Annotated in this window: 45 protein-coding genes and 1 tRNA gene (1 of these 46 cut by a window edge); 22 read left to right on the top strand and 24 right to left on the bottom strand. The window is 61.8% G+C overall.

Going from position 1 to position 40,911, the window contains the following annotated elements; translation table 11 throughout:
- Window positions 1-97: 97 nt before the first annotated feature.
- On the bottom strand, window positions 98-379 hold the full coding sequence (locus ACFO3E_RS02515) for a hypothetical protein (RefSeq protein ID WP_380802260.1): 282 nt from the start codon (window positions 377-379) through the stop codon (window positions 98-100).
- A 385-nt stretch (window positions 380-764) separates the two neighbouring features.
- On the opposite strand from ACFO3E_RS02515, the gene ACFO3E_RS02510 reads away from it, so the two are divergent.
- Complete coding sequence (locus ACFO3E_RS02510; protein ID WP_380802257.1) at window positions 765-1,100, top strand: hypothetical protein; 336 nt, start codon at window positions 765-767, stop codon at window positions 1,098-1,100.
- A 302-nt stretch (window positions 1,101-1,402) separates the two neighbouring features.
- Here the strand turns inward: ACFO3E_RS02510 and ACFO3E_RS02505 are convergent, their stop codons facing one another.
- Window positions 1,403-2,218 carry a hypothetical protein gene (locus ACFO3E_RS02505; RefSeq protein WP_380802254.1) on the bottom strand — a complete coding sequence of 272 codons (816 nt, stop codon included), beginning with the start codon at window positions 2,216-2,218 and terminating at the stop codon, window positions 1,403-1,405.
- A 460-nt stretch (window positions 2,219-2,678) separates the two neighbouring features.
- Window positions 2,679-3,026, bottom strand: a complete 348-nt coding sequence (locus ACFO3E_RS02500) for a hypothetical protein (RefSeq protein WP_380802252.1) — start codon at window positions 3,024-3,026, stop codon at window positions 2,679-2,681.
- 263 nt (window positions 3,027-3,289) lie between these two features.
- Here ACFO3E_RS02500 and ACFO3E_RS02495 point away from each other — a divergent pair, with 263 nt between their 5' ends.
- Complete coding sequence (locus ACFO3E_RS02495) at window positions 3,290-3,967, top strand: recombinase family protein (RefSeq protein WP_380802249.1); 678 nt, start codon at window positions 3,290-3,292, stop codon at window positions 3,965-3,967.
- Between the two features lie 39 nt (window positions 3,968-4,006).
- On the opposite strand, the gene ACFO3E_RS02490 is transcribed toward ACFO3E_RS02495, so the two are convergent.
- The 3 genes from ACFO3E_RS02490 to ACFO3E_RS02480 form a co-directional block, all read right to left on the bottom strand.
- Window positions 4,007-4,372 carry a hypothetical protein gene (locus ACFO3E_RS02490; RefSeq protein WP_380802246.1) on the bottom strand — a complete coding sequence of 122 codons (366 nt, stop codon included), beginning with the start codon at window positions 4,370-4,372 and terminating at the stop codon, window positions 4,007-4,009.
- 11 nt (window positions 4,373-4,383) lie between these two features.
- A complete protein-coding gene (locus ACFO3E_RS02485; protein ID WP_380802244.1) occupies window positions 4,384-4,968 on the bottom strand; it encodes a hypothetical protein in 585 nt (194 codons plus the stop codon).
- A gap of 182 nt (window positions 4,969-5,150) precedes the next feature.
- Window positions 5,151-5,241: transfer RNA gene (locus ACFO3E_RS02480), tRNA-Ser, on the bottom strand.
- Between the two features lie 202 nt (window positions 5,242-5,443).
- On the opposite strand from ACFO3E_RS02480, the gene ald reads away from it, so the two are divergent.
- Window positions 5,444-6,559 carry an alanine dehydrogenase gene (ald, locus tag ACFO3E_RS02475; protein ID WP_380802241.1) on the top strand — a complete coding sequence of 372 codons (1,116 nt, stop codon included), beginning with the start codon at window positions 5,444-5,446 and terminating at the stop codon, window positions 6,557-6,559.
- Window positions 6,560-6,767: 208 nt separating this feature from the next.
- Window positions 6,768-7,598: a sulfite exporter TauE/SafE family protein gene (locus tag ACFO3E_RS02470; protein ID WP_380802239.1), complete on the top strand. Its 831-nt coding sequence runs from the start codon at window positions 6,768-6,770 to the stop codon at window positions 7,596-7,598.
- Between the two features lie 3 nt (window positions 7,599-7,601).
- Here ACFO3E_RS02470 and ACFO3E_RS02465 read toward each other — a convergent pair whose 3' ends face one another.
- Window positions 7,602-8,804, bottom strand: a complete 1,203-nt coding sequence (locus ACFO3E_RS02465; protein WP_066526810.1) for a phospholipase D-like domain-containing protein — start codon at window positions 8,802-8,804, stop codon at window positions 7,602-7,604.
- 123 nt (window positions 8,805-8,927) lie between these two features.
- Between ACFO3E_RS02465 and rpoZ the strand changes: the two genes are divergently transcribed.
- On the top strand, window positions 8,928-9,272 hold the full coding sequence (gene rpoZ, locus ACFO3E_RS02460; protein WP_066526813.1) for a DNA-directed RNA polymerase subunit omega: 345 nt from the start codon (window positions 8,928-8,930) through the stop codon (window positions 9,270-9,272).
- Between the two features lie 144 nt (window positions 9,273-9,416).
- Here the strand turns inward: rpoZ and ACFO3E_RS02455 are convergent, their stop codons facing one another.
- Window positions 9,417-9,863, bottom strand: coding sequence for a hypothetical protein (locus ACFO3E_RS02455; RefSeq protein WP_066526816.1), 447 nt, complete (start codon window positions 9,861-9,863; stop codon window positions 9,417-9,419).
- Between the two features lie 133 nt (window positions 9,864-9,996).
- Between ACFO3E_RS02455 and ACFO3E_RS02450 the strand changes: the two genes are divergently transcribed.
- Entirely contained in the window at window positions 9,997-10,668 is a 672-nt protein-coding gene (locus ACFO3E_RS02450; RefSeq protein WP_380802237.1) for a spermidine synthase, read from the top strand.
- A gap of 142 nt (window positions 10,669-10,810) precedes the next feature.
- Here the strand turns inward: ACFO3E_RS02450 and ung are convergent, their stop codons facing one another.
- Window positions 10,811-11,506, bottom strand: a complete 696-nt coding sequence (gene ung / locus ACFO3E_RS02445; protein WP_380802234.1) for a uracil-DNA glycosylase — start codon at window positions 11,504-11,506, stop codon at window positions 10,811-10,813.
- Window positions 11,507-11,593: 87 nt separating this feature from the next.
- Here ung and ACFO3E_RS02440 point away from each other — a divergent pair, with 87 nt between their 5' ends.
- From ACFO3E_RS02440 to ACFO3E_RS02430, 3 genes are read left to right on the top strand one after another with little or no spacing between them, the layout of a single operon-like run.
- Window positions 11,594-12,565 carry a serine hydrolase gene (locus ACFO3E_RS02440; RefSeq protein ID WP_380802232.1) on the top strand — a complete coding sequence of 324 codons (972 nt, stop codon included), beginning with the start codon at window positions 11,594-11,596 and terminating at the stop codon, window positions 12,563-12,565.
- Between the two features lie 60 nt (window positions 12,566-12,625).
- Window positions 12,626-12,991 carry an Mpo1-like protein gene (locus tag ACFO3E_RS02435; RefSeq protein ID WP_066526826.1) on the top strand — a complete coding sequence of 122 codons (366 nt, stop codon included), beginning with the start codon at window positions 12,626-12,628 and terminating at the stop codon, window positions 12,989-12,991.
- A 48-nt stretch (window positions 12,992-13,039) separates the two neighbouring features.
- A complete protein-coding gene (locus ACFO3E_RS02430; protein WP_380802230.1) occupies window positions 13,040-14,110 on the top strand; it encodes a GNAT family N-acetyltransferase in 1,071 nt (356 codons plus the stop codon).
- On the opposite strand, the gene ACFO3E_RS02425 is transcribed toward ACFO3E_RS02430, so the two are convergent.
- On the bottom strand, window positions 14,088-14,948 hold the full coding sequence (locus ACFO3E_RS02425; RefSeq protein ID WP_380802227.1) for a cupin-like domain-containing protein: 861 nt from the start codon (window positions 14,946-14,948) through the stop codon (window positions 14,088-14,090). The genes ACFO3E_RS02430 and ACFO3E_RS02425 overlap by 23 nt on opposite strands.
- A complete protein-coding gene (locus ACFO3E_RS02420) occupies window positions 14,945-16,075 on the bottom strand; it encodes a GNAT family N-acetyltransferase (protein WP_380802225.1) in 1,131 nt (376 codons plus the stop codon). The genes ACFO3E_RS02425 and ACFO3E_RS02420 overlap by 4 nt, the downstream gene beginning before the upstream one ends.
- A 191-nt stretch (window positions 16,076-16,266) precedes the next feature.
- Here ACFO3E_RS02420 and ACFO3E_RS02415 point away from each other — a divergent pair, with 191 nt between their 5' ends.
- A complete protein-coding gene (locus tag ACFO3E_RS02415; protein ID WP_380802222.1) occupies window positions 16,267-17,265 on the top strand; it encodes an NAD-dependent epimerase/dehydratase family protein in 999 nt (332 codons plus the stop codon).
- A 54-nt stretch (window positions 17,266-17,319) separates the two neighbouring features.
- Here the strand turns inward: ACFO3E_RS02415 and ACFO3E_RS02410 are convergent, their stop codons facing one another.
- Window positions 17,320-17,724 carry a hypothetical protein gene (locus tag ACFO3E_RS02410; RefSeq protein ID WP_380802219.1) on the bottom strand — a complete coding sequence of 135 codons (405 nt, stop codon included), beginning with the start codon at window positions 17,722-17,724 and terminating at the stop codon, window positions 17,320-17,322.
- Between ACFO3E_RS02410 and ACFO3E_RS02405 the strand changes: the two genes are divergently transcribed.
- The 3 genes from ACFO3E_RS02405 to ACFO3E_RS02395 all read left to right on the top strand — a co-directional run bounded on the left by ACFO3E_RS02405 (window position 17,717) and on the right by ACFO3E_RS02395 (window position 20,116).
- The gene (locus ACFO3E_RS02405; protein ID WP_380802217.1) at window positions 17,717-18,568 is read left to right on the top strand and encodes a KpsF/GutQ family sugar-phosphate isomerase; all 852 of its coding nucleotides are present in this window, start codon (window positions 17,717-17,719) and stop codon (window positions 18,566-18,568) included. The genes ACFO3E_RS02410 and ACFO3E_RS02405 overlap by 8 nt on opposite strands.
- An 8-nt stretch (window positions 18,569-18,576) precedes the next feature.
- On the top strand, window positions 18,577-19,371 hold the full coding sequence (locus tag ACFO3E_RS02400; protein ID WP_380802282.1) for a 3-deoxy-manno-octulosonate cytidylyltransferase: 795 nt from the start codon (window positions 18,577-18,579) through the stop codon (window positions 19,369-19,371).
- A 154-nt stretch (window positions 19,372-19,525) separates the two neighbouring features.
- Window positions 19,526-20,116: a histidine phosphatase family protein gene (locus ACFO3E_RS02395; RefSeq protein WP_066526842.1), complete on the top strand. Its 591-nt coding sequence runs from the start codon at window positions 19,526-19,528 to the stop codon at window positions 20,114-20,116.
- A 79-nt stretch (window positions 20,117-20,195) separates the two neighbouring features.
- Here ACFO3E_RS02395 and ACFO3E_RS02390 read toward each other — a convergent pair whose 3' ends face one another.
- The 4 genes from ACFO3E_RS02390 to ACFO3E_RS02375 all read right to left on the bottom strand — a co-directional run bounded on the left by ACFO3E_RS02390 (window position 20,196) and on the right by ACFO3E_RS02375 (window position 22,978).
- Window positions 20,196-21,011, bottom strand: coding sequence for a hypothetical protein (locus ACFO3E_RS02390; RefSeq protein ID WP_380802214.1), 816 nt, complete (start codon window positions 21,009-21,011; stop codon window positions 20,196-20,198).
- Between the two features lie 137 nt (window positions 21,012-21,148).
- Window positions 21,149-21,694 (bottom strand): LptA/OstA family protein, encoded by a 546-nt coding sequence (locus ACFO3E_RS02385; protein WP_380802212.1) that lies wholly within the window; start codon window positions 21,692-21,694, stop codon window positions 21,149-21,151.
- A gap of 2 nt (window positions 21,695-21,696) precedes the next feature.
- Window positions 21,697-22,341 carry an LPS export ABC transporter periplasmic protein LptC gene (locus tag ACFO3E_RS02380; protein WP_066526847.1) on the bottom strand — a complete coding sequence of 215 codons (645 nt, stop codon included), beginning with the start codon at window positions 22,339-22,341 and terminating at the stop codon, window positions 21,697-21,699.
- Window positions 22,342-22,360: 19 nt separating this feature from the next.
- Window positions 22,361-22,978 carry a ribonuclease D gene (locus ACFO3E_RS02375; RefSeq protein WP_066526849.1) on the bottom strand — a complete coding sequence of 206 codons (618 nt, stop codon included), beginning with the start codon at window positions 22,976-22,978 and terminating at the stop codon, window positions 22,361-22,363.
- A 237-nt stretch (window positions 22,979-23,215) separates the two neighbouring features.
- On the opposite strand from ACFO3E_RS02375, the gene ACFO3E_RS02370 reads away from it, so the two are divergent.
- The gene (locus ACFO3E_RS02370) at window positions 23,216-24,031 is read left to right on the top strand and encodes a cold-shock protein (protein ID WP_066526852.1); all 816 of its coding nucleotides are present in this window, start codon (window positions 23,216-23,218) and stop codon (window positions 24,029-24,031) included.
- 354 nt (window positions 24,032-24,385) lie between these two features.
- Window positions 24,386-24,874, top strand: coding sequence for a LysR substrate-binding domain-containing protein (locus ACFO3E_RS02365; RefSeq protein WP_380802209.1), 489 nt, complete (start codon window positions 24,386-24,388; stop codon window positions 24,872-24,874).
- A 56-nt stretch (window positions 24,875-24,930) separates the two neighbouring features.
- On the opposite strand, the gene ACFO3E_RS02360 is transcribed toward ACFO3E_RS02365, so the two are convergent.
- The 8 genes from ACFO3E_RS02360 to hflK all read right to left on the bottom strand — a co-directional run bounded on the left by ACFO3E_RS02360 (window position 24,931) and on the right by hflK (window position 34,399).
- Complete coding sequence (locus ACFO3E_RS02360; RefSeq protein WP_380802206.1) at window positions 24,931-26,247, bottom strand: cell wall hydrolase; 1,317 nt, start codon at window positions 26,245-26,247, stop codon at window positions 24,931-24,933.
- Between the two features lie 18 nt (window positions 26,248-26,265).
- The gene (cysK, locus tag ACFO3E_RS02355; protein WP_380802203.1) at window positions 26,266-27,195 is read right to left on the bottom strand and encodes a cysteine synthase A; all 930 of its coding nucleotides are present in this window, start codon (window positions 27,193-27,195) and stop codon (window positions 26,266-26,268) included.
- Entirely contained in the window at window positions 27,192-28,496 is a 1,305-nt protein-coding gene (locus ACFO3E_RS02350) for an MFS transporter (protein ID WP_380802200.1), read from the bottom strand. Before ACFO3E_RS02350 ends, cysK begins: the two co-directional genes overlap by 4 nt.
- A 106-nt stretch (window positions 28,497-28,602) precedes the next feature.
- Complete coding sequence (locus ACFO3E_RS02345) at window positions 28,603-29,007, bottom strand: hypothetical protein (protein WP_380802197.1); 405 nt, start codon at window positions 29,005-29,007, stop codon at window positions 28,603-28,605.
- Window positions 29,008-29,024: 17 nt separating this feature from the next.
- On the bottom strand, window positions 29,025-30,653 hold the full coding sequence (locus ACFO3E_RS02340; RefSeq protein ID WP_380802194.1) for a helicase HerA-like domain-containing protein: 1,629 nt from the start codon (window positions 30,651-30,653) through the stop codon (window positions 29,025-29,027).
- 114 nt (window positions 30,654-30,767) lie between these two features.
- Entirely contained in the window at window positions 30,768-32,279 is a 1,512-nt protein-coding gene (locus tag ACFO3E_RS02335; protein WP_380802192.1) for a Do family serine endopeptidase, read from the bottom strand.
- 141 nt (window positions 32,280-32,420) lie between these two features.
- Window positions 32,421-33,269 carry a protease modulator HflC gene (hflC, locus tag ACFO3E_RS02330; RefSeq protein ID WP_066526880.1) on the bottom strand — a complete coding sequence of 283 codons (849 nt, stop codon included), beginning with the start codon at window positions 33,267-33,269 and terminating at the stop codon, window positions 32,421-32,423.
- Window positions 33,269-34,399, bottom strand: a complete 1,131-nt coding sequence (hflK, locus tag ACFO3E_RS02325) for an FtsH protease activity modulator HflK (protein WP_380802189.1) — start codon at window positions 34,397-34,399, stop codon at window positions 33,269-33,271. The genes hflC and hflK overlap by 1 nt, the downstream gene beginning before the upstream one ends.
- Window positions 34,400-34,471: 72 nt before the next feature.
- Here hflK and ACFO3E_RS02320 point away from each other — a divergent pair, with 72 nt between their 5' ends.
- The 7 genes from ACFO3E_RS02320 to ACFO3E_RS02290 all read left to right on the top strand — a co-directional run.
- Window positions 34,472-35,431 (top strand): Mrp/NBP35 family ATP-binding protein, encoded by a 960-nt coding sequence (locus ACFO3E_RS02320; protein WP_380802186.1) that lies wholly within the window; start codon window positions 34,472-34,474, stop codon window positions 35,429-35,431.
- Between the two features lie 69 nt (window positions 35,432-35,500).
- Complete coding sequence (locus ACFO3E_RS02315) at window positions 35,501-35,935, top strand: CoA-binding protein (RefSeq protein WP_380802183.1); 435 nt, start codon at window positions 35,501-35,503, stop codon at window positions 35,933-35,935.
- A 39-nt stretch (window positions 35,936-35,974) separates the two neighbouring features.
- Entirely contained in the window at window positions 35,975-38,251 is a 2,277-nt protein-coding gene (locus tag ACFO3E_RS02310) for a xanthine dehydrogenase family protein molybdopterin-binding subunit (protein ID WP_380802280.1), read from the top strand.
- Between the two features lie 8 nt (window positions 38,252-38,259).
- Window positions 38,260-39,231 (top strand): ferrochelatase, encoded by a 972-nt coding sequence (hemH, locus tag ACFO3E_RS02305; RefSeq protein ID WP_380802180.1) that lies wholly within the window; start codon window positions 38,260-38,262, stop codon window positions 39,229-39,231.
- Window positions 39,232-39,261: 30 nt separating this feature from the next.
- The gene (phbB, locus tag ACFO3E_RS02300; protein WP_380802177.1) at window positions 39,262-39,984 is read left to right on the top strand and encodes an acetoacetyl-CoA reductase; all 723 of its coding nucleotides are present in this window, start codon (window positions 39,262-39,264) and stop codon (window positions 39,982-39,984) included.
- Window positions 39,984-40,262: a ribbon-helix-helix domain-containing protein gene (locus tag ACFO3E_RS02295; protein ID WP_380802175.1), complete on the top strand. Its 279-nt coding sequence runs from the start codon at window positions 39,984-39,986 to the stop codon at window positions 40,260-40,262. The genes phbB and ACFO3E_RS02295 overlap by 1 nt, the downstream gene beginning before the upstream one ends.
- Before the next feature lie 77 nt (window positions 40,263-40,339).
- Window positions 40,340-40,911, top strand: partial view of a TonB-dependent receptor gene (locus tag ACFO3E_RS02290; protein WP_380802173.1) — the 5' end (the start) only. The gene runs 1,795 nt beyond the window's last position; 572 of the gene's 2,367 nt are visible here — the first part of the coding sequence; it begins with the start codon at window positions 40,340-40,342; its stop codon lies off the right edge, out of view.

The following is a 40,911-nucleotide window of genomic DNA, read 5'->3' as shown; positions in this document are numbered from 1 at the left end:
ATGGGCGGGTTTAAACCCGCCCATTGCTTCAACCGCGCTCCTGCGCGACAACACCGGTCGGTCTCTGGTCGCCGCTGGATGAAAGGCGGGGGTCACGTCAGCCAAAGCCAGCAACAAACTGAACGTATCCAGTGTAAGCGCCGTAGCTGTTTTTGGAATTAACCAAGCCACAGTAAATAAGACCCTCTCCGTCAGATAACTGAAGGGCGGGGTGCTTAAACTGAGCCGAATACGGGTCTTTTAATTCTGCCTTAACCGAGTTTTCTACGGCCTTCTTTTCGGCCAGTGACATTGGCCGGGCACTTACATTGGTCGGAAGCGCAGCCAACAGCAGTGGCACCAAGAACACCTTCAAGCGCATGTATTCCCCCATGTTCATCCGCCCCACCCCGCCAGCCGGGACGGTTAGTCGCGCGTGAACACAGGGAACCGCGCCCTGCGTATTCCCTTGCGGTTTTATATTCGGCAGGCCGCCCGACCTGATGGCCGAGTGCCTGTGTTCACCGCGCGAATGCGGGCTGACCCTCACGACTAAGATCGGATCAACAATGCCCTTCTATGTGATGAGAGTTGCTGAGTCCATTGCGCTTTCAATCCAATGACTTTCAGCGCCTCCAAACCCCCACAGCCTTCACCAGCGCCGCCAAGCCTGTCAGGACTGCACCTATCCCCCATCAGGAACGAACTATCGATATTGACCATGCCGCGACTCCTTTCCTATGGACATGTTCTTTGTTTGTTCTCGAATAGGAAAGGCGATTCTCATGGGTGTACGCATTGAACCCATTCCAAACTCGGTTCGCGTTCAAATCAGTGGCGATGTGGAGACCACCTTATCGGTTCCCTACGAAGACGATGACCGCTTCCTTGTGGCGCTTAGCGACGGCACCTTGCTTGTTGGTTCATATGATGAAGAGCTTCGCTGCAAATTTGACGTTGCGCGTAATGGAGCAGGCATAGTCCGCTTTGAAAATGGCGCAGCATTAGTAGATTGGCGGATGGAATGGGCGACCATTGGTGTTTATGATGCAAACGTGGTTGAACCACCATCAATAAAGCCGATGCCTCTGTTCCCGGATTTAGATGAAGTGCTGCATTGACCAAAAGAATTACTTGTCAGTATTTACCACTTTATTTTATCAGATCGTCTGAGTACTCACGGAAGATCGATTTTAAGGCCCATATAGCGACTTTGTTGTTCGAGAGGTAGGGTAGTAGCCTAAAGTCCTGTATCGACGCCTGGCGGCCCCTTAAATCGCCTTAAAATGGCATTCTGGATGGCGAGGTCACACCTATTGACCTTCTGCGCGTTGTGAAGGGCTGTTTTATGGCTTGGATGGGTGGTCAGCGGAAAGTCAGCTTTCCACTGACTTTTCGAACATCATGCGAAAGGACGTGCCTGTCAGAGGTCCAAACTTTCCTGCTCTGCATTTTCCTCAGCACGGCGCACCGCTTTGGCCTGATGCTCTGCTGTCGCCGTGATCATGTCAGTGGTCGTCGAGAAACTGGTGATGGCTACATTAAAGCGTGATGCAAGTGCCGGATTTTGCTGGTTTGGGACCATCTCATAAGAAATTGCATGCAGGCAAGGCAGGGACTTGTCTGTGCGGAGACTGTGGCTGCGGCATTCTCCATAGCTTGTATTGTTGTTAGCCATGCGTTCCCCCTCTCGCGAACGAACAATCCAACCGGAACGTTGATCACCATAGCCAGCATCGTCGAACGGACCATATTTAGCAGCGACATCCTGCGCGATGTTGGCGATCGGCAACTCCTTACCGCTTGGATATTCAAGAGTGCGATCTATGTGGACCACTCGCTCTCCGCCCGGAGGGCCAAGCAACCATACATTAACTTTGTCGAGGCCGGTATCCGCGTTCAAGTTGATTTGGGACATCTGGCCGCCGTTAGGGATCGAAATGTTCTGCTTGCTTGCATTGATCGCGTAGCTAGGATTCTTACACAAGAGGACGCCACGAACCTGTTCCTCGCTCATCCCCTGCCTTAATCCACCGACGTCATCGGCAGGCTGCCCCTGGCGAGCCGACTGTGGCTTGAACTTACCGCAATCTAGGTCGGCTTTCTCGACCGCTGGGGCTGCGGCGAGCCCATCGGGTTTGGGGTCCAGCGAACTGTCCTCCGCATGATCAGTGCTCCCGCCAGAACCGCCGCTTCCGCATCCCCCAAGGAGAAGTAACCCTGCGATCAATAAAGGCATGCCGCGCATCTGTTCGCCTTTCGCCGATGATGGAAGACGTCGCCGCAAATATGCCACGCTCCTTACACGTTCGCAACGGATCGGTGTTGGCGCAAAAGGATAGCCGCTGAAGGTCCACATATGGTCGTTTGCGGATGAGCAGCTTCCTTACGTTCGGCCTCTTTCCCATGGTGTGAGGACAGCAAAACCGTATAGGCCCGTGTGACTCGAATTCTGTGGCGCATATTGATTCTGCGGTAGGACATCGCCTTCCTGAGGCAGACAAAAAAATACCCCGCCGAAATGGCAGGGCATCGACGAAAGTTGGTTACGGGATCGGCTGTCATCTGTAATCGGCGGTGTCCCCCTGTCTTTCACAGCCAAAGAGGCAGGGCGAGGGGTTGGCAGGCATCTGTACGAGTGGGTAGGCACAAAGAAAGGGCCAGAAGGCCCTTCCTTGCGACCATCATGCAACACATCGTCAATTCACTATGTATGCTGATCCCTGTGCCCACGGCCAGGTCCGCCACACTTCAATGGCAGTTTCTATGATGGCAAAGCTTGATAGTTGCGCCGGATGATAAATCGTAACCACTAATTGGCTCACGGGCCAACCTTCTTTCCCGTGCCATTCAAACTTGCAAAACTCACCATAGAGGGCTCGGAAATGTTCGCCCAGGTGTCCCTTCTCTATAGCAGAGCACATGCGATCTTGAATTGAACAATCACCTACAAAAGAAGCTGGGATGAGTTCCCCTTCAATCATCGCGTGTTCGTAATAAGGTAATGTAAACTTGGTTTCTATTTGATAGTTTAGGTCTAAAATCACTTAATTTCCTTGTCTGTTTTTTGCCAAGAGGCCAGCGTTCTTTTATGGCATGACAGATCGGCGTTCAATGGTTTCTATTGCGATTTAGTTGTTCATTAAGGTTGTTACTGCACCTTGTTCTGCTTCTATGTGCGTGGTGAGTTCTAGATGCTGATGCGCTGCCTTTCCTTGAAGGTGTACAGTCCTGCTATTTTGCATCTGGGCACCCGTCATGATTGCCGTTACATTAGTAGCAACGAACGTAGCGACTCATGGAACAAGAAATGGCACAGGGCAAATTTGTATCGTACCTTCGGGTGAGCAGCGCCAAACAAGGCCGTAGCGGTCTTGGGCTAGAGGCGCAGCGAAAGGCCGTAGCGGATTACCTCAATGGCGGCGCATGGGAGTTGTCCGGTGAGTTTGTTGAGGTCGAATCCGGAAAGCTGGACGGCAGGCCCCAACTGGAAGCCGCCTTGGCTATGTGCGAGTTGACCGGCGCAACTCTAGTGGTCGCCAAACTGGATCGGCTAAGCCGCAACGTCGCCTTTCTTGCGGCCCTTCAAGATAGTGGAGCTAGGTTTGTTGCTGCGGATATGCCGGAAGCAAATGAACTTACTATCCATATCATGGCTGCGGTTGCCCAAGCCGAACGAAAGGCAATTTCAAAGCGTACCAAAGAGGCGCTGGCAGCTGCAAAGGCTAGAGGGACAAAGCTGGGGGGCAATCGAGGAAATTTGGAGGACCTACGAAAAGGCCCTGGAATCAGTGCCCTGGTCCGATCCAAGGCATCAATCGATCGTGCTGAAAAGGTCCGACGCCAGATTGAAACTTTTCAGGCGGCAGGTGCCGTCTCTCTCCGTGCGATAGCTGACAGATTGAACGCGGCGGGAATAACCGCGCCGCGTGGAGGCACATGGAAGGCGGCACAGGTCAAGAGGATCATAGACTCCTGTAGCCCATGAGGGGCTTGTAAGGGAGTTGCTCAGCCCCGAGGGCTCCGCTTAGAAAGGTACATCATCCAGCGTATCCAGAATGTCGTCAATGTCCTTATCTGCTCCGGTAGCTCGACGTACTCCAACATCAAACAAAGTTTTCATAAGCACCCAATAAGAGTCAAATCCCCGGTAGTTAGGGGTCGGGCCATTTATCATATCATCGATAAAAGATTCTGCCTTTTGACTAGTTGGATTGACGATGCTCAATTTTATAGCAGGCTCTCCGTTATCGTTCTTTGTTTCTTCTAAATAAACCATTCTTTCCGCAATATTGGTAGAAAGCTTATTTTCAAACTCGTCATAATCCCACGACAAGTCGCCATTGAGTGTTCGCTTAAGCAATCGCTCAACAAGGGTCCTGTACTTGTCCATAATTGACGCGATCATATGCGGCCTCTTTGAAGTGTAATGTTTATATCAACGAGTAATTGGTCATGCTGGCGAATTACGGCTGATGTTTTTACGGCACTGATAGAATTGGCCTTTTTCTGCAAATCACCTTCAATTCTCTCACACAGGCGATGAATATAAGTAATTGCCGAATCTATCTGATCTAATTGATCCTTAGATAACAGATTACTTGTAGATTTGAGAATAACTAAGCTATTTCTTACGTCTTCGTAACTAATAATAACTTCTGCCCAAAGGTTATTATGCAGGTTCCTTCTCACTGTTTTAAGCGCGTATTGTGCCCTAGAAGCCTCATGGGCTGCGTCATACGCATCAAGAGAACCCCGTATTCTTTCCACTTCTTGCTTGACGGCCTCAGAGGCGGATTTTGTTTTATTCAGTTGCCTTAGAGTGATCCAGAAGCCCGCAAGCGTCAAAATGAGTCCAATTATAGCGAGCCAGAAACCCCAACCCGCCACCGCGAGCGTATTTGACGGAAGAAACGGCCAGTTCCAGAATGACGGTTCCACTTGGCGCGCTGAATCCCCCGTCGCGGCAGATATGTCGCCTTTTAGCATGGTCCCCCTTTGGCTTAGCGGCAATCCGTTGCTTGATATACTTCCGCGCCAGTTTCACCAACCCTAAGCAGAATCTGCTGCTTGCTGCCTCGCGACCATTTTATACAATGTTGGGCGGTATGTGGGCCTCTGCTCCGCAGAGGGAAGAAAAGGCAATAAAACCAATAAACTATCTAGCAAGATGGCGGAGCGGGAGGGATTCGAACCCTCGATACGCTTTTGACGTATACTCACTTTCCAGGCGAGCGCCTTCGACCACTCGGCCACCGCTCCGCATGCACTGGAAGGCGGCTCCCTATCGTGCAGCGCGGCGCTAGGCAAGGGGTGGTTGATATGCCTCCTGTAATTCCGTTCCGGCAGACTATATCGGATAAGGAGATCGTTCCGGCCGCAGGCCCGATTCCGGAACAATCGTCGCTTGCCCGGCGATAAAATCCCTGACGACGATATGCCCTCAGGGATGGAAAGGCTGAACATGATTGTAGGCACGGTACGGGAGATCAAGAATCACGAATATCGCGTCGGCCTGACGCCTGAGAGCGTGCATGAGCTGACCGCCCATGGCCATCAGGTGCTGGTGGAGAGCGGTGCGGGTGACGGGATCGGCGCGCATGACTCGTTATACGCAAAGGCCGGGGGCGAGATCGTCCCGTCGGCGCGCGAGGTTTTCGCCGCTGCCGAGATGATCGTGAAGGTGAAAGAGCCCCAGGCCGAGGAACGCGCGATGCTGCGGCCCGGCCAGATACTCTACACCTATCTTCACCTCGCCCCCGATCCGGAGCAGACCCGCGACCTTATCGCGTCGGGCGCGACCTGCATCGCTTATGAAACGGTGAGCGACGATCATGGCGGCCTGCCGCTGCTAAAGCCCATGAGCCAGGTTGCTGGACGCATGGCGATCCAGGCGGGCGCGACCGCGCTTGAAAAGGCGAATGGCGGCCGGGGCGTGCTGCTGGGCGGCGTGCCCGGCGTGCTTCCAGCCAAGGTCTGCGTCATCGGCGGCGGCGTCGTCGGCTTCAATGCGGCGCAGATGGCGGCGGGCCTTGGCGCTGACGTCACGATACTCGACCGCAGCCCCGAGGTGCTCGAAAAGCTCGGCATCTATTTCGAAGCGCGGGCCAAGACCCGCTTTTCCAACCGCGCCAACCTTGCCGAATGCGTGGCCGACGCGGACCTGGTCATCGGCGCCGTCCTCATCCCGGGGGCCGCCGCGCCGAAGCTGGTGACAGCGGACATGCTCAAGACCATGAAGAAGGGCGCAGTGCTGGTCGATGTCGCGATCGACCAGGGCGGCTGTTTCGAAACCAGCCACGCCACCACCCACGCCGAGCCGACCTATGTGGTCGATGGCATCGTCCATTATTGCGTCGCCAACATGCCGGGCGCCGTCGCGCGCACCAGCACCTATGCGCTCAATAACGTGACGCTGCCCCATGCCCTGCGCATCGCAGACCTGGGTTGGAAAAAGGCGCTGCGGTCCGATCCGCATCTGCTCGCCGGGCTCAACGTCTGGGACGGCAAGGTGACCTATCAAGCCGTCGCGCAGGCACTCGACCTGCCCTACACGCCCGCGCAGGAGGCGCTGGGCTGACACGCGCTTAGCCGCTCCTAATCTTTTCCCGCAGCCTTGCGGGTTCCCCGGCCTCGTTCGTCTTGCTTGTCGGGGGCAGTCTGGTTCCCTGCCCCCAACCAAGCACATCCGACGAAGAGAGGCCCGGGTACCCCGACATGGTCCAACATATTTGCATAGCCGCCTTGCCGCCGCGCTCTGTCCTGCATCGCAACAGGGGGGGGCGCTGATGCCCGGCGACCTCATCAACTGGTTCGTGCCGCTCGCCGCCATGCTGGGTGCGGGGCTTTTCGCGGGTTTCGCGGCTGGCATCTTCGGCATCGGGGGCGGCTTCGTCGTGGTGCCGGCGCTGTTCGTGGTGCTGCCCTTGCTGGGCGGCACGCATGAAGCGGTCGCCCATGTCGCCATCGGCACGTCGGCCGCCACGATCATCGTCACGTCGATCCGTTCCTTGCTCGCTCATGCCAAGCGCGGCGCGGTGGAGTTCGAAGTGCTGAGGGCGTGGGCGCCGTGGATCATATTGGGTGACGGGGTAGGGGTGTTGCTGGCGGGGCATGTGGATGGCCGCGTGCTGACGATTATCTTCGCGTCGGGCGTATTCCTCATGTCCTTGAACTTCCTGCTGCCCAAAGTCGGCGGCAAGGTGATCAGCGACGAAATGCCCTCCGGCATCGCCCGCGTCGGCATCGCCGGGGGGCTGGGCACTTTCTCCGCGCTGCTCGGCATCGGCGGCGGCACGATCGCCATCATGGTGATGACCCTGTGCGGCCGTTCCATTCATCGCGCCATCGCCACCGCGTCGGGCATCGGTACGCTGATCGCCATTCCCAGCGCCATCGGTTTCGCGCTGATCGGGCTCAAGGAAACGGGCCTGCCCTGGGGGTCGCTCGGCTTCGTCAACATGCCTGCGACGCTGGCGATCGCCTCCATGTCGATCCTCACCGCGCCGCTCGGCGTCGCCGCCGCGCACAGCCTGCCCGCCAATCTGCTGAAGCGGATATTCGGCATCTATCTCGTGATCATCGCCGGCATCATGTTCCGCAACGCGATCCACATGTGAACGTCAATCCGCGTCAGGATTGCGGAAATTCAGGCGGCGCGTGACAGTATAATCCAGCACGCCGACCAGGAAATAGCTGATCCACTGCTTGATCAGCGTCAGCACGCCGCGCTGGGCCTTGTAGCTTTCGAGCGTCACTTGCCGGCTCTCGCCCGCGCGGCGGCTGATGAAGTCCCGCGCTTCCTGCGCCAAAGCCTTGTCCTCGATCCGCAGCATGATCTCCAGGTTCAGGAACAGACTGCGCATGTCGAAATTGGCTGACCCGATGAAGACCGCATCGTCGATGACGATCAGCTTCATATGTAGCTTGCAGGTCTGATATTCCCAAATCTCCACCCCACGCCGGAGCAGCGGGCCGTAGAGCAGCCGCGCTGCGGCAACGGTCGCGCCATTGTCGGATCGCGATGGCAGGATCAGCCTTGCCCCCTGCCGCTTTGCCGCGCGCGCGATGCGCTTCAGCATGCCGCGGCCGGGCGAGAAATAAGCCGCCACCATGTCCACGCGGCTGGCCTTTTCGAGATCATGCTTCACCACCTGCGCCCAGGGGCTCAGTCGCCGGGTCGGCCCGCCGATCAGCCAGCGCATCGGATCGGCTGGATCGTGATGCAGGGAAGGATGCCAGTGCCGCACCATCCGCCGCAGCGTGCGGAAACGCTGCCGCTTGGTGGAGACCCATCGCCACAGTTGCCCGAACCAGGTGCTCATCGCCCCCACCTGCGGTCCTTCGAGGATCAGCCCCAGGTCCACCCAGGCGTCATCCTCCGGCAATCCGAAATAGGCATCCTCGACATTGAAGCCGCCCAGCAGCAGCCGCCGGTCGTCGGCGATGGTCATCTTCTGATGGTTGCGGATCAGGTAGCGCGTCGATCGGCGCGCGCCGAAACGCCCGAAATGACCGCCCGCCTTGAGCAGCGGATCGAAGAAGGCCGCTGGTGTATCCGCCGATCCGAAAGCGTCGATCATCAGTGTCACCGCGACGCCGCGCCCGCGCGCCGCCACCAGCCGGTCGAGCACCATGCGCCCGCTCTCATCATCGGCGAAGATATAATAATAGAGCTTCAGACTGTCCGTGGCGCCGTCAATCAGCCCGATCAGGGCCTCGCGCAGTGCCGGGCCATTTTCGATCACTCTCAGCCGATTGGCCCCGATGGACAGGCTGATCCCGGCCTCTTCACGCTTCGCTGTGGACTGCCGGTGGGTCGCCATATCCCGTTCATGCCCCCAATTGTCGCGCCGCGCCACGGCTTTATGGGCTTTTCATTGACTCTCGGGGACGCCGCTGTTAGGCGCGGGCCTCACGATTTTCATTCCTTTGTCAGGAGCGCCCGTTTGGCCCGCGTTACCGTCGAAGATTGCGTCGACAAGGTTACCAATCGCTTTGATCTCGTCCTTCTTGCGGCGCAGCGCGCCCGTGAGATTTCTGGCGGGGCCGAACTGACGCTGGACCGCGACCGCGATAAAAACCCCGTCGTCGCCCTGCGCGAGATCGCTGAAGAAACGGTCCTCCCGGCGGATCTCCATGATTCGCTCGTCGGTTCGCTGCAGAAGGTGCAGATCGACGATGACGACACGCCGGACGAAATCGGTTCGATCGCCCAGTCGGCGGAGGCCCTGCGCCTGACCGCCGCCGCCCCGCCGCGCAACCAGAATGTCGGCGGCGACTACGACGGCTGATCACTAACATCGGTTTGGAGAGGGAATGGGGCTCGGCCTGCGCAAGCAGGACCGGGCCTCGATCCGTTTTGGGGCGCCATGAAGAGGACGCCCACTGCTTCTTCACACCGGATCATGAGCGCCGCTACAACGCGGATTGCTCCGTTAATTGCCCAAACAAAAATCCCGCAAGGCGCGCGCATCATGCAGCGCATTGTGCGGAATCCGGCTGTTCGCCGCCGCACTGAAGCCCGCCGCGTTTACCAGCTGCAACTGCAGCCCGTTCATATCCACCATCTGTCCCGGTCCCGTCACCAGCAGCGCGCAGAAATGCGCCAGATCCTCCGGCCAATCCGCCACGATGACAGGATCGGGATCGCCCGCCAGATAGTCGGCGAGGTGATGCGCCGCCTCGACCCGGCTTAGCTCCATGTCGATCCCCGGCGGAACATGGCGCAGATAGGGGATCACATTGCGCTGGACCCAGCCATGCGGCTCCTCCGCCAGCGGCAGCGACACGTAAAATTCATCGTCGCCAAATTCCGGCACCAGCGCGACGCTGATCAGCGCGCCCGCAAATCCGTTGAATTCGGTGTCGAGGAAATAACGCATCGGGAAAATGACTGCCTGGCTGGTCGGGGGAAGGGCTGGCCCGCGAGATAGGGGCCTATACTCACTTGCGCCAGAAAATTTGCGTGCGCCCCGGCAAGCTGCCATGCGCCTGTGACCAAGGAAGGACCTCATAGTGACGCCGCGCGAACTCATCGACACCGCCCCTGTGCCGGGCGGGCAGGAATTGAAGCTCTACCGCCGCGGGGCCGATCACATGATCGTCCTCGACCGCAATGAACTGATGAGCAGCCGCATGAGCGGATCGGAAAAGGCGCTCGCCGTCATGACGTTGGAGCGCCTCAAGGGGCGCAAGGACCCGCATCTGCTGATCGGCGGCTATGGCATGGGCTTCACGCTGCGCGCCGCCTTGGCCGAACTGAGGCAGGGCGGCCGCGTCACGCTCGTTGAGCTGGTGCCCAAGATCATCGCCTGGGCGCGCGGGCCAATGGTGGACCTTGCCGCAGGCTGTCTCGACGATCCTCGCGTACGGCTGATCGAAGGCGATGTGGTGGCCGAAATCGCCTCGGCGCGCGGCAGCTACGACGCGATCCTGCTCGACGTCGATAACGGCCCGGACGGCCTGACCGCCCCCGCCAACGACCGGCTCTATTCGGCCGGTGGCCTCGCCATCGCGAAGGCCGCGCTGAAGCCCGGCGGCATCCTCGCCATTTGGTCCGCCGCCCCGGACGCCGCCTTCACCCGCCGCCTGCGCGATGCCGGTTTCCTGGTCGATGAAGTAGCGGTCAAGGCGCGCGACAATGGCAAGGGCCCCCGCCATGTCATCTGGTTCGCGCAAAAACGCTGACCGGCCTCCGTTCGAAGCGAACGAACTTGATCACCTAATCTCGTCACCCCGGACTTGATCCGGGGTCCCGCTTCCTTACGCTATCCAATTTTGAAATAGCGCGACCCCGGCTCAAGCCCGAGGTGACGGAGCTAAAGGCCGCTCACCCCACCTCACATTCCGGCAAAGCCCAATCCACCGCCCCGCGCCCTTTCGCTTCCAGAAAGGCGTTGGCCTTCGAAAAATGCCGGCACCCCAAAAAGCCGTTATGCGCAGACAGCGGCGAAGGATGCGCCGCCTTCAGCACCAGATGCCGCGTCTCATCGACAAATGCCGCCTTGCGCTGGGCATAGGCACCCCACAGCAGGAACACGACCGGCTCCGCCTGGCTGTTGACCAGCCGGATGATCGCATCGGTAAACTCTTCCCAGCCCCGCTTCTGATGCGATGCCGCCCGGCCCATCTCCACCGTCAGCACGCTGTTCAGCAGCAGAACCCCCTGCTGCGCCCAATGCTCCAGAAATCCATGGCGCGGCGGCGTGAGCCCCAGGTCGCTCTTCAATTCCTTGTAGATATTGACCAGCGACGGGGGCGTCCGCACCCCCGGCTGCACGCTGAAGCACAGACCGTGCGCCTGCCCCTCGCCATGATAGGGGTCCTGCCCCAATATCACGACCTTTACCTTGTCGAGCGGCGTCAGGTCGAGCGCGCGGAAATATTCGCTGCCCTTGGGGAAGATGCGTTTTCCCGACGCTTTCTCCTCCGCCAGAAACTGCTTGAGCGCCTGCATGTAGGGGCGGTCGAATTCCTCGCGCAGCGGCGCGCGCCAGCTTTCGTCTAGCTTGATCATTGCGGTCATGCCGGGCGTGATGACGCTGTCGGCGCAACCCTGTCAACCCGCGCAAACAGCCTTGCTCCGGCCGCACGAATCGGGGAAAGAAGGTTCATGCCGCGTTTTTCTTTCACTGCCACCTTTCTGGCGGGCCTTGGCCTGTTTCTGGCGCCCCTGCCTACGGCCGATGCTTTCGGTCCCAAGCCCAATATGGTGCAGCAGACCGCGCAGTCGCGGCTGCTTGGCGAATTTGCCCGCTTTGCGACGCTGAGCGACGGCACGGTCGGCATCGCGGTACGCGACCTGAACAACGGGGAGACGCTTCAGCTCAACGGCGATACGCTCTTTCCCATGGCCAGCACCTATAAGGTCGCGGTGGCGGGCAAGATTTTGTCGCTCGCCGATGCGGGCACGCTGCGCTTCGATGAAAAACTCGCGCGCCTGGGCACGCCGCTGACCGTCACGATGCTGCTCGACCTCATGCTGACGCGCAGCGATAATGAAGCGACCGATGCGCTGGTCGCACGCGCGGGCGGTCCGCAGGCCGTCAATGGCTGGCTCCAGTCGATCGGCATTCGCGGCCAACGGGTGGACAGCAACACGGCCCAGCTTCTCGCCCGCGCCAAGCTCGGCGGCGGGTCCGCGGGCGATGAAGCGGAAAGCACGCTGTCCTCACGCCTGCGGGACGCGCGCGACATGCCCAACATCGCCTTCGCTGCGGACCCGCGCGATACCTCGACGCCCCGCGCGATGAACGACCTTCTCTCCGCCATCCAGCACGGCAAGGCGCTGAAGGGCGCCAGCACCGCGATGCTGCTCGGCATCATGTCCCGCTGCAAGACCGGCAAGGCGCGTCTGGTCGGCATGCTCCCGCCCGGAACCCCCGTCGCGCACAAGACCGGGACGCTCAACGGCCTTGGTAATGACACGGGGATCATCACGCTGCCGGACGGGCGGATGATCGCCATTTCGGTGTTCGTCATGAAGGATCATCGTGGTCACGCCGCCCGCGACCGCATCATGGCGGAAGTGGCGCGCGCCGCTTACGACTATTTCCTCTTCGCTCCCGATTTGCGCACGGCCTGACGCATCCCCCTTACCTCGGACCGAGCCCAGCCCTAGCTCTGTCGACCCGGAGGGGAGATGATGAGCGATATTGCGGCGTTCAGCGAATTCTGGCCCTATTATCTGCAGGAACATGCCCGTCCTGCTACGCGGGCGCTGCATTATGCCGGGACCAGCATGGTTATCCTGTTGCTGGCGGCGCTCCCCCTGACCGGCCGTTGGTGGATCATTCCCGCCCTGCCGTTCGCCGGCTATGGTTTCGCCTGGATCGGCCATGGTTTGATCGAACGGAACCGGCCCGCCACCTTCCGTCATCCGTTCTGGTCGCTTCGCGCGGACTTTCGCATGTGGTTCCGTTTTCTCACCGGCCGCATGGGCCGCGAATTGGCTCGGGCGGGGGTGCGGCGCGATGGATCGGTCGATCCGCAGATGCGGCGGCATCTCTGACGCGCCCATGACTTGACCGCTTCGGCGGCTCTGTCACAAGAGGCGGCGATGGCTCTAACCGCCCACTTTTCCTGCTTGCCCGATACAGCTGAATTGGCGCCGCGCTGGCAGGCGCTGGAGGGGGCGTCCGATGCGTCCTTTTTCCTGGGATGGACCTGGACTGGCAGCTGGCTGGAAAGCTACGGCGTTCGACCCGATCTCCTGACGGTCACGGATGGAGAAGGGAAAGACGTCGCCCTCGCCCTTATCGGGCACGCGATGCAGCCCCGCCTGCTTGGCCGCTGCGCGACGCTTTCGCTCAACCAGTCGGGCGACCCCGCCGCTGATCGTCCCTATGTCGAATATAATGGCCTGCTCACCGCGACCGGCAGGGAAGGGCGAGCGGCCCAGGCTTTCCACGCCGCACTCCTCCGCCGCGCGGACTGGCGCGCCTTGCGCCTCAGCGGCATCGCGCCGGATTCGCCCTTGCTCAGCCTGCCGCTGCGCCGCGCCACCCGCCTGGACCGCTCGCCCGTCTATCAGGTTGACCTCGACGCCGTGCGGGCTGCGGCGGGCGATTATCTCTCACTGCTCAGCGCCAACACCCGCAGCCAGATCCGGCGCGCGATCAAGGACCATGGCGGCATGCCCAACATCGCCGCCGCTCAAAGCGCTCCGGAGGCGGAAAGCTGGCTGGAGGACATGCGCGTCCTCAACGAAGGCCGCCACGCCGACAATGCCTGGGCCGACCCCGCCTTCCGCCGCTTCGTCGCCATCCTCGTAGAACGCGGCCGGGTGACTGGAGAAGTCGAATTGCTTCGCTTCACCGATGATGGCGGCACAGTCGGGCTGCTCGTCAATTTCATCCATCGCGGCCAGGCGATGAACTATCAATCCGCCTTCGCCGCTCCGCGCACGCCCAAGGACAAGCCGGGCCTGCTCTGCCACGCCGCAGCTGTCGCGCATTATGCTGATCGTGACCTCGGGCTCTACTCCCTGCTGGCAGGCAAGGACCGTTACAAACAAAGCCTCGCCACCCGCGAGGAAGCGCTGGAATGGTGGCAGATCGAACGCTTTTCACCCCGGCTCGAGGCCGAAGCGCTGCTCCGCCGCTTGGCTAAACGCCCAGCTTCCGCATGACGCGATAGGCCAGCCGCCGGACGCCCTGCCGCTCCGGCCGCGCGCCGATCCGCCCAGTCGGCAATCCCCGCCGCCGCATCAGCGCATTCAGGCCATGTAGTTCACTTTCCGCGACGCTCCGCTCCGAACGCCATGTCACAGACAGGCTGACCGACACCCCCGTGCCGTTCTCCACAAAATGCGGCGCTTTGACCGGCACATGGATCGCATCGCCCGGCAGCAGCTTAACCGCCATCCCCCGCCCGTGGAAATTCTCCCGCCACACAAGGTTCCGGTGCCCGCCCGCGTGAAACGCCTCGCTCTGCAGCGCAGGCACCAATTCCTCGTCCCCCGCCGGAAAGACGGTCATCACCTTCTCGCCCCGGATCTGCAGCAGGATATTATGCTCCGGGTCCATGTGGAACGGCGTCACGCTACCCGGCGAGGACAGGAAGATGAACGCCTCCCGGTTCAGCATCGCCCCCGTCCGCGCCTCGACCAGCGGCGCCAGTTCGGCAAGCGCCGCGTTCAGCAGCGCGCCATAGGCCGCGTCCCGCTCGACATTCTTCAGCACCGCCCAGCTGCCATTGGTCTCGATCGTCCGGATCGTCTCGCCCAGGCTCAGCCCGTTGGATGGCGTATCCTCCGGCCGCACGCCCAGCGGCAGCTTGCCCAGATTATATTCGACGGACGCGGCGGGCATCCGCTCCGCCAAGCCGGCGAGCGCCTCGATCGACAGCAGCGGATGCCCCGCCAGCCCGTGCGACAGCTTCGCCGCCTCATCGGGATAAACGGCCGCGAACACGCCCCGCGCCTCGTCGGGAAAAATCTGCGCCGCGATCGGCGAATGGGCAGTCATGACAATCCTTTCACGCGGCTGGCGATCGCCTCCGCCCCATTGGCAAGCGCAAAGGCCGCCGCGCGCCCTACGCGCTGAAAACCCCGCCCGCGCAGCGCGATGCGATATTGCACGATCGTCCGCCGCTCCGCCCACAGGCTGTCGATCATCGGATGATCCGTTGCCGCGCAGCTGTCCATCCACGCGATCCCCGGATCGCCCTGCACCGCATGCAGGTTCGCCAGCTCGATCAGCACGCCCGGCGAAAAGCGCCCCAATTCCTCGTCAAAGGCGATCTTGAAGGAAAAAGCGCCCTCGCCATGCCGGAAATTGGCCAGCATCGCGATCGCACGCCCATCCAGATCGATGCGCAGGAAATGCAGCCGCCCCGCATCGAAAGCAGCCGCGCATGCCGCCCGGAAAAAGGCCGCGTCATTGGCTGAGCAGGCAAGTGCCGTCCCCTCGCGTCCCTTCCAGCCCGACGCCTCCAGCGCCAGGAAATCGGCGCACCAATGCGGCAGCTCCGCCCGGTCTGCCAGCAGCCGCTGCTCCACCGTCCCCAGCTCTGCCAGCCGCTTCTGCAAGCGCCTGATCTCCTTGCGCTTCTTTGCGCGCACATGCGTTTCCCAATAGCTCTCCGCATCCAGCGCAGAGCGCAGCATCGCCCGGTCATAACGGTGTACCTCGCGCCGCCCGCGCCGCTGCTCGACGCATAGCGCCTCCAGCGCCGCGGCATTGGCGCCCGCCGCATCCAGCCCCTGCAGATAGAGAAAGCCCGCCGCCCAATGCGCCGCGTCCAACTGCGCCAGCAATCCGCGCCAGGCCGCCACTTCCTGCCCCCGCCGGATCAGCGGCGCTCCGAAGAAACAATGGTCGTGTATCCAATTGCCCACGCAGGCGACCGGCAGCCGCCCATGACGGGGCGTCACCATCACCGGCAACAGCCCGATCAGTTCGCCTCCCGCCTGCGCTTCCACTAACCGCACGCCCGGCGCGCCCGCCAGATGATCGAGCGCGGCGCACAGCATGTCGGGTGCATAAAAGGCGTTGGCTTCCGCCGCTTGCGCCGCCAGGTCCGTCCAGCGCGCGCGCTGCGCCGGACCATAGGCGCGGTTGCCGCTGGCCAGGGGGTGGGATGCCATGTCCATGACACAGCGCATAAGCATCAATGATTAGGGAAAGGCTAAACTGACTCATTTGGGTCAGCCGCCCGCCTCTTTGGGGGAAAGCTCTTTACATCACGCCCCGGATTGTCTGTTTACAGGATGGCTAAGATCCCACCGCTGAAAGAGATTCCCATGGCGACCGACCCGATCCTGTCACGTGCGGCGGTGGCTGCATGACCATTCTCGTCACCGGCGCCGCAGGCTTCATTGGCATGGCCGTCGCCGACCAGCTTCTCTCGGCAGGGCGAGCGGTGATCGGCATCGATAATATGAATGATTATTATCCGGTGTCGCTGAAGCGCGACCGGATCGCCGCGTTGCAGCAACGCCATGGCAAGCTCTTCACCTTCGCGGAGCTGGATTTCGCGGACATGGATGCGCTCAATGCCGCGCTTGCGGGTCATGCGGTGGAGGCGATCATCCATTTGGGCGCGCAGGCGGGCGTCCGCTATTCGCTGATCAACCCGCATGCCTATGTCCGCTCCAATCTCGCGGGCCATGTCAACATGCTGGAACTGGCGCGGGAACGGCGGGTGCGGCACTTGGTCTATGCTTCTTCCTCGTCCGTCTATGGCGGCAATGACGTGCTGCCTTTCCGGGTCGAGGATCGCGCCGATCATCCCGTGTCGCTCTACGCGGCCACCAAGCGCGCCGATGAATTGATGAGCGAAACCTATGCCCATCTTTTCCGCATCCCCATGACGGGCCTGCGCTTCTTCACCGTCTATGGGCCTTGGGGCCGTCCAGACATGGCGATGTGGATCTTCACGAAGAAGATCCTCGCAGGGGATCCCATTCCCGTATTCAACCATGGCCGGATGCAGCGCGACTTCACCTATATCGACGATATCGTCAGCGGGGTGATCGGGTGCCTCGATCATGCGCCCGCCGACGACGGGGCGCCCAAGGCTGGCGGCAGCCGATCGCCGCATCGGCTCTACAATATCGGCAACAATCGGCCCGAAGAGTTGATGCACCTGATTTCCGTGCTGGAACAAGCGATTGGCCGCAAGGCGGAGATTGATTTCCAGCCGATGCAGCCGGGCGACGTTCCGGCCACATTTGCCGACATCAGCGCGATCGCTCACGATATCGGCTTTGCGCCCGCGACCGGCATAGACGTCGGCGTGCCGTGCTTCGTGTCCTGGTATCGCGACTATCACGCAGACTGATCGCGACGGGAAAACCGCGCCACTACGCGCGCGCGCCTTAAAAGTTCCGCTTATCTACAAAAGAGCAATGATTTGCATCCGATGTGGCAATAAAGGCGCGCTATTTTCGTTCGCGTTAGCAAAAGGAATTGCCATTCCGCTCTCAAACGGCCTATTTCTTTCGGCGGGGTCGGCTTGCAGCCGAAAATGGGTCGCGAAATGAGGTAAGGGCAGTGTGCCAATCATGGCCACTGCCGCCATGATTGAGTCAGCGCGGGACAACCCGGCGGCGCTACATGGAAAAAAGGGCGAACACGTGTCGACAGTATCGAAAATCGTGCCTTTTGGTTCAGGCAGCCGGATTGTGGAAACGGCCTGCAGAACCTTATCAGTCGCGTCCCATGGGTTGAATGCTCTCGAAGCCAAATTCTCGGATCGCGATTTCGCTGCCATCTTCTTGCGTATGGTCGGGATGATCATGAATGTGCGGGGCCGCCTGATCGTCACCGGCATGGGCAAAAGCGGCATCGTCGCGCGCAAGATGACGGCGACGCTGACATCGACGGGTACGCCCGCCCTCTTCATGCACCCGGCTGATGCGGGGCATGGCGACCTTGGCATGGTGACGCCGGACGACATCGTGCTGATGCTGTCCCATTCGGGCGAGTCCAACGAACTTGGCCCCATCATCCAATATTGCAAACGCTTCGGCATCCCGCTGCTCGGCCTGACCGCGCGGGGGGAAAGTACGGTGGCCAGCGCCTCGGACGTTTGCGTCCTGCTGCCCGCTGTTCGCGAAGCTTGCCCCAATGAACTGGCGCCGACCACATCGACCACGGTGCAGATGGCCTTTGGCGACGCGCTCGCCATTGCGCTCATGGAAATGCGCGGTTTTTCGGCCGACGATTTCCACAAATTCCATCCTAACGGCCGCCTCGGCGCGCAACTTTTGAAGGTCCACGACCTGATGGCGGCGGGCGAGGCCGTGCCGCGCGTGCGCGAAGATGCCTCGCTGCTCGACGCCACCATCGAAATGACGCGTGGGCGGCTCGGCGGTACGGCGGTAATCAACCAGAATGGGGAACTCATCGGGGCCTTCACCGATGGCGACTTGCGCCGCACCGTCACCGGCACCCAGCAACTGACTGAGGCGGTGGGCCGGTTCATGACCGTGCCGCCGCTCTCCGTCGGCCCCGACGAACTGGCGTCCGAAGCGATCCGCCTCATGCATCTGCACAACATCACCCTGCTCTTCGTCTGCGAAGGCGGCCGTCTGGTTGGGGCGGTCCACATGCATGACTTGCTTCACGCCGGGGTCGCCTGAACAGCATCATCGTCATCCCGGCGCGCGCGGGTTCATCCCGTTTGCCGCGCAAGCCGCTGCGCCTGATCGCCGGGCGCACATTGCTGCACCGGACCATCGCCATGGCTCGCGCGGCGATCGGCGGGCTGCCTGACACGGAACTGGTCGTTGCGACCGATGACCAGGAAATCGCCGATCACGCTCGCGCCGCCGGGTGCGACGCCGCCATGACCGCCAGCGCAGTCGCAACGGGTTCGGGTCGGGCGCTTGCCGCTGCACTGCAACGTCCCACACCGCCGCGCTTCGTCGTCAACCTCCAGGGGGATTCCCCCTTTCAGCCGCAGGGCGCGCTGCGCGCCGTCCTCGCCGCGCTTCAATCAGGGGCAGAGGTCGCCACCCCCGTCATTGCGCTCGACTGGTACGCCCTCGACGCGCTCCGCGATCATAAGCGCCGATCGCCCTTCAGCGGCACGACCTGCGCCCGCGCACCCGATGGCCGCGCCCTCTGGTTCTCGAAAACGATCATCCCCGCCATCCGCAACGAAGACGCCCTGCGCGCCAGCCGGCCCTTATCGCCCGTTTGGCGTCATGTCGGCCTTTATGGCTTCACACTCGACGCCCTCAAACGGTTCGAAGAAACCCCGCCGACCGCGCTCGAAAATCTCGAAGGGCTCGAACAGCTGCGCCTGATCGAACTTGGCATCCCCATCACCACCGTCGCCATTGATCCGCCCCTGTTCGACAGTAGCGGCATCGACACGCAAGCCGATATCGAGCGCGTCGAAGCCCTGATCGCGACCCACGGCGATCCCACGCCGATCTGACGACGCCTTCACCCTCCGTTCGTTTCGAGCGAAGTCGAGAAGCGATATAACCGTCAGCCCTCTGCCCGCTCGCCCTGAGCCTGTCGGAGGGCTCCACTTCTTCTCAATGGAGCTGCCCATTCCTCTCCACCGCACAAAGCCCTAAACCAACCCCATGCGCCGCATCTTCATCATCCGCCACGGAAACACCTTCGAAAGCAGCGCCACCGCCTGCCGCATCGGCGCGGGCACGGACCTGCTGCTCGTCGAAAGCGGCCGCGCTCAGGCCGACCGCCTCGGCCAATGGTTCGCCGCCCAGAAGCTGACGGCCGCCCATCTCCACAGCAGCCCGCTCCAACGCGCCACCGAAACCGCCGCGCGGATCGGCGCGGCCATAGGGCATGCCCCGGACGGCACGCTCCCCTGGCTCAATGAAATCGACCATGGCCCAGACGAAGGCCGCCCGGAATCGGACGTCATCGCCCGCATCGGCGAACAGGCGCTTACCGATTGGGACGAGCGCGGCATCGCGCCCGATGGCTGGACCGTAAATGCGGAGGCCCGTGTCGCCGCCTGGCAAGACTGGTTCGCGCGGGGAGGGGAGGGTGCGGACCTCCTCGTCACCAGCAACGGCGCAGCGCGCTTCGCCCTGCTCGCGCTCGGCTTGTCTCCTGCATCCCTCAAACTGCGCACTGGCGCCTTTGGCGAGCTTGCGATCGGGGAAGACGGAATAGTTACTCTCCAAGCTTGGGATCAACGCCCTTAAGCAAGGATGCGGAAAGGAGGCGGCGCTGATCTTTCGTTCGCTGTCCTGCCTCGCTTCCGTCCTCTCGGCATGCCTCTTCTCACCCAACAGGCGCTGCACTCGCGGTCACCGGCTGCATCACCGCTGGCTTGGCCTCCGGAACCGCTGGGGCAGGTTTATCCGCCGCCGGAGCCGCCGGTTGGGCCTTCAGGCTCGCCGCCGCATTCTGCAAAGCCACGGCCGCGGCCTCCAGAGCCGCCGCCGCCGAAACCGGCTCCTCAGTCTTGGCAGCCGCCACCGCTGCCGGAGCCGAATCCGTCGCCGTGATCGCCTCATGCGGGGCAGCCGTTTCCGCCACGACCTCGGCCGCCGCCGGAGTGGCCGTTGTTACCTGGGTAACCGTCGGAGTCGCCTCCGCCACCACAGGCGCCGCTACAGCCTCGCAAACCTCATCGATGCCCAGCTGACTTTCGGAGAAGTTGGTCGCCAATTGCGGCAATTCCCCGTCCTGCGCCGCGGCGGCCAGGGTCAACAGCGTGTCCGTCATGTCGCAATAGCTCTTCGCCTGCACCAACCCGGAATGACTATTGCCCAGCCGAGTGTTGAAGGCTTCATAGGCGCGCTGCCCGTCGCTGATGCCGTTCACCCGCATGAAGTGCGTCTTGAGCGCATTATTATAGCTGCTCAGCAGCCCGCTCTTCTTCGCGGTAAATGCCTCATATTTATCTATAATATCCTTGTTCGCCGCCTTGCAGCGCAGCGCGCCCAGCATCAGCATGATATGCAGGTCCCGGACCTTGGCGGCTTCGACTTCATAGGACTGCCAGCACTGCCCCGCTTCCGAGGCGGCTGCCTGGACTGAAGAGAGCGCAACGATACAACAGGCGGCACCCGCCGCCATCCGCAACCGTGACATGATGGACCTCGCAGAATCGAGAGACGACCCCGCTGATTCCTACTCTATCACTTTGCCCTAAAAACGCCATGATTCGTCTGTTGACAGTGGCATTTTTGCCGCAGCAAAACCATCAACTCACCGCGCTCGCAACGACCTTAGTTCTTCCGCTGCGGCACCGTGAACGTGCCCGACACGCGCCCGCCCGAACCGCCGCTCACGCCTGGAGCCCCGCCGCCCGAAGCCCGCCCATCCACCGTCGATCGCCCGCTGGTCAGATCGATCACCAGCCGCCCGCCGGTCAGCCGGTTGGCTCCCTGCGTCAGCGTCACATTGCCCAGCATCGTAATGAGGCGGCTGTTAAGGTCGTAGATCGCCACATTGCCGCGCGCCGTCTCATTCCCCTTAGTCACGACGACATTGCCCGACGCGTCGATCCGGTCGACCTCCACCCCGCTGCCGCCTGCGCCATTGCGATAGGCCACCGTCATGCGCGCGGCGTTGAGCTTCATGCCCGCCTGCGTCACTTCGACATTGCCCGACACCACCACGCGATCGGCGCGGTCCTGCACCTCGATCCGGTCGGCGGTGAAATTGACAGGTGCGTTGCTGTCGTGATTTTTCAGCACCTGCGCCCCAGCGCCAGCATAGAGCAGAGCCGCGCCCAGCGCGCCGGTCGATAGCAGGATCCGCGATCTCTTCATCACTATCGCCCTTTGATGCCATTTTGTTCGATGCGCAAGCTTGCCCTGCCGTTCAGAGTCACCGTCCGCGCGCCCAGGTCCGCTTCCAGATGGTCGCCGCTGAAGGTGCCGATCGGGATGCGCCCATCGACCCGCCCGGCGCTGCGCATCCGTCGGGTTTTAAGGTCGATGCCCACATCGCGCGTCGTCAGCCTGTATCCACCCGCCGCCTCGAACTGCACCGGCCCATCCACCGCCACCCGTTCGCTGTCCATGTCATAGCGGCCCTTGCGCGCATTCAGCACCGCCGGCCCTTCGCTCAGCAATATCCGCGCGGACATGTCATTCAGATCGACGATCGGCTCGCGCGAGCTTTTCTGCACCGCGCTGCCCGCGCGCAGGGAAAAGGGCTGCCCCTTGCCGTCCTCGCCGCGATAGAGCGCCTCGGTCACGCGCATGCGCTCCTTCGCCACTTCGACCTTGTTCTTGTCGAGCACGAAGCTCACCTTGTCCCCTCCGGTGAAGGGCGCCGTCACCAGCAGCGCCGCCAGCACGCCCACCGCCATCGGCAGCCAGTTTTTCAGCCGCGCGACCAGCCTGTCATGGCTGCCGCCCGGCCGCGCCCAATGACGCCTGACGTGACGTTGCTGTTCGGCCTGAATGGACATGGAAAAGCGCTGCAGCTCCTCACATATGCGCGAAGATGTCGATCTCCGGCCAACCCGCCAGGTCCAACTCGGCCCGGTGAGGGAGGAAATCGAAGCAAGCCTGCGCCAGTTCCATCCGGCCTTCGCGCACCAGCCTCTTGTCCAGCTCGGCCTTCAGCGCATGCAGATACCGCACGTCCGACGCCGCATAATCCTTCTGCGCGTCGGACAGGATGGGCGCGCCCCAGTCGCTCGACTGCTGCTGCTTGCTAATCTCCTGCCCCAGCATTTCGCGCACCAGCTCTTTCAGGCCGTGGCGGTCGGTATAGGTGCGGATCAGGCGCGACGCGATCTTGGTGCAATAGACGGGCGCCGCCACCACGCCCAGATAATGCCGGATCGCGGCAATGTCGAACCGCCCGAAATGATAGAGCTTCAGCCGCCCCGGATCGGCCAGCACGGCGCGCAGGTTCGGCGCGGCATAGTCGCTGCCCGGCATGAAGCGCACCAGATGCTCGTCGCCCTTGCCGTCGCTGATCTGCACGACGCACAGCCGGTCGCGCGGGGTGATCAGGCCCATGGTTTCGGTATCGACGGCGACGGGGCCGGGGGCCAGGACGCCTTCGGGCAGGTCCTCTTCATGAAAATATACGCTCATCGCACCCCTCTATGGCGAAAGTGGCTGTAACTCAATCGACGCTTTTGGACGTGCCGAAAAGCCTCACCGTGTCCCATTCTCGGAAATGTGGCGGCAATCGGGCTAAAATCATTCGCTCTGCCCTGAAAAGTTGATATAGTGATTCCCAAACCGCATGTGTTGCGGTGGATTCTGCATGTCTTCGCCCGGCATGTTTATCCGTTATCGTATGGGCGAAGCGAAAGTGACCAACAGGGCATGAGTTTTGATAGAGGTCGCCGCGGCGGGCGCGGCAAGGACAAGCGCGACAGTTTCGGCGACGACAATTTTTACGGCGGCGATCGCGGTGGTTTCGGTGGTGGTTTCGATCGCGGCGGTTTCGGCGGTGATCGTGGCGGTTTCGGCGGTGGTGATCGCGGCGGCTTCGGCGGCGGTGGCGGCGGCGGCTTCCGCAGCGGCGGTGGCGGCTTCGGCGGCGGCGGCGGTGGTGGTTTCGGCGGCGGCCGTGGTGGCGGCGGCATGCCAGCCCAGGTCGTTGGCGAAGGCACCGGTGTAGTCAAATTCTTCAACGGTCAGAAGGGCTTCGGCTTCATCGTCCGTGACGATGGCGCGGAAGACGTGTTCGTCCACATCAGCGCTGTCGAGCAGGCGGGCCTGACCGGCCTGGCCGAAGGTCAGCAGCTCGGCTTCACTCTGGTGGATCGTGGCGGCAAGATTTCGGCGACCGACCTCAAGATCGAAGGCGAGCCGCTTCCTGTTCAGGAACGCGCACCCCGCGAACCCCGAGCAGGCGGCTTCGGCGGTGATCGCGGCGGCTTCGGCGGCGCGGAACGTGGCCCGCAGCGCCAGCTGACCGGTGAACGCGCCAGCGGCACCGTGAAGTTCTTCAACGCCATGAAGGGCTTCGGCTTCATCCAGCGCGACGACGGCCAACCCGACGCGTTCGTCCACATCAGCGCTGTGGAGCGTGCAGGCATGTCCGCCCTCAACGAAGGCGACCGCCTGGACTTCGAACTGGAAGTCGATCGCCGCGGCAAATATGCCGCCGTGAACCTTCAGTCGAAGGCCGACTAAAAGCACACCCGACCGCTTTCGCGGAGAGGATAGAAGGGGTCGCCTGCCCGGCGGCCCCTTTTTTGTTGTATAGAATATCGGCGGTTGAAGGGGGATGTTGAATAAGGAGCGAGTTGCTCGATCAACCGGGATTAGGCTATCGGAATTGGCCGTTTTGATGCAGCAAGCGGGGTGAAAGCTGAGCCTCTAAAGTAAAGCAGACCTGTTTACCCACGCGACCTTTACGGCTCGTACGCGGGCCAAAACTATGATGCCACTCGGCCGCACGCGTCTTGCCCCGCTGGTCTGCCATTATGGCCTGCTCGATCCCGACGTCGCGGTGCATCTGGAAACGTCGAGCAGACCCCCAACATCGTGGAGAGCGGCCACGACATCGCCATCTATTTCGATCCGCCGCCGGACTCGTCGCTCAAGATGAAGTGGCTGACGGACAATCCGCGCATGCTTTGCGCCTCGCCCGCCTATCTGCAGCGCCGTGGATCGCTGTCCAGCGTCAGCGACCTTGCCGTCCATGACAATGTCGTCGCCGGGCCGGTGCAGCAGGAAATCTGGCGCTCCATTGCGGGGAAGGGAGCCGCGCCCCGCGTCACGCTCAGCACTAATGATGGCGAATTGGCGCGGGCCTGGGTACTGGACGGTGCGGGCATCGTGATCAAATCCTCTTGGGAAGTCGCCGACGATATCCCCACCGGACGGCTGCAGCCGGTGCTGCCCGGTCTCAGCCTCCCCGCCTCCACCATCGCCGCCGTCTATCTCCCAGCGCAGGGGGAGACCGCCAAGGTCCGCTCTTGCCTCGACTTCCTGGCCCGCCATCTGAAGGACCCAAAGACCGCGCTCTTGTGAAAAATAGGAAAAGTTGGATTCCAATTTCCGCCCAGAATCCCGTTTTTCTCGCTATTTCATTCACTATTTCCAGTCACCGGCGCCGTCGGTACGATCTTCACCGTCTCGAGCCGCTCTTTCCGCCGCACTCCGGTCAACGGCGGCGGAACATTGACCTGCTCCACCGGCACCCGCTGCCGCATACATTCCGCCTTGTTCTCCCGCGGATTCTGCTGACAATTCCAAAGCGCCCGCTGCAATCCGGTCCCGGCATTGTGGATATAAGCGAAGCTCATGCTTTCCATCTGATCGCCAGACAGCGGGAATCCGGCAGGCGCGCTCCCCGCTCGCCATGCCATGATCCGGCATTCCGGCCGCCCCGCGCAGAATGTCTGCGCCATCATCGGCCAGCTCTCTGGCGCCGCCGCCTTGCTCAGTTCGACGAGAAAGCTCTTCGCCCCAGGTGCAATCGCGATCAACCGGACCCCGCCCATGATCCGCCCCAGGGATTCCTCGCCGATCGCCTCCTGGGGTTTGGCCGTCAAAGCCGCCAACGCATCGCCGTTCTCCGGCAGCAATATAGCCGGAAGGCCACCAATGCCCTGTTGATGCGCGATCGAGAGACGGGCGATCCGGGGGATCATCGGCTCGATACTTTCGCGGGCCAGGCGGAAGGCGGGCGGCGTTCCCCACCATCCTCGCCAGCGGAAGAAGAGGTGTGTCCCCACCGCCGCGATCTTGTCCAGGCTCCCGCTCCAATAGGGCACCACCCAGTCGGTATGATAATGGGTGGCATAACCCACCGGCTTGAACACCTTTCCGGCCAGCGCCGCCCTGGCGATCTCCCGCGCCCGGTCCCAGGTCGCCTGCCCCGGCGTCCTCGCGAGTGCGCCATCGCAGGTGAAGGTGAACTGGCAGCCCGTCGATCGCTCTTGCCCCTGGAAGACGACGCCGCACACCGTCTTAGGGAAAGCCGGATGCCTCACACGGTTCAGCACCACTTGCGCAACCGCCCGTTCCCCGACCGCGTCGTCGCCCGCTTCATAAAGCTGCGCCGCGGCCAGGCAGTCAGTGGCCCGCGCCAGATCGGCCTCCGACCCTGCAAAGACAAAAGGCCGGGCCGCCGGGTTAGGCAGTCGCGAAAAGGGCACCGCTTCGTTGAATGCCCGCGCCTGATTACTATCGAGCGCATAAAGTTCTACCGGCTGCACAACCGGCGCAGCCGTCGTCGGCCGCTTCAGCCGCGCCTGCTGCACCAGCGCCGCTCGCGCAGCGTCGGCGGCAGGCGCGCGCGCTTCCCATCTCGCCACCAGCGCAGGCAGACCAGCGAACAGCAGGAACCATATCAGCCACATCGCGCGATGCGGCTGGTTGCTGATGGAAGCGTTGGTCATGCCTGTTCCGGCGCGAAGCTATTCGGGCAGGAAGTCGGGAACCGACAGATAGCGTTCGCCAGTGTCATAATTGAACCCTAGAACGCGGCTGCCCGCTGGAAGCTCCTTCAGCTTCTGCGCGATCGCGGCCAGCGTCGCGCCCGACGAGATGCCCACCAGCATACCCTCCTCCCGCGCGGCGCGCCGCGCATATTCCTTGGCATCGGCCGGATCGACCTGGATCACGCCATCGAGCAATTGCGTGTGCAGGTTAGCCGGGATGAAGCCCGCGCCAATTCCCTGGATGGGATGCGGACCCGGCTGGCCACCGCTGATGACCGGGGAGAGGGTGGGTTCGACCGCATAGACCTTCAGGTTTGGCCATAGCTTCTTCAGCACTTCGGCAACCCCCGTGATGTGGCCGCCCGTGCCCACGCCGGTGATCAGCACGTCGATGGGGCTGTCGGCAAAGTCCGTCGCAATCTCCTGCGCCGTCGTGCGGACATGCACATCGATATTGGCGGCATTTTCGAACTGCTGCGGCATCCATGAGCCCGGCGTCTGCTCGATCAACTCCAGCGCCCGTTCGATTGCGCCCTTCATGCCTTTCTCACGGGGGGTGAGGTCGAAGCTTGCGCCATAGGCCAGCATGAGCCGCCGGCGCTCGAGCGACATGCTTTCCGGCATGACCAGGATCAGTTTGTAGCCCTTGACCGCCGCCACCATGGCCAAACCGACGCCGGTGTTGCCCGATGTCGGTTCAATGATGGTCCCGCCGGGTTTCAGCTCGCCGGAGGCTTCGGCCGCCTCGATCATTGCCAGCGCGATACGGTCTTTAATCGATCCGCCGGGGTTGGAACGTTCCGACTTGATCCAGACCTCGGAGCCCGCAGGCGCGTCGGCGAACAGGCGGCTCACCCGGATATGCGGCGTGTTGCCGATGGTTTCGAGAATGTTGGCAGCTTTCATAGGGCCTTCTCCTGGCTGATGTCCGCCTCCCTTAGGTCGGGTGGGTCAAAGGTGCGTGCAAGGCGCAGCTCGGGAAAAAGCCGTGCCCATATGAGGGTAATGACAATCGCGCCGATTCCGCCACCGATTACCGCAGCGACAGGGCCAACGAGAGCGGCGAGGAACCCTGATTCCGCCTCCCCCAACTCGTTCGACGCTGAAATGGTGAGTTGCGACAGGCTCGACACCCGGCCGCGCATGGCATCGGGCGTATGAAGCTGGATTAGGGATTGCCGTACATAAACTGACACCATGTCCGCCGCCCCGAGCAGCAACAGCGCGGCGATACCGATCTCAACGGCAATATTCCGGGGCATGAATGCGGTGGCGCCGAAGAGAATGGTAGCGAGCCCGAAGACTATGACTGCCGCCAGCATCTTAAGACCCACCTCCGATTTCATCGGGCGGAAGGAGAAGAACAGCGCGACAATTCCAGCACCCACTGCGGGCGAAGCGGCAAGATGCCCCAAACCTGTGGACCCGACCTTTAATATATCCCGGGCGTAGACCGGCAGCAGCGCCGTTGCCCCTGCCAGCAGTACCGCAAACAGATCGAGCGTAATGGTGGACAGCACCAGGCGGTTGGAACGGACATAGGTCAGGCCATCGACCATCTGGCGAACGGGATGGCGGCTCGTGTCGCGTGGCGGTTGCGGCACCGCGCCGATCAGCAGCATCCCGCCCAGCGCTACGGCGAACAGCGCCGACGCCATGGCATAAGCGCCCCAGGGGGTCATCGCATAAACATATCCGCCCAAGGCTGGACCGATGATCATTCCTGCCTGCCATGCAACGCTCGACATGGCGATGGCATGCGGCAGCACGTCGCGCGGCACCAGGTTTGGCGCGAGGGCGCTATAGGCGGGTCCGTTGAACGCGCGTGCGATGCCCACGATGGCGGCGATGCCGAAGATCAGCGGAAGGCTGACCCACCCTTCATAGGTTGCGAACGCAAGAAGTGCCGACGCCGTCATCAGCATCGCCAGCGTCAGCCGCGCAATCATGCGCCGGTCGAAATGATCCGCGATCCAGCCTGTGACGGGGGTAAGGAAAAAGAGGGGTACAAACTGCGCCAGCCCAATCAGGCCCAGCTGCGCGGCGGCACCGGATGTGCTCATGCTTTCCCGGGCGACGTTATAGGCCTGCCATCCGAGGACCGTCATCATCCCATATTGCGCCAGCACCCCGGCTAGCCGCCCCAGAAGATAGGCCCGGAAATCGCCGAAGCTCAGCGGATGACGGGGATGGGCAGGGGCCTTCATGTGAATTCCTTAGCGCCTGCACCACGATACGCAACTATGCGGGTAGAGAATAAGGACGGCAGTTTTTGCAACCGCACAACCGCTGCTTTGTGCTCCCTTCCATCGCTCAGCGGTCTGGATCGAGCAGGATGCCGCTCACCGACCCGTTCCGTACCGAGCAGACGAAAGGCACCCAGCGTTGATCGTCAAAGGGGCCGACTTCGCCTTCGACTTCCCAGCCGGTGGACATGGAGCGGGCGGTAATTCTTCCCCGGATGTTCGAGCCGCGTCCGACTTCTTCGCGGGCCTTGGCCGCGCACGCGCTCCGCGCTGCAGCAGCGGTGCGGATGGGGCCGTATCCGGGCGAGGCATAGGGTTGCCGATTCGCATCACGTTCCGCCTGTTGGTCGCGCACGATATCGCTGGCAATAGCAGCGTCGGCGGCGCGGTGAAGGTCGCGATAGTCCTGCGCATGCCCTGGCAGGGCAAGCGCCAGGGTCGTGACGCAGACGGCGAATCTTGCGCTAGACATTCTCTTCCTCCCACGCCTTATTTGAACAGGTTGCCCAAAATGCCGCGAACCAGTTGCCCGGCCAAGCCTCCCGATGAACGACGGCTCGACCCGCCGAAGACGGCGCGGCCAAGTTCATTGGCCACCTGCCGTCCCACAGATGATGCTGCAGAGCGCGTGGCCGACTGTACTACCCGATCAAGGGAAGAGGGCTTTTCTGCCTCCCGAGCGGCAACTGCATCACGCTTTGCCTGCTCCCTCAACTCCGCTTCGCGCTGCTTCGCCTCAAGCTTCGCCTGGGTGGCGGCAGCCTTGTCAGACGCCTCCTTGGCTTTTGCAGCCTGCACTGCTGCGGCGGCGGCCTGACCTCGGGCGGCGAGGATTTCTTCTGCGGACTCCCGATCAATCGCCTCGTCATATTTGCCCGCACAGGGTGAAATAGACTGGATGATGGCACGTTCCTTCGCATCGACCGGTCCCAAACGGGAGCGCGGCGGCGCGATAAGGGAGCGCTGGACGATGCCGGGTGATCCATCCTCCTGCAACAGCGAAACCAGCGCTTCGCCGATCTTCAGTTCGGTGACCGCGGTCTCGACATCTAGATCTGGGTTGACGCGGAAGGTTTCGGCCGCAGCCTTGATCGCCTTCTGATCGCGCGGAGTGAAAGCGCGCAGGGCGTGTTGAACGCGGTTGCCAAGTTGCCCTGCCACGTCCTCGGGAATATCGATCGGGTTTTGAGTGACGAAATAGACGCCGACCCCCTTCGACCGGATCAGGCGGACGACCTGCTCGATCTTGTCGGTCAGCGCGCCGGGCGCGTCCTCGAACAAGAGATGCGCCTCATCGAAGAAGAAGACCAGCACCGGCTTGTCGGGGTCGCCAACTTCAGGAAGCGTCTCGAACAGCTCACTCAGCAGCCATAAGAGGAAGGTGGCGTAAAGCTTTGGGCTCTGCATCAGCTTGTCAGCCGCCAGGACATTCACATATCCCCGGCCCCGATCGTCCGCCTTCAGGAAATCATGAATGTCGAGCGCCGGCTCTCCAAAGAAGTGCGCGCCGCCCTGGCTTTCCAATTGCAACAACTGACGCTGGATTGCGCCGACGCTCGCCTTGGTTACATTGCCGTAGCGGGTTGATAGCTCATCGGCATTTTCCGCGCAGTAGGCGAGCATCGACTGAAGGTCGCCAAGGTCAAGCAGTAGCAACCCTTCCTCATCGGCATATTTGAAGGCGATGGAAAGCACGCCCTCCTGCGTTTCGTTGAGGCCCATCAGGCGGGCCAGCAGCAGCGGGCCCATCTCGCTGACGGTGGTGCGGATCGGATGTCCCTGCTCGCCATACAGGTCCCAGAAGATGGCGGGATTGTCGGCGTAGCTGTAATTGTCGATGCCGATCTCTTTCGCACGGGCCACCAGCTTGTCGGCATTTTTCGCAGTCGGCGATCCGGCCATCGAAATGCCCGACAGGTCGCCTTTCACATCGGCGAGGAAGACAGGTACGCCGCGCGCGGAGAAACTTTCGGCGATCCCTTGCAGCGTCACTGTCTTGCCGGTGCCCGTGGCGCCTGCAATCAGGCCGTGTCGATTGGCTCTGCGCAGATCCAGTGTCTGAGGAATGCCGCCATCCTTGCCGGGTGCGCCAAGGCCGATAAAAATGCCGTCGCTCATTGCGTCATGCTCCCCAAAAGCTTCGGGCCGCGCCCGCCGGAGTCTGCCTGCACTCTAGTGGTGAGACAGGGCTTCCGGCAAGCGCGGCCCGTAACGATCCGCGATTCGAGGGGTTTATTTGTTGCGTAGGCGCACCGGCAGGAAAACGGCGGGCTGGCCACGGCGCAGAACCTGTAGCAAGATCGCATTGCGGCCCTGCGAGGATACTTGCCGTACCGCCGCATCCAAATCCGCCTGACTTGCGACCGGACGGTTGTTCGCGGTGATGATCACATCCCCCCGACGGAGGCCCTTTGCGCCTGCATCAGTCGAGGAATCGACCGCCGTAATGACAATGCCGCGCGTGTCGGCGGCTATGCCCAGCTGGCGGACGATGTTGGGGGTCAGCGGGATAGCTGAGATGCCCAGCGACTGCTGTGTCGCTTGGCCACCACCGGATTGATCGTCCTGTTGCTGGCTGAAGTCGTCATCCTGCTGCTGGGCGAAGCTGTTCAGCTCATCCTCAGAGGGGCGTTCGCCGACAATCGCCGTGACAGTCTGGCGCTGACCATTGCGGAGCAGCACGATCGGCACGCGCGACCCGATGGGCTGTGACGCGACGATGGACGACAGATTCTGGTCCGGCGTCACTTCCTGACCGGCCACGCTGACGATCACATCGCCAGCCTTGATCCCGGCCCGATCTGCCCCCTTGCCAGGTTCGACGCCCTGCACGAACTCGCCCCGATTTTTGGCAAGGCCCAGGGAGTCTGCTAGATCTTCGCCCAGCGGGCTGATCTGGATGCCCAAATAACCGCGCTTCACGCTCTGACCCCGGCGCAGCGTATCGACGATCGGCGCGGCCTGTTCGGACGGGATGGCGAAGCCGATGCCGACATTGCCGCCCGAAGGAGACAGGATCTGGCTGTTGATGCCGATCACATTGCCGCGCATGTCGAACATCGGGCCGCCGCTATTGCCCTGATTGATCGACGCGTCGGTCTGGATGAACTTGTCATAGGTACCGCCGGTGCCGCGATGGACGGCGGAGATGATGCCCGCCGTAACCGTGCCTGACAGAGCGAAGGGATTGCCGATAGCGATCACCCAGTCGCCGACGCGCGCTTTGGTGCTGTCGCCGAACTTGACGAACGGCAGCGCTTTCTTCGGCTCAATCTTCAGGACCGCGATATCGGTCGCGGGATCGCGGCCGATCAACTTGGCGGGATATTCCTCGCGATTAGTGAGGGTGACGGTGATCGAATCCACAGATGCGCCTTCGGCACCGGCCGATACGACATGGTTGTTGGTGACGATATAGCCGTCTGCCGAAATGATAAAGCCGGAGCCGAGTGACTGCGCTTGGCGAGTCTGAGGCTTCGTGCCCTGGCCTTGGCCGAACAGATCCCCAAAAGGAGTGCCCGCAAACGGGTTCTGCACCTGAACTCGCTGCCGTGTCGAAATGTTGACGACTGCCGGCTGCAGCTTTTCAACCATGTCGGCAAGGCTGGCGGGCGCGCCAGCTGGAGCAGCGGCCTGCATCCCTTCATTCTGCGCGATTTGCGCGCCGACATTCGGGCTGGAGGTGACAGCGATGGCGGTGCCACCGAGCAGCAGGGCGCCGGTAAGGGCATAAGCGTAACGCACTCGTGACGGTCCTCTCGTGAACTTGGCAAAGGAAAGGGCGGGACTCTGCGGGAGTCGGATGCGCCGCCCATCCTTAACCCTCATTGAATGACGCTGGTTCCGAAATGATCTATAGTCTTGTTTTCCGGGATTTTGCGCCGATCACTGCCTCCCCTGAAACTGCTTCAGGAAATCATTGTCTCGCGACAACAGCATCGTCGTTGCCCCTTGCCGATCCGGCGCGAAGGTGAAGCGATACGCCTGCATCGCCCTGTAGAAATCGTAGAATTGCGGATCCTTGCCGAAGCTTTCCGCATAGATGCGGGCGGCATTGGCATCAGCCTCCGCGCGGATGATCTGCGCCTGCTTCGCGCCCTGCGCCCGGATCGTCAGCGCTTCTTGCTCGCGCGCCGTGCGCATACGAGTGAAGGCGCTTTCCAGCGGGGCGCCATCGGGCAAATCGGCACGCTTGATCCGGACATCGACGATCTGCGCGCCATATTGACGGGCCACGCGGTTAAGCCCGGCCTCGATATTGTCCATGACCTGCCCGCGCTCGGGCGAGAGCAAAGCCGCAAAGGGTCGTTTGCCCAATTCATTGCGCAGCGCCGATCCCAGGATCGGCCGCAGCGCGTCCGACACGCGCTCCTCATTACCTGCGGCGATATACATGCGCAGCGGATCGACGATGCGATAGCGGGCAAAGGCATCTACCTGCAGCCGTAGCTGGTCGGTGGACAGCACCTGCTGCCGCTCCATTTCGACGGACAGGACGCGCTTGTCGATCCAGACGATCTGGTCGATGAACGGCCAGCGAAGGATGACGCCCGCGCCAGTTTCGCCGAAATCTTCCTTCGGGCGATAGCGGTTGACGATCTTCTTGGGATCACCAAAGCGAACGATCACGCCCTGCTTCGTTTCTGGGACGATGGCGACCGTGCTGCCGATGAGCAGCAGCAGGGCGATCACGGATAGGGCGAGCGCTACAGGATGGCGGACAAGCGTTGGCATCACTGACCCTCCCCGGTGGTGGCGGGGCCAGAAGAGGCGCTGGCCCCTTGGGCGCGACGCTTCAGTTCCGGGAGGGGCAAGAAGGGGGTCACATTCCCGCTTTCAATGATCGTCTTATCGACGTTGGACAGCACGCCCTCCATGGTTTCATAATACATGCGGCGGCGTGTGACGTCTGGCGCAAGCCTATATTGTTCATAAACCTTATCGAATGCCGCAGCTTCGCCTTGAGCCTTGGCCGTCACCTGCTGAGCGGCCGCACGCGCTTCGTTGAGATAGGTCTGCGCGGTCTGCTGGGCGGCCGATACGGCCTTGAACGCGTCGTTGACCGCCGTGGGCGGATCAGCCTGTTTGATGGCGACGCCCTGCACGCGGATGCCGGACCTATAGCCGTCCAATATCTCCTGCATGCGCTGCTCGACTTGCTGCTCGATCTCCGTGCGGCCTGCGCCCAGAGCATCGTCCAGACTGACGCTGGCGACCACGGATCGCATCGCGCTTTCCGCGACTTCGCGCACCGTTGCGTCCGGATCGGACAGTTGGAACAGATAAAGCTCGGGATTGCGAATATTCCAGCGCACCGAATAAGCGAGGTCGATAATATTCTGATCGCCGGTCAGCACCAGATTTTCGCTCTGCGCGCTCGGCGACCCGATGTCGATGGCGCGGATTTCCTCAACATCGACGGTGGTGACATTTTCGAACGGCGCAGGCAGCGTCAGGCTGATGCCCGGCGACAGGGTGCGGCTATATTTGCCGAGTAGCGTCACCACACCCCGTTCCTGCGGGCCGACACGGTGGAAGCAGGTCAGCACCAGCCACAGGACTACAAGGATGCCTACGGCGGCAGGCCAGAGCGTCTTTCCGGTGGGGCGGGGAGGCAGATTGCCGAAGCCGCCACCGCCGCCACCCTGGCCGAAGCTTTCGCGGCTACGGCGCAGCAGTTCCTCAATAGCCGAAGGGCCCTTGCTGCCCGGAGAGCGGCCCGGCTGCGTCCAGGGGTTGCGCGGCCCGCCGTCGCCACCCTTGCCCGAACCGTCACTGCCGTCCGGGCCATCGCTTTTGCCGCCCCAGGGACCCTGGACCATTGCGTCAACGATGCCAGGCATCCACCCGAAAATTCTCTTCATTTCGTCTCTATAGGAAGGCTGGGGCGTGAAAAACAGTGCCATCGCAACGATTATTGCCTAGGAGGCGCTGTCATGACCGATCTTGAGAGTTTCGCCGCGCGCCTGAAGACATTGACTGATGGGCGCGCCAGCACGCCACGGGTGAAAGATGGCGTCATGACCCTGGCGCTCGATGTGGGCGGCCTTTCCGCTGAGCGGCGCGATGCCGTCGCTGCTGCGATCAGGGAAGGCGGCTTATCGGTGCCCGGCGTGCAGGATGTACGCATCGCGATGACCGCCGAGCGCAAGGCGCCCAGGATCATCGCGGTGGCGTCGGGGAAGGGCGGTGTGGGCAAATCTACCCTTTCCGCGAACCTTGCCGTGGCGCTGAGGCGCTTGGGTTTCGCAGTGGGTCTTGTCGATGCCGACATTTACGGCCCCTCGCAGGCGCGGCTGATGGCGAGCGAGGAGAAGAAGCCGCAAGCGCGCGAGAAGCAGCTTATCCCCGTCGATAGCCCCTTTGGCGTGCCGATGCTGTCGATGGCGCATCTGGTGGAGCCGGGCAAGGCGCTCGCCTGGCGCGGTCCGATGGCGGGCAACGCGCTGTCGCAGTTGATCGATGCCGATTGGGGTGAGGTCGAACTGCTGGTGGTGGACATGCCGCCCGGCACGGGGGACGTTCAGTTGTCCATGGTTCAAAAGCATAAGCCGGTGGGAGCGGTGATCGTTTCAACACCGCAGGATCTGGCATTGATCGATGCGACCCGCGCAGTGAGCCTTTTTGAACAAACGCAGGTGCCCCTGATAGGACTCGTCGAAAATATGGCGGGCTATAGTTGTCCGCATTGTGGTGAAATTTCCGATCCCTTCGGCTCGGGTGGAGCGGAGGCGGCCGGTTCGGCGATGGGCATGGCCTTCCTTGGGCGTATACCCCTCGCCATCGATATACGCCGCCGCTCGGATGCAGGTGCCCCCCCTGCGTCGGGTGACGACGCGTCGGGCAAGGCTTTCCTCGCGATTGCAGAGAAGGTGGCGGCCTGGCTGCGCGATTGAGGCAGGCCGTGGGAACGGTTTGATGCTATTCCGCGTCTGTTTGGTTCCGGCCATCAAGGGAGCATGCTCATGCCGCTAACCCAGCCACAGGATATTGCTGACCTGCTTCAGGAAACGCGTACCATCGCGTTGATCGGCATTTCGGACAGGCCGAACCGGCCAAGCTATGGCGTGATGAAGTTTCTTCAGGACCATGGCTATCGGGTACTGCCAGTCAATCCCCAGATAGCGGGGGAACATGTGCATGGCGAATTCGTCTGGGCTCGGTTGGCGGATATTGGCGTGCCGATAGATATGGTCGATATCTTCCGGCGGAGCGAGGCAGCGGGAAAGGCGGTGGACGACGCCATAGCGGCGGGAGCCAAAGCAGTTTGGATGCAACTGGGCGTTGTCAACGAGGCTGCCTCTGCTCGCGCGGAAGCAGCCGGTCTGAAGGTGGTGATGGATCGCTGCCCGGCAATCGATATTCCTCGTTTCAATATCCCGCCGATAGGCGCGCATTAGCGCTTTTCAGTCGCGCCAAGCCTCATTATCAGCATGGTCATGGGGCGCGTACCGCGAAAGGCGGCAAACCGTAGGAAACAGGTCGGCGGCGTCAATCGCCGTACTCTGTTGGTGGGCGCCGGGGCATCGGCAGGGTTGCTGCTGGCGTGGGGGCTCTGGCCCCGCACCTATCGCCCCAATCTCAACGCTGCGCCCGGCGAGACGGTTTTCAACGCCTTCCTGAAGATCGACAAGGCCGGGCGGATCATTGTCATCGTGCCGCAGACTGAAACGGGCCAGGGCGTGACGACGCTGTTGCCGCAAATTCTTGCTGACGAATTGGGCGCTGACTGGCGAACCGTCGGTGTACAGAGCGCTCCTATCAGTCCGCTCTACGCCAACAGCTTGCTGGCAAAGGAATGGCTTGCGAGCGATTGGTCGCGTCTGGCGGGGGAGGCGGGCGAATGGGCCATTGACCAATATGCCACGCGCCGGGCACTGATGTTGACCGGAGGGGGCACGTCGGTGCCGATGTTTCACGACGCTTACAGGGAAGCTGGCGCGGCGGCGCGCGTGCTTCTGTGTCAGGCTGCGGCTGCACGCTGGGACGTGCCCTGGGAAAGCTGCGACATCGACAATGGCATAATTTCCGATGGTGGTCAGCGCACGCTCAAGATCGGGGAGGTGGCCGCAGAAGCCGCTGATTTCGACTTGCCGGACATATTGCCGTTCCGGCAAGGGCAGACCGACAGACTCGCCGGACAAGACCTGCCCCGCCTCGACATCCCATCAAAGATCGACGGCAGCCATAATTTCGCGGCAGACATTCGCTTGCCCGACATGCTGTTCGCCTCCATCCGTCAGGGGCCGATCGGCAATGCCCTACTCAAAAGCGTCAATGAACAGGCCGCCAAATCCGTTACCGGCTTTCTCAAGCTGGTGCGGACGGATCGTTGGGTAGCCGTGGTCGCCACGAACTGGTGGGCAGCTAACAAGGCTCTGGATCTTAGTGACCCTGTTTTCGAACTGGCAGGAGCGCCGGTCAGTAGCGCCAGCATCGATGTGGCGCTCGAAAGGGCGTTTTCAGGTTCGGCCGGCCAGCGCCTTTACTCGCAAGGCGATCTCAAGTCTCTGTTCGACAACGCCACCATCCTCGCCAGCGAATTTAGCGTTGCGCCTGGCCTTCACTTGGCGCTTGAACCCATGTGCGCGACGGCTCGCATTGGCGATGGCGTCGCTGAGATATGGATGCCGACGCAAGCGCCTGCCCTCGCACGGGCGGCAATCGCAGGCGCGCTTGATATGGCCGAGCATGAAGTTACCCTCTATCCGCTTCATGCAGGTGGCTCCTTTGGCCGAAAGATGGATTTTGAAGCGGGCGTTCAGGCCGCGTTGATCGCCCGGGACATGGGGCGTCCGGTGCAGTTACTCTGGTCCCGGCTGGAGGACGTCGTTCAGGATCGGCCAAGCGCTCCGGCGCATGCGCGGATGGCGGCAAAGCTCGGCCGCAACGGCGCCATCGAAGGCTGGCTCGCGAAGGTGGCGGCTCCTTGCGCGATGACCCAGACATGGGACCGGATCGCCCATCACAAGTTGCCGCACGAAGCGAGCCGAGACTCTGCCGGTGCGTCCACGCGTTTGGCGGTGGCTGGGATGGAACTCCCCTATGCGCTCCCCAATTGGGCAGTGGATCACTATCCTGCTTACGCCGGTCTCTCGCTCGGCTTCACGCGCGCCAACGCTCATCTGCATGGCGCCTTCTTCACGGAAAGCTTCATCGACGAATTGGCGCATCAGGCCGGGATCGAAGCCTTGTCCTTTCGCATACAGATGCTGGGGGGCAATCCTCGGCTGGCGCACTGCCTGACAACCGTCGGCGCGATGGGTGGCTGGCAGGGCGGTATTGAAGGAAGCGGCCAAGGGCTGGCGGTCCATGAGATGAGCGGCGCTTATGCGGCCGTCATGGTCGAAGCCGCCCTTGATGGCGGGAAGCTTAGCGTTGGCCGGATCGTCGCGGCGGTCGATGGAGGTGAACAGGTCAACCCGGATATCGCGCGCCAGCAGGTGGAAAGCGGCCTCATCTACGGACTGGCGCTGGCTATGGGCGCATCGGTTCCCTATGCCAGGGGTATGCCCACTCGCGCGATCCTTGGACGTATGGGGCTTCCCCGCTTGGCAGATATTGGGGAGGTGACCGTCGAGCTCATCCGCAGCACGGCGCGCCCGGCGGGGCTCAGCGACATCGGCGCTCCCCCGGTTGCTCCAGCGATCGCGAATGCGCTTTTTACCGTCACCGGACAGCGTTTTCGCCAGCTGCCGATCCTGTCCAGGACATGATATCGAATATGGATAAAATCGGCATCCTCCTCCTCAATCTGGGCACGCCTGACGCACCGGATGCCGCTTCTGTGCGCCGCTATCTGAAAGAATTTCTCTCGGACCGTCGTGTCGTGGAAATTCCGCAGCTGATTTGGCAGCCGATTTTGCGCGGCCCCATTCTGCTGACTCGTCCTGCCAAATCGGCCAAAGCCTATAAGGAAGTCTGGCTGGAGGAGGGGTCGCCGCTCGCGGTCAATACCCGCGAAACGGCGGTCAAGTTGCAGGCGTTGGTTGGCCCGGATGTCTCCGTCGATTGGGCGATGCGCTACGGAAAGCCCTCAATCGCCGACAGGTTGAGCGAGATGGTCGCCGCCGGGTGCGGTCGTATCCTTCTGGCGCCGCTCTATCCCCAATATTGTGCAGCGACGACCGCGACTGCACTGGACGCCTGCTATGCTGCGCTCGCGGGCATGCGCGCCCAGCCAGCCATCCGGACCCTGCCGCCTTATTTTGCAGACCCCGCCTATATCGAAGCGCTGTGCACTTCGACCGTGCGGCAGTTGGCTGAGCTGGATTTCACCCCTGACCTGCTGGTTGCCAGCTTTCATGGCATGCCGGAACGGACACGGACGTTGGGCGATCCCTATTATGACCAGTGCCTTGCCAGTGCGCGGCTGCTGGGGAACGCGCTGGGCCGGGAGGTGCGCGTTTCATTTCAGTCACGTTTCGGACGAGCCAAATGGCTCGGCCCGGCGACAGATGAAAGCTTGCGAACACTGCCGGTGAAGGGTGTGAAGAAGGTCGCTGTTCTTACCCCAGGCTTCTCGGCGGATTGCCTGGAAACGCTGGAAGAAATCGCAATGCGAGGTCGCGAGGAGTTTTTGGCGGCGGGCGGTAATAAATTTGCCCATTTAAGCTGTTTGAACGCCTCCCCAGAAGCTATGAATCTTTACCGCGCTCTAGCCATCCGTGAACTGGTGGGGTGGCTGGAGACTTAAGTTTCGTCCATTTGAACAGGAGGGGCTGATATGAGCAGAGTTGCTATCGTCACCGGCGGAACACGTGGCATCGGGGAAGCGATCAGCCTGGCCCTCGAGGAACAGGGCTTCAGTGTCGCCGCCAACTATGCAGGCAATGATGAGAAGGCACGCGCTTTCACTGAAAAGACGGGGATTCAGTCATTCCGTTGGGACGTAGGTGATCATCAAGCTTGTCTGGAGGGGTGCGCAATGGTGGCCGAGATACTCGGGCCTGTCGATATCGTCGTGAACAATGCGGGCATTACGCGCGACGGCGTTCTCGCCAAGATGAGCTTTGACGATTGGAACGAGGTGATGCGCATAAACCTTGGTGGATGTTTCAACATGGCCAAGGCGACCTTTGGAGGCATGCGAGAAAGGGGTTGGGGCCGGATCGTCAATATCGGGTCGATCAATGGCCAGGCCGGTCAATATGGGCAGGTCAACTATGCTGCCGCCAAGTCGGGGATTCATGGCTTCACCAAGGCGTTGGCGCAGGAGGGCGCAAAATATGGTGTGACCGTCAACGCGATCGCTCCGGGCTATATCGACACTGACATGGTTGCCGCAGTGCCTGCGGCTGTGCTGGAGAAAATCGTCGCAAAAATCCCCGTCGGCCGCTTGGGCCATGCCGAAGAGATTGCACGCGGCGTTGCCTTCTTCTGCAGTGACGATGCGGGCTTCGTCACGGGCAGCACCCTGTCCATCAATGGCGGCCAGCACATGTATTGATGAGCGATGTTCCTGTGAGCGGTGCTTCGGGGACGGACGCTGCATCGCCCTTCGGGCCGCCCGTCAAGCGGAGCGTGACGATCGCGGGCCATCAGACCGCGATCAGCCTCGAGCCTATTTTCTGGGCCGCTTTACGCGTTGAGGCGGTTCGCCAAGAACTGCCCATAAACGCCCTTATCGCGCGTATCGACCTGGACCGAATGTCAGCTGATCCGGCTCCAAATCTCGCCAGCGCCATCCGCTGTTGGCTGTTCGATCGGCAGGCCCGCCGCAAGTGATAAGAATTATTCGCAATAGCGTTGACAGTAAGAACGATTCGCAATAGCACGCCCCCAGCAATGAAGGGGGTTAATCCATGTCTGCTCATGCGAAGTCCGCATCTTTTCTGGCGCTGAGCTGTGTCGGCGCAATTGTCAGCACGCCCGCCGCAGCGGTTGAAGCTGCTGCTACCGTTGCAACGCAAGATTCGATCGTGGTGACCGGCAGCGTCTATGCTGATGAACTGGTCAACCCGAAGAATACAGCGCCGCTGGTGGATACCCCGCAAACCATCACCATCATTTCGGATCAGACGATCAAGAAGCAGAATCTGCTGACCCTGCGTGACGTTCTATCGACTGTGCCGGGCATTACCTTCGGCGCAGGTGAAGGTGGTGGCGGCTATGGCGACAGCATCAACCTGCGCGGTTATTCCGCCAATAATGACATCACTCAGGATGGCGTTCGTGACAGCGCGCAATATAGCCGCACCGACCCGTTCAATATGCAGCAGGTCGAAGTCTATAATGGCGCCAATTCGGTCTATAACGGCTCCGGCTCGGTAGGCGGGACGATCAATCTTGTATCGAAGACGCCTCAGCCCGAAAATCTGACGATCGCCGAGGCAGGCATCGGCACAGACGATTATTATCGCGCCACGATCGATAC

It is taken from the genome of Sphingobium tyrosinilyticum, from assembly GCF_042654265.1.
GTDB lineage: Bacteria > Pseudomonadota > Alphaproteobacteria > Sphingomonadales > Sphingomonadaceae > Sphingobium > Sphingobium tyrosinilyticum.
Note: the sequence above shows the minus strand (reverse complement) of the source record. Positions and strands in the feature narration are given on the sequence as shown.

Bases quoted from the DNA above. Each gene is read 5' to 3' on its own strand.
- ACFO3E_RS02515 (WP_380802260.1), bottom strand. From the start codon at position 379: ATGAACATGGGGGAATACATGCGCTTGAAGGTGTTCTTGGTGCCACTG.
- ACFO3E_RS02510 (WP_380802257.1), top strand. From the start codon at position 765: ATGGGTGTACGCATTGAACCCATTCCAAACTCGGTTCGCGTTCAAATC.
- ACFO3E_RS02505 (WP_380802254.1), bottom strand. From the start codon at position 2,218: ATGCCTTTATTGATCGCAGGGTTACTTCTCCTTGGGGGATGCGGAAGC.
- ACFO3E_RS02495 (WP_380802249.1), top strand. From the start codon at position 3,290: ATGGCACAGGGCAAATTTGTATCGTACCTTCGGGTGAGCAGCGCCAAA.
- ACFO3E_RS02490 (WP_380802246.1), bottom strand. From the start codon at position 4,372: ATGGACAAGTACAGGACCCTTGTTGAGCGATTGCTTAAGCGAACACTC.
- ACFO3E_RS02485 (WP_380802244.1), bottom strand. From the start codon at position 4,968: ATGCTAAAAGGCGACATATCTGCCGCGACGGGGGATTCAGCGCGCCAA.
- ald (WP_380802241.1), top strand. From the start codon at position 5,444: ATGATTGTAGGCACGGTACGGGAGATCAAGAATCACGAATATCGCGTC.
- ACFO3E_RS02470 (WP_380802239.1), top strand. From the start codon at position 6,768: ATGCCCGGCGACCTCATCAACTGGTTCGTGCCGCTCGCCGCCATGCTG.
- ACFO3E_RS02465 (WP_066526810.1), bottom strand. From the start codon at position 8,804: ATGGCGACCCACCGGCAGTCCACAGCGAAGCGTGAAGAGGCCGGGATC.
- ACFO3E_RS02455 (WP_066526816.1), bottom strand. From the start codon at position 9,863: ATGCGTTATTTCCTCGACACCGAATTCAACGGATTTGCGGGCGCGCTG.
- ung (WP_380802234.1), bottom strand. From the start codon at position 11,506: ATGACCGCAATGATCAAGCTAGACGAAAGCTGGCGCGCGCCGCTGCGC.
- ACFO3E_RS02440 (WP_380802232.1), top strand. From the start codon at position 11,594: ATGCCGCGTTTTTCTTTCACTGCCACCTTTCTGGCGGGCCTTGGCCTG.
- ACFO3E_RS02435 (WP_066526826.1), top strand. From the start codon at position 12,626: ATGAGCGATATTGCGGCGTTCAGCGAATTCTGGCCCTATTATCTGCAG.
- ACFO3E_RS02430 (WP_380802230.1), top strand. From the start codon at position 13,040: ATGGCTCTAACCGCCCACTTTTCCTGCTTGCCCGATACAGCTGAATTG.
- ACFO3E_RS02425 (WP_380802227.1), bottom strand. From the start codon at position 14,948: ATGACTGCCCATTCGCCGATCGCGGCGCAGATTTTTCCCGACGAGGCG.
- ACFO3E_RS02420 (WP_380802225.1), bottom strand. From the start codon at position 16,075: ATGGACATGGCATCCCACCCCCTGGCCAGCGGCAACCGCGCCTATGGT.
- ACFO3E_RS02415 (WP_380802222.1), top strand. From the start codon at position 16,267: ATGACCATTCTCGTCACCGGCGCCGCAGGCTTCATTGGCATGGCCGTC.
- ACFO3E_RS02405 (WP_380802217.1), top strand. From the start codon at position 17,717: ATGATCATGAATGTGCGGGGCCGCCTGATCGTCACCGGCATGGGCAAA.
- ACFO3E_RS02410 (WP_380802219.1), bottom strand. From the start codon at position 17,724: ATGATCATCCCGACCATACGCAAGAAGATGGCAGCGAAATCGCGATCC.
- ACFO3E_RS02395 (WP_066526842.1), top strand. From the start codon at position 19,526: ATGCGCCGCATCTTCATCATCCGCCACGGAAACACCTTCGAAAGCAGC.
- ACFO3E_RS02390 (WP_380802214.1), bottom strand. From the start codon at position 21,011: ATGTCACGGTTGCGGATGGCGGCGGGTGCCGCCTGTTGTATCGTTGCG.
- ACFO3E_RS02385 (WP_380802212.1), bottom strand. From the start codon at position 21,694: ATGAAGAGATCGCGGATCCTGCTATCGACCGGCGCGCTGGGCGCGGCT.
- ACFO3E_RS02380 (WP_066526847.1), bottom strand. From the start codon at position 22,341: ATGTCCATTCAGGCCGAACAGCAACGTCACGTCAGGCGTCATTGGGCG.
- ACFO3E_RS02375 (WP_066526849.1), bottom strand. From the start codon at position 22,978: ATGAGCGTATATTTTCATGAAGAGGACCTGCCCGAAGGCGTCCTGGCC.
- ACFO3E_RS02370 (WP_066526852.1), top strand. From the start codon at position 23,216: ATGAGTTTTGATAGAGGTCGCCGCGGCGGGCGCGGCAAGGACAAGCGC.
- ACFO3E_RS02360 (WP_380802206.1), bottom strand. From the start codon at position 26,247: ATGACCAACGCTTCCATCAGCAACCAGCCGCATCGCGCGATGTGGCTG.
- cysK (WP_380802203.1), bottom strand. From the start codon at position 27,195: ATGAAAGCTGCCAACATTCTCGAAACCATCGGCAACACGCCGCATATC.
- ACFO3E_RS02350 (WP_380802200.1), bottom strand. From the start codon at position 28,496: ATGAAGGCCCCTGCCCATCCCCGTCATCCGCTGAGCTTCGGCGATTTC.
- ACFO3E_RS02345 (WP_380802197.1), bottom strand. From the start codon at position 29,007: ATGTCTAGCGCAAGATTCGCCGTCTGCGTCACGACCCTGGCGCTTGCC.
- ACFO3E_RS02340 (WP_380802194.1), bottom strand. From the start codon at position 30,653: ATGAGCGACGGCATTTTTATCGGCCTTGGCGCACCCGGCAAGGATGGC.
- hflC (WP_066526880.1), bottom strand. From the start codon at position 33,269: ATGCCAACGCTTGTCCGCCATCCTGTAGCGCTCGCCCTATCCGTGATC.
- hflK (WP_380802189.1), bottom strand. From the start codon at position 34,399: ATGAAGAGAATTTTCGGGTGGATGCCTGGCATCGTTGACGCAATGGTC.
- ACFO3E_RS02320 (WP_380802186.1), top strand. From the start codon at position 34,472: ATGACCGATCTTGAGAGTTTCGCCGCGCGCCTGAAGACATTGACTGAT.
- ACFO3E_RS02315 (WP_380802183.1), top strand. From the start codon at position 35,501: ATGCCGCTAACCCAGCCACAGGATATTGCTGACCTGCTTCAGGAAACG.
- ACFO3E_RS02310 (WP_380802280.1), top strand. From the start codon at position 35,975: ATGGGGCGCGTACCGCGAAAGGCGGCAAACCGTAGGAAACAGGTCGGC.
- hemH (WP_380802180.1), top strand. From the start codon at position 38,260: ATGGATAAAATCGGCATCCTCCTCCTCAATCTGGGCACGCCTGACGCA.
- phbB (WP_380802177.1), top strand. From the start codon at position 39,262: ATGAGCAGAGTTGCTATCGTCACCGGCGGAACACGTGGCATCGGGGAA.
- ACFO3E_RS02295 (WP_380802175.1), top strand. From the start codon at position 39,984: ATGAGCGATGTTCCTGTGAGCGGTGCTTCGGGGACGGACGCTGCATCG.